We start from the raw sequence: 57,671 nt of genomic DNA, 5'->3' as shown, positions 1-57,671 counted from the left end.
AAGCGGTACGGCCTGGTCACGCGCACCGGGCCTGCCGTCGTGGTGACCACGGCCTCCGGACACGAATTCACCGTGACCGCAACGAGGGCCGAGGAGATGGCCGGCGCGCTCAACACTCTCGCCGACGCCCGCTGACCGGTCCCGGTCGCCCGAGGGGGGCTCAGTTGCGCTCGACCTCGATGGGGTGCGTCGCGAGCAACGCCATCGGCAGCGGCTGCCGGCGCAGCACCCTCGCCCACACGTCGAGGTGCGCGGGGGCGAGCACATCGGTGGGCAGTGCCGAGACCACCATCCAGTCGTCGTTGCGTAGTTCGCCGTCGAGCTGACCTGCGCTCCACCCCGCGTATCCCGCGAAGATCCGCACACCCTCGACGTAGTGGGCGATGTGCCCGGGATCGACATCGAGGTCGATCATCACCACTCGGCCGTCGACGTGGCGGATGCCGGGGACGTCGGTGATGTCGGCCCCCACCCGCAGCGTGCCGAGGCACAGCGCCGAACTGCGGTGGACGGGACCGCCTACGAACAGGGTCTTCGGTTCGGCGGCGAGCCACGACCATTGCGGCAGCATGGCGTCGACGGAGGTGTCGCTGATGCGGTTCAGGACGACACCGAAGCTGCCGGCATCGGTGTGCTCGATGATGTAGACGACGGTGCGGCGGAAGGTCGGCTCGGTGAGATCGGTGGCGGAGACGAGCAGGCTTCCGGCCCGCACCCTGGGTGTCGAGGGTGCGGTGCGGTCCTCGGGTTCGTCCTGATGCTGCGCCACGTCAGCCATTCTGTCACCGCCGTCACCGGCGCGTGGGGTGGAACCCGACGGTCTGTGCCAACAGGGCGAGATGATGTTCGAACAGGACCTCGCGGTCCGGAAAAGTGTCGGGGCCGTACTGCCCGAAGACCTCGAAGCTCACGGACCCGAACAACGACGGCCACACCCAGAGACCGCGTGCCAGTACGGAATCCGGGGCCGTGAGGGAGAACTCGTCCCGGATCCGGCCCAGCGGTTCCCCCAGGCTCTCCGGAGGTGGGGCAGCGGCCGTGTCGTCCAATACACCCGCGGCGTGGGCCTCGTCCACGATCCGGGCCAGTCGCAGGACCACGCGGATACCGGGTGCGGTGGTGCGCTCGGCCGGGGCAGCGTAACCGGGCACCGGACTGCCGAACAGCAACCCGTAGCGGGCCGGTTCGGCCAGCGCCCACGAGCGCACCGCCCGGCCGAGGGTGAGAAACCGTTCGCGGTGATCGGAGGGGTCGACTGCGTCGACGGCACGGTCGACACTGTCGCCGAGTTCGTCGTAGGCGTCGACGACGAGCAGGGTGAGCAGCTCGTCGCGGCTCGAGACGTAGCGGTAGACGGCGGAGGAGACGACGCCCAGGTCTCGGGCGACGGCACGCAGCGACAGCGCCGCCGCTCCGTGGGTGCCGAGATGCTCGCGGCCGATCCGGAGGATGTCGGCCATCGTCTGTGCGCGTGCGCGCGCCCGTGGTGTCGTCACCGGACCATTCTGCCTCGAACAGAGAGCACCGTCAACAAATGAGAGCACTGCTCTTGACAAGCACGGCTGCACGGAGGATCGTCGACGTCATCAGAGAGCAGTGCTCACACTTTTCCGAAGCGAGGAATCATGTCGCATCTCCAGGTGGTCGCAGGAGCCGGACCCGTCGGCTGGACCGTCGCCGAACAGATTGCCGCACAAGGACATCGCGTGCGCGTTCTCACCCGATCGGGCAGTGGACCGGAAGGCGCGGGCATCGAACGCCTGCGTGTCGACGTCACGGATCCCGAGGCCGCGGCCGCAGCACTCGTCGACGAAGACGGACTTGTTGCCGACGCGGTGTACATGTGCGTCCACGGGTCGGCCTACCGCGCCGACGTGTGGGCACGCGAACTCCCCGTCGCCGAGCGGGTCGTTCTCGACGCCGCCGCGAACCTGTCGGAGAAGACGGTCGTCGTCTTCCCCGAGAGCCTCTACTCGTACAGCGAACCCGACCGGGTCATGACCGAGGACTCGCCCCGCGAGGCCGACACCGGCAAGCGCGGTGTCCGACGGCAGCTCCTCGCCGCCCGGGCAGCGCATCGCGCACCGACGGTGAGCGTGGTCGCGTCGGACTTCTTCGGTCCGCGGGTACTGAACGCGATGGCCGGCGCACGCATGGTGCCCACCGTGCTCGCCGGGAAGAAGGTGCGGGTGCTCGGCTCGGCCTACGTCCCGCATTCGTTCACCTACGTTCCCGACCTGGCCGCGGCGATGATCGCGGCAGCGGGGGAGCCGACCGTGTGGAACACCGTGATCCACGCACCCACCGGACCGGCCGTGGCACAGCGCGAGATCGCCACCGCCTTCACGCGGACGGCCGGCCTGCCCGCGCCCGCGGTGGGGACGATCCCGTCCTGGCTGGTGCGGGCCGGCGGCCACGTGAACCGGGACATGAAGGAACTCGCCGAGATGCTCTACCAGTTCGATGCCCCGTTCGTCATGGACTCGACCCGCACCGAACAGGTACTCGACCTGTCGCCCACCCCGCTCGACGAGGCGGCCGCCCGCACCGTCGAATGGTGGCGGAGCCGATAGTGTCGTGCTTGTGCGAGACTCCGGGCAGCAGTCCAGGCAGCGGGCGTGGCGATCGACCGCAACCGCCCTGCGGAACTCGCCGGGTCTCGTACGACTGACCGGAGTGCGGTTCGCGAGCCAGTTCGGTGACGGACTGTTCCAGGCCGCACTCGGCGGGGCGATCCTGTTCAACCCCGAACGTCACACCGACCCGGTGACGATCGCGGCAGGCTTCGCGGTGCTGCTGTTGCCGTACTCGGTGATCGGTCCGTTCGCCGGCGCCCTGCTCGACCGGTGGGACCGGCGCCTCGTCCTCGTCTGGGCCAACCTGCTCCGCGGAGTGTTCATCGCGGCAGCGGCGGCCGTGTTGCTCCTCGGGGGACCGCAGACCCCACTCATGCTGCTCGCGCTCGCCGCCATCGGTGTGAGCAGATTCGTCCTGGCGGGCGTCTCGGCCTCGCTCCCACACGTGGTCGCCCAGTCGTGGCTCGTCCCGGTCAATTCCGTTCTGGCAACGGTCGGTTCGGGTGTCTCGGCGGTCGGGGCCGCCACGGCGGTCGCGACCATAGGATTCGTGGGCGCGGGCGACACTGGCTCCGGGACGGCCGTCCTCCTCGGAGTGAGCGGTTCGCTCGTCGGTGCGGTCGCCGCAGCGGGATTCGCCGCGAATGCCCTCGGCCCCGAGGGAATACGTCCCCGGGCCGTGATCCCCACCGTCCTGTCAGGTCTGCGGACCGGTGCAGGGGCCGTCCTCGAAGCTCCTGGCGTGACGATCGCGATGCTCGGAATCGGCGCGCACCGCATCGTGTTCGGCATCGACACGCTCATCATGGTGCTCGTCCTGCGTGCCGAGGAGAATGGCTCCGACCTGCTCGTGGGATTCTCCGGATTCGGTGTCGCGGTCGCCTGCACCGCCACCGGCATGCTCCTCGCAGCGGTGCTCGCACCGATCCTGATCCCGCGGCTGGGCCGGCCGTGCACCATCACCGTCGGGTTGATCGCCGCCGCGATCGTGCAGTTCGCGTTCGTCACCACCGTGTCGGCCGGACCGTTGCTCGTCGCGGCCTTTCTGCTCGGCCTCGCCGGTCAGACCATCAAACTCACCGGCGACGCCGCGATGCAGATCGATATCGACGACGCGCGCCGAGGTCAGGTCTTCGCGCTGCAGGACACCGTCTTCAACATCGCCTTCCTCGGCGCGATCGTCGTGGCGGCCTTCGTCATCGACCCCGACGGGCGCACACCCGAGCTGGCCGTCGCAGGTGGGGTCGTCTACCTGATCGGGCTCGTCGCCGTGCTCGTCGTGCGCCGCACGCGGCAGTAGCGATCACGCGCTCAGCGCGGCCGGATGGATCCCCACCTCCGTGGCCTTGACGACGAACCATACGGAGTCGCCCGGATGGACGTCGAGGTCGGCGAGTGCCGCCGTCGTGATCTCCGCGGCGATACCCGTATCCGATCGCACGAGCACCGACGAACCCTGCGCCTCGAGTTCCGCGATCCTCACCCTCAGGGCGTTGCGCGGGCTCCCGTGCGGGGCCTCGGTGTAGACGGCGACCGCCGACGGCGCGAAGACGGCGACGGCGGCCGTACCCGGGACGCAGTCGTCGTGGACGCGGCCGTGGACGAGACCGTCCGCGGATTCCAGCGCCTCAGCTCGCACGATGCCGGTGACGAGATTGCTCCCCGCGATGCGGGCGGCGAAGGCACTGCGCGGTCGCGTCAGCACCCGGCGTACCGGCCCGTCCTCGACGATCCGCCCGGCCTCGATCACGATCACCCGATCGGCGAGGGCGAGCACGTCGAGCGGGTCGTGGGTGACGAGCAGGCCCGTGCGTCCACTGTCGCGCAGGACGCGTCGCAGCAACGACCGCAACACCGGTGTCGCGGTGACGTCGAGCGCGGCCATCGGCTCGTCGAGCAACAGCAGGTGCGGTTCGGCCGCGAGGGCACGTGCGAGTGCGACCCGTTGCGCCTGCCCACCCGATAACTCGTGCGGACGACGATCGGCGAGTGCTGCGGCATCGACCTCCTGCAGCCACCTCTCGGCGCGCACACGGGCCTCACGCCGACCCGCACCCGCACTGCGCGGTGCGAACTCGACGTTGTCCGCGACCGTCAGGTGCGGGAAGAGCAGCGCCTGCTGGGCGAGCAGCACCACCGACCGGTCGTGCGGAGCGACGGCGACGCCGGTCGCGGTATCGGTGAGGACGCGACCGTCGAGTTCCACGCGACCCGCATCGGGACGCAGCAGACCGGAGACCACTCCCAGCAGCGTCGACTTGCCGGCTCCGTTGGGGCCGAGCACCGCGACGATCTCACCCTGCGCGACCTCGAGGTCGACGTCGACATCGCGTGCGGCGACCCGGGCCCGCACCGTCAGGCTCACAGCGGGCGGTCCTTCCGCCGCGAGTACACGGCCACGACGATCACGACGGCCACCAGGATCAACACGAGCGACAGCGCGACGGCGGCATCGGGATCGGTTTCCCGCTGCAGATAGATCTCGAGCGGCAGCGTGCGCGTCACACCCTGGAGGCTGCCGGCGAAGGTGAGGGTCGCGCCGAATTCGCCCAGTGCGCGGGCGAATGCGAGTACCGAACCGGAGACCAGGCCGGGCAGCACGAGGGGCAGGGTGATGCGCCGGAAGACCGTCGTGGGACGCGCACCGAGTGTGGCCGCGACGTCCTCGTAGCGTGAACCCGCACTGCGCAGCGCACCTTCGAGACTCGTGACGAGGAAGGGCAGTGCGACGAAGGTCTGCGCGAGCACGACCGCGGTGGTGGTGAAGGCGATGTGGATCCCGAGCGCATCGAGGTGCTCACCGATCAGTCCGCGACGACCGAAGGTGTAGAGCAGGGCGATACCGCCCACGACCGGGGGCAGCACGAGCGGCAGCAGGACGAACCCGCGGATCATCGATATCCACCGGAAGCTACTGCGCGCCAGCACCATTGCGAGAGGCACGCCGAGCAGGATGCACAGGATCGTGGCGGCCGCGGAGGTGCGCAGGCTCAGGACGAGCGCGTCGAGGGACGCCGGGGATGTCACCAGCGCGGGGAAGGTCGTCCAGTCGACGGTGAGCAGCATCGACACCAGGGGCACGACGACGAACAGCAACCCGAGTGCCGCGGGAACGAACAACCACCGGGGCAGTCCCGTCGCGGTCACGGTGCACCGAATCCTGCGTCGGCCAGGACGGCACGACCGCCCGTGCCGGTGACGAAGCGCACGAAGGCGTCGGCGCGACCGGGATTTCGGGAATTCGACAGTGGTGCAACGGGATAGATGTTGACGATCTCCGCGGCTTCCGGGACGGGGACAATGGTGACCTTCTCGCCGGCCCCCATCGCGTCCGTGACGTAGACCAGACCGGCGTCGGCCTGACCGGAGGTGACCTTGCCGAGCACGTCGGTCACCGACGATTCCTCGGACACCGGCGCGAGCTCGACACCGCCGGCCTCCTCGAGTCGCTCGGTCGCCGCCCCGCACGGCACCTGGGGCGCACACACGACCACCGAGAGACCGTCGCCGGTGAGATCGTCGAACGAGTTGACGTTCTTCGGGTTCCCCGGTTCGGTGACGATCGTGAGCATGTTGGTCGCGAACGGGATCGGCTCACCGGCAACGAGTCCGGCCGCGACGGCGGCGTCCATCGTCCGGGTGTCGGCGGAGGCGAAGACGTCGGCGGGTGCCCCCTGCTCGAGTTGGGTCTCGAGATCGGACGAGCCGGCGAACGAGAATTCCACCGACACTCCGGGGTTCGCCTCCTCGAATCGTTCGGCGATCTCGGTGAACGGCGCCCGGAGCGAGGCCGCCGCATAAACGGTGAGGACATCCGAGCCACCGCCGGTGCCGCACGACGTCAGTGCCGCAGCGGTGAGACCGGCAGCGAACGCGGCGAGCGCCCGGCGCCTCATCCGTCCCCTCCGGGTGTCTCGACGATGACAGTGGTCGCCTTGACGACGGCCACCCCGATGCTGCCCGGCTCGAGACCGAGTTCGTTCACGGCCTCGGTGCTCATGAGCGAGACGATGCGGTGCGGACCGCACTGCATCTCCACCTGCGACATGACGGTGTCGGAGACGACGCGCGTAACCAGCCCGACGAAGCGATTGCGAGCGGAGCTGCCCACCCCGAGCGGATCGGGACCGGCATCGGCCTGAGCGCGGGCGAACTCCGCCAGCTCGCGACCGTCGACTGTCTTGCGTCCGGCGGAATCCTTGCCGGCGCGCAGCAGCCCCTGGTCGATCCAGCGACGGACCGTGTCGTCGCTGACCCCCAGCAACGACGCGGCGTCGCGGATCCGGAGGGAGGTCACGGGTATCTCCGCAGATGCGTCATGAACGCTACGTTATACCCGCATCTGCGGACCGACAAACAGATCAGTAGACATCGCGGACGTACCGCTTGTCGGCAGCCATCTGCTCGACGTACGCCGCGGCGGCGTCGCGGTCGAGCCGTCCGTGTGCCTGCACCACCTCGCGCAGGGCCGCGTCGACGTCCTTCGCCATACGTCCGGCGTCGCCGCACACATAGAAGTGGGCACCGTTCTGCAGCCACTTCCACACCTGCGCACCATGCTCGCGCATCCGGTCCTGCACGTAGATCTTCTGCCGCTGGTCGCGGGAGAAGGCCAGTCCCAGCTCGGTGAGGAAACCGTCGGCGTGCATCGACTCGATCTCGTCGCGGTAGAGATAGTCGGCCTCGGATCGCTGGCCGCCGAAGAACAACCAGTTGCGGCCCGTGTGCCCGGCCTCACGACGGTCGTGGAGGAAACCGCGGAACGGTGCGATGCCCGTACCGGGACCGACCATGATCATGTCGGTCTCGGGTGCCGGTGGCCGGAAGTGCTCGTTGCGCTGCACGAAGATCGGGATGTCCACACCCTTGCTGTGATCCGCGAGGAACGACGAGCACACGCCCGCCCGGGATCGACCCTCGAATTCGTAGCGCACCACCGACACCGTCAGTTGCACCTCGCGCGGGTTCGTCTTCGGGCTCGACGAGATCGAGTACAGGCGCGGACGCAGACGGCCGAGGAGGTCCTTCCATTCGTCCCAGGGCGCCTTGAACGGGTACTCGGCGATGACGTCCATCGCCTGCCTCCCGTACAGCCACTGCTGCAGCTCGATCTTGTTGCCCGGTCGCAGGAGTTTCGCGAGTTCGGCACTGCCGCTCTGCTTCTGCACGAACCGGAGCAGTTCCGGTGTCACCCGGGTGATGTCGAGGTGACGGGTCGCGGCCTCGCGCAGCGGCACGGTAGGACGGTCGCCGAGTTCGACGGCGGTCTCCGGGTCGAGGGCGGTGACCTGCAGCCATTCGTCGACGGCCTCCGGGCCGTTCGTCGGCATCACCCCGAGTGCGTCGCCGGCCTCGTATTCGAATGCTGGATCGAAGATCTCGAATCCGAACTGACGCACGTCCTTCGCCGAACCCGCACCGCTCAGTGCGATGTTGCGGGTGATCCGGGTGACGAGCGGCGAGTTGCGGGTGTAGGCGGGGGCCGCGGGAGCCGACGGGACCGGTGCGACCGGGGTCGTCGAGCCTCCCAGCAGCGGTAGGAGAGCGTCGAGCCAGTTCTGCGCGCGCTCGTCCTCTCCGGGTTCGCAGTCGACGCGCTCGGCCAGGCGGGTCGCGCCGAGAGTGCTCAGACGGTCATCGACACGGCGCCCGAAGCCGCAGAAATCGTCGTAGCTCGAATCGCCGAAAGCCATTACTGCATAACGCGTTCTGCTCAGTTCGGGCGCGGTGTCCGCCGCGAGCGACCGCCAGAACGACCCGCCGTTGTCGGGTGGGTCGCCGTCGCCGAAGGTGCTCGTGACGACCACGAGGTCGTCGATGTCCGCCAGCGCGGCGACGTCGAGTTCGTTCAGCCCCCTCAGCCGCACGGCCCGACCGGCATCGCGGAGCCGTTGTGCGCAACTCGCCGCGAAGGATTCGGCGTTGCCCGTCTGCGACGCCCAGGCCACCACGACGACCGGCCCGTCCGGCACCGCCTCGGTGGGCGTCGCGTCGGGAACCGAGGCCGAGTGCGCGTACATCCCGGCGAGCAGTCCGTCGACCCATACCCGCTTGTCGGCCGGGAACGGCGCGGTCGGCGGAAGGGTCGGCGCGGCAGTGATCTCCGCCGTCCTGAGTCCGGCGAGAAGACCTGCGAGATAACCTCGTTCGGCGTCGTCGAAGGTGGGTGCGGGAATCGTCCCGAGTCCCAGCGCAGACTCGAGACGGTCGAGCACCGAACCGCTCTCGAGCACCGGTTCGACCGCACCCGCGACCTTCTCCACCGACACGGCGCAGACCTTGAATTCGGGCTGCAGGGATGCCGGGTCGACGGCGTCGTTCGTCACGGCGTTGATGGCGAGATCGTCGCCGAAGAGGTCGTTCCAGTGGAAGGGGGCGAAGCAGTTCCCGGGCAGCACCCGGTCGGTAACGACGGCCGGCAGCACGGCCCGGCCGCGCCGCGATGCGATCTCGACCCGGTCGCCGTCGACGATCGACAGTCGCTGTGCATCATCGGGATTGATCTCGACGAACGGTCCGGGGTTCAGTTTGGTGAGTTTCTCGACCTTCCCGGTCTTGGTGAGGGTGTGCCACTGGTGCGGGACGCGTCCGGTGTTCAGGACGAAGGGGTGGTCGTCGTCCGGCATTTCCGCGGCGGGCATGTGCGGGCGAGGGAGGAAACGAGCGCGGCCGTCGGGGGTCGCGAACGCCAGTCGCGGACGGGAACCGTCCTCGCGCACCACCGGGGTCCGGCTCGTCCCGTCGTTGAGATAGCGGACGGGGTGCCGTGTCGCGGCCGACTCCGGCGGGCACGGCCATTGCACGGGCCCTTTCCGCAGTCGATCGTAGGTCATGCCGCGCAGGTCGTAGCCGGTCTGCGGATTCGCGAATCCGGTGATCTCCTCGAAGATTTCCTCGGCACTCGAATAGTCGAAGGCGTCGCCGAAACCCATCTCCTGCGCGACCCGCGCGATGATCTCCCAGTCTGGCAGCGACTCACCGACGGGTTCGACGGCCTGCTGTAGAAGATTGACGGTGCGGTCGGATCCGACGGTGACATACTCGGATTCGGCCCACAGAGCTGCGGGTAGGAGAACGTCTGCGTACGAAGCGGTTTCGGTCTCGCGATAAACGTCCTGCACGATCACCAACTCGGCCTTCCCGAGTGCCTCGAGAACGGTGCTCCGATTCGCGATCGACGCCACGGGATTGGTGCAGATGATCCAGCACGCCTTGATCTCTCCGGCGGCCATGCGCTCGAACATGTCGACGGTGCCGGCGCCGCCCTCGGTGCGCAGCGTGCCGCGCGGCAGCGACCAGCGATCTTCGACGAACGCGCGGTCGTCGTCGGAGAGGACACTGCGCTGACCGGGCAGACCCGGTCCCATGTATCCCATCTCGCGGCCGCCCATCGCGTTGGGCTGGCCGGTGAGGGAGAACGGCCCGCTTCCGGTGCGGGAGATCGCCCCGGTCGCGAGGTGCAGATTGCAGATCGCGTTGGTGTTCCACGTGCCGTGGGTGCTCTGGTTCAGACCCATCGTCCAGCAACTCATCCACTCCCCGGCCTCGCCGATCCACTGCGCCGCGGTGCGGATGTCGGCCTCGGCCAGACCGGTGACTTCGGCGACGACGTGCGGTGGGTAGTCGGCGAGGAAGGACTCCATCGCGTCCCAGCCGTCGGTGTGCTTCTCGACGAAGTCGCGGTCGACGTGTCCGTTCTCGACGATCAGGTGCAGCAGACCGTTGAGAAGCGCCAGGTCGGTGCCCGGCGCGATCTGCAGAAACAGGTCGGCCTTGTCGGCGGTCGCGCTGCGCCGCGGATCGACGACGATCAGTCGCGCTCCCGCCTTGACCCGATCCATCATGCGCAGGAACAGAATGGGATGGCAGTCGGCCATATTGGAACCCGACACGAAGAAGACGTCGGCGCGGTCGAAGTCCTCGTACGAGCCGGGCGGGCCGTCGGATCCGAGCGACTGCTTGTACCCGGTCGCGGCGCCGGCCATGCACAGTCTCGAGTTCGATTCCATGTGCGAGGTGCGCAGGTATCCCTTCGCGAGCTTCGTCGCGAGATACTGGGCCTCGAGCGACATCTGTCCCGAGACGTAGAGAGCCACCGCGTCGGAGCCGTGGGCCGAGACGATATCGTTCAGGCGCCGCGCGGTCTCGGCGATCGCATCGTCGAAGGGGAGCGGGGCGACCTCGGCCGCCCGCTCGGAACGCATCCACGCCGTATCGAGCCGGCCCCCGGCCGCGAGCATCTCCGCGCTGGTCGCGCCCTTCGTGCACAACCGACCCCTGTTGGTCGGGTGATCCTTGTCTCCGTATGCCCTCACCACGCGTCGGTCACCCGTCTCCGGGTCGACGGCGACGTCGAGGAGCATCCCGCATCCCACACCGCAGTAGGAGCAGGTGGATTTCACCGTGGTGATCGCGTCCTGCATCCCGCAACTCCTCGACACCGTCTCGACTACGCCGGTGTCCATGCTGGAGAAGCGGTGTTGCGGTGGCGTCACCCGCGGTGAGCACGCGGTGACATCTGGCTCACGCCGCCGTCACGACGATGTGAGATCAGACGTTCGGAGTCAGGCCTCCTGCTGCTGTGCCCACCACTCGAGCAGCGCGGCCTCGGCCTCGTCGCGCTCGAGCGGGCCGCGGTCGAGCCGCAGTTCCTTGAGGAAGTTCCACGCCTTGCCGACCGTCGGACCTGCGGAGATACCCAGCAGTTCCATGATCGCGTTGCCGTCGAGGTCGGGCCGGACCTTGGCGAGATCCTCCTCGGCGGCGATGCGCTCGATCCGTTCCTCGAGACCGTCGTAGGTGGCCTGCAGCGCGGCGGCCCGACGCTTGTTGCGGGTCGTGCAATCGGCGCGCACCAGCTTGTGGAGCTTCGGCAGCAGCGGCCCGGCGTCGTGCACGTAACGGCGCACGGCCGAATCCGTCCACTGTCCCCTGCCGTAGCCGTGGAAGCGCAGGTGCAGGAAGACCAGACGGCTGACGTCCTCGATCATCTGCTTCGAGTACTTGAGGGCGCGCATGCGCTTGCGCACGAGCTTCGCTCCGACCACCTCGTGGTGGTGGAAGCTGACGCCGCCCTGCGGCTCGTTGCGTTTGGTGTCGGGCTTGCCGATGTCGTGCAGCAGCGCGGCCCACCGCAGGACGAGATCGGGATCGCCGTCCTCGAGGTCGATGGCCTGCTTCAGGACGGTCAGCGAGTGCCAGTACACGTCCTTGTGCTGGTGGTGCTCGTCGATCTCGAGCTTCATCGCGGGGATCTCGGGGATCACCCGCTGCGCCAGACCGGTCTCGACCATCGTGTCGATGCCCTCGATCGGATAGTCGCCGAGGATCAGCTTGTCGAGCTCGGCCTGCACCCGCTCGGCGCTGATCCGCAGAATCTCGTCGGCCATCGAGACGATCGCGGTGTGCACGCGCTCGGTGAGGGCGAAGCCGAGCTGGGAGACGAACCGCGCCGCGCGCAGCATGCGCAGCGGATCGTCGTGGAAGGAGTCCTCGGGCTTCGCCGGGGTGTCGAGCACGCCGGCGAGCAGGGAGTCCATGCCGCCGAGCGGGTCGACGAACTCACCCGCACCGTCCGGTCCGATCCGCACGGCCATCGCGTTGACGGTGAAGTCGCGGCGCACGAGATCGTCCTCGAGACTCGTGCCGTACTTCACGATGGGGTGACGCGTGACACGGTCGTAGGCGTCGCTGCGGAAGGTGGTGATCTCGAGTTGCTCGAGTCCCTTCACCGCACTGATGGTCCCGAAGTCGATACCCGTGTCCCACTGGTGGTCGACGAATCCGCGCAGCAGCTCCTGCACGACCTCCGGACGCGCATCGGTGGTGAAGTCGAGGTCGGTGCCGAGGCGACCGAGCACCGCGTCGCGCACGCTGCCCCCGACGAGATACAGCTCGTGTCCGGCTTCGGCGAATCGCGCCCCCAGCGGAGCGAGGATGTCGGACAGATCGCGCAGAGTGGCCTCGGCTCCGGCGAGCAGCCGGGTACGACGGTCGGTGTCTGCGGTGGGGGAGTTCACGTCTTTGCACCTTACCGAGCAGCGCGTTCGTGTGGTTGAGCCGGGACCGACGTCGGTCCATCTACTATCTATGAGGTGTCGCCCGCCGAACGTGCCAACCGTAACCGCCGCAGCTCGCGGCGGCGTGGCGCGGGCGCAAAGAAGACCGCACACGGTGCTTCGCCCGGATCGTCCGCTTCGCCCGGACCTCGCATGCGGACCGTCCGCGAGACTTCCGCGGGAGGTCTGGTGGTCGACGGACTCGGTGGTCCGCCCGAGAAACTCTGCGCAGCCCTGATCGGCCGCACCGACCGGCGGGGACGCCTGCTGTGGTCGTTGCCGAAGGGCCACATCGAGCAGGGTGAGACCGCCGAGGAAACCGCGATGCGCGAGGTCCGCGAGGAGACCGGCGTGCGCAGTTCGGTGCTCGCCGAGCTGGGCAGCATCGATTACTGGTTCGTCACCGAGGGCCGCCGGGTCCACAAGACCGTGCACCACTATCTGCTGCGTTATCTCGGCGGAGAACTCTCCGACGCGGACGTCGAGGTCACCGAGGTGGCGTGGGTGCCGCTGCGCGAACTGCGGACCCGCCTGGCGTACGCCGACGAACGCAAGCTCGCCGACATCGCCGATCAGCTCATCGCCGAGATGGACCACACGCGACTCCCCGATGCCGACGAACCGGGGGCCCCACGCGGATGACGGTGGTGGTGTCCCGGGCGGGCGCCGCGGTGCTCGCCGTGCTCGTACTCGTCCTCACAACGGCAGGCGTGACGCCTCTTCTGCCGACGACTCTTCTCCCGACGGCCTCGGCGAATCCGGCCGCAGCCCAGACCGACCCCGACGAGCCGCGCTTCCTCGAGTTGAGTATCGACGAGGTGACGCCGCAGACGGTGACTCTCACGAGCGAGTCCGTCGTCACGGTCCGCGGCACGGTGGCGAACATCGGCGACCGGGACGTCGAGGACGTCTGGGTGCGGCTGCAGCGCGCACCGGTGGTCTCCGACTCCGCAGCGCTGCGCACCTCGCTGTCCCTCGACCAGGCCGGATTCGACACGGTCGGTGAGTTCGAGGAGGTCGCCGACCGGCTGGGGCAGGGCGAACGTGCCGACTTCGAACTCGAACTGCCGCTGCGCTCCGATCTCGTGCCGTCGCTCGACATCGACACTCCCGGCGTCTACCCGCTGCTGGTGAACGTCAACGGGGTCCCCGAATACGGCGGGGCGGCCCGGCTCGACGACGCACGCTTCCTGCTGCCCGTGCTCGCGGTTCCCGCGAGCGACGAGGTCACCGAGGAGACCGAAACCGGGAACGGCGGGTCGCGGGGCACGACCCGCTCGTCCGACGACGGCCGGCTCGACCGCGAGGAGAAGGCGTTCCCTGCCGTACCGCCCGACGTGTCCCGCCCCGCCGCGGTCACGATGCTGTGGCCACTGGCCGATCGGCCGAGGCTCGCCGCCGGCGTGGCCGGTTCCGGCACCGAGCCGGTACGCCTGGTCGACGACGACCTCGCGGCCTCGCTCACCGAGGGCGGGAGGCTCGACGGTCTGCTGCGCGCCGTCGAGGACACCGCCCGCACCGAACCCCGCGTCCTCGAGGGACTGTGCCTGGCCGTGGACCCGGACCTGCTCGTGACCGTCGCGAACATGACGCGCGATTATCTCGTCGTCGAGGATCCGAACGAACCGACCGGCGATGCGCGTCCGGGCTCGGGCACGGATGCCGCGGTCGCCTGGCTCGAGCGGTTGCGTGCCCTCGCGGCGACGACCTGCACGATGGCCGTGCCGTTCGCACAGGTCGACCTGACCGCGCTCGGCGACCTCGCCGACTCGTCCCTGACCGACTCCGCGCTCGAATCACCGGCGGCCATCGTCGACTCCATCCTCGGCGTCACCTCCACCCCGGGCGTGATGTGGCCCGACTCCGGCGTACTCACCGAGAAGACCGGATCGATGCTCGCCGCCGACGGCCCGGTGACCGCTCTGGTGTCCGACAACGCCCTCGAGGGCGGACGCGCCCTGCTCGCGGGCACGTCGTCGACGCCGTCCACCGCGCCGGGCGGCAACGGCTTCCGGATCTCCGGTGTCTCCGGCCTCACCGCCGCCCTGTTCGACTCGTCCGCGTCCGCGGCACTGGCCGGGATGGGCACCGACCCGCAGACGCCGTCCTTCGTCCCCTCCTCGGCGCGCTACGACCTCTCCCGCGATTCCTCGACGGCCCGCCTGCAGGACGCCCTCGGCGCGCTGGCCTGGCCGGCCATGGTGCCGACGGTCAGCGAGGTCACCGGGGCGGCACTGCCGGCCGCAGGCCGATCGGTGCTGTTCGCGCCGCCGCAGAACTGGTCGGCATCGCCCGACGACGCCGCCTCCGTGCTGTCGATGCTCTCCACGCTCGTCCGCTCGGGCCTGACCACGCCGCGACCGCTCGCCGCGCTCGTCGACGCGGCCGCGAACACCGCGAACGACCCGACGGCCTCGATGCTGGTCTATCCCGAGCAGGCGATCACCGACGGCGCCTCCGCGGCGGTCGTGTCCGAGGCCGAGGAACAGATCGGCCGCCTCGACGCGATCCAGACGGCGCTGGTCGAGGACCCGCAGGCCCAGCTCACCCCGCAGCAGTTCACCGCTCCGCTGCGCGAGGACCTGCTGCGCGCGATGAGCCTGGCCGGTCGTCGCGGTGCCGACGCCGACGGTGCCTACGCGACCGGCGAGCACCGCGCCTCCGAGGTGCGGGAGGCCGTCGACGACATCTACGACGCCGTGACGGTCATCTCGACCGGCGGTGTCTACACCCTGACGTCCGAACAGAGTCCGCTGCTGCTCACCGCGCGCAACGACCTGCCCGTGGGCATCACCGTGCGACTGCAGGTGGACGCGCCCGACACGGTGGACATCACCGATATCGGGCCGACCCAGCTCCCGCCGCGCGGCAGCCGCACCCTCACGGTGCCGGCTCAGATCAGCGACTCGCGGAACCTCCGGTTGGAGTTCGCACTCACCACCGACTCCGGCCTGCCTCTCGGCAGCTCGACGACGGTGACGGTACGTTCCAATGCGTACGGCCAGATCCTCGCCGTCGTCACGGGATGTGCGGGAGCCCTCCTGCTGTTCCTGGCGGGCAGGCGACTTCTGCACCGGTTCCGGGGAGAGCCGGATCCAGCCGACGAAGGGTATGAGAAATGACCGGGAACTCCACACGGGACGACGTGGAGACACACCCGAACCCGGGACCGTCGGACTCTCCCACCACCTCACCGGACGTCACGGGTGCCGGTGCGGGTCGCCGCAGGCCGCAGAGCCTGCTCGCGGCGACCGGCTCCATCGCCGTGGCGACCCTGGTCAGCCGCATCACCGGCTTCCTCAAGCAGCTGCTCATCCTGACCCTGCTCGGTGCGAGCGTCGCGTCGTCCTTCACTGTGGCGCACCAGATCCCCAACATGATCTCCGAGCTGGTGCTCGGCGCCGTCCTGACCTCGATCGTCGTGCCGGTGCTGGTGCGGGCCGAGCGGGAGGACCCCGACGGCGGTGAGGCCTTCGTCCGGCGACTGTTCACCGCGGCGCTGGTGCTGCTCGGCACGGCGACCGTTCTCGCGGTGGCCGCAGCCCCGGTCCTGACCACCCACGTCTTCCTCGACGAGTCCGGCAAGGTCTCGACGTCGCTGACCACAGCGCTGTCGTACCTGCTCCTGCCCGCGATCATGTTCTACGGGTTGTCGGGCCTGTTCACGGGCATCCTCAACACCCGGCAGGTGTTCAAGCCGGGCGCCTGGGCCCCGGTGTGCAACAACCTCGTGGTGCTCACCGTGCTGGTGATCTACTACCTGATGCCGGGCGAGATCACGCTCGATCCGGTGCGGATGAGCGATCCGAAACTGCTCGTCCTCGGCATCGGCGTGCTGCTCGGCGTCATCACGCAGGCGATGTGCCTGGTACCCGCGCTGCGCCGCGAAGGCATCAATCTCAGGCCGTTGTGGGGTCTCGACGACCGGCTCCGGCAGTTCGGTGGCATGGCCGCCGCGATCGTGCTGTACGTGCTGATCAGCCAGGCCGGGATGGTCTTCGCCACGCGTGTGTCGTCAGGCGCCGACGAGGCAGGTCCCGCGATCTACAACAACGCGTGGCTGCTGCTGCAGCTGCCCTACGGCGTCCTCGGGGTCACCGTGCTCACCGCGATCATGCCGCGCCTGAGTCGCAACGCCGCCGCGGACGACACCCCGGCCGTCGTCGACGACCTGTCCGTCGCGACCCGCCTCACCATGATCTCGCTCATCCCGATCGTCACCTTCCTGACGATCGCGGGTTCGCAGGTCGGCGCCGCGCTGTACGGCTACGGCAACTTCGGCGGCAGCAACGCCGAACGCCTCGGCCAGGCGGTGAGCTGGTCGGCGTTCACGCTCATCCCGTACGCGCTGGTGCTCATCCACCTGCGCGTGTTCTATGCCAGGGAACAGGCCTGGACCCCCACCTGGATCATCCTCGGCATCACCGCCGTCAAGATCGGCCTGTCCGCGCTGGCGCCCGTCGTCGCGGCGAACGACGAGCAGGTGGTGCTGCTCCTCGGCGCGGCCACGGGCGTCGCGTTCACCGTCGGAGCGTTCATCGGCGGCTATCTGCTGCACCGCACACTCGGCGACCTGCAGATGGCGAACGTCGGACGCACCGTCTGGCACGTCGTGCTCGCGTCGCTCGCCGCGGCGATTGTCGTGCTCGTCACCGACCGCCTCCTGCAACTCGACGTCCTTGCCGACCGCTTCGGGGGCATCGGCTCGCTCGTGCGGGTCGGGCTCAACGGTGTGCTCATGGTGCTCGTCGCGCTGGTCGGGATGTACCTGCTCAAGGTGCCCGAGATCCTCGCGATCGAAGCGGCCGTGCGACGGAAGGTCGCGGCACTGCGCGGCACCGCCCCGGTCGAGGAGGCCCCCTCCGAACCCGAGACCGGAACCACCTCCGACGAGGCACCGGCTCCCGCCCCCGTCCCGCGTCCGCGCTACGCCGAATCGGATGCCGAGAAGACCGTCATCCTGCCGCGTATCGACTACGGCGAGTACGGCGTCGGACCTTATGACGCCATCACAGAGGTCATGCCCGCCATCAGGGACGTGCCCGGTCGCAGCAATGCGCACGGACAACTCCCGTACCCTGATCAGCAGCAGGTACGGTCCGGGAGCCGTCGACCACGGTTCTTCGCGGCCCCCAGCGGCGACCCGCGTCTGCACACCGGAAGTGGACGAGTCGACAACGAAGGAGTGAGGGTGAGCGACGACCACGCTGCCGGCAAGTCCACCATCGATGCCGCCGCACGGCAGAAGTCTGCCGACAAGGACGGCAAGCGCCCGCCGCGCGATCCGAACCTCGACACGGGTGTCATCCCCGTCGGATCCCCGCAGCTCCCGCCGGTGCGTGTCGCGGGCCCGGCCTCCCAGCCGCGCCGTCCGATGCGCGGCCCCGATCTCATCGCCGGTGCCTCGGTCGCCGGTGGTCGCTACCGTCTGCTCGCCCCGCACGGAGGCGCGCGCGGTCTGCGTTTCTGGCAGGCACTCGACGTCAAGCTCGATCGCGAGGTCGCGCTGACCTTCGTCGACGCGGAACAGCGCGCGGCCGACGGCACCGGCCCCGACTCGCCGCAGGCCGTGCTCTCGCGCACCCTGCGCCTCGGTCGTATCAATTCGCCCGGACTCGCCCGCGTCCTCGACGTGGTGCGCGGCAGCTCGGGCGGCATCGTCATCTCGGAGTGGACTCCCGGCCGGTCGCTGAAGGAGATGTCCACCACCGAGCCGTCGCCGATCGGTGCGGCACGCGCGATCCGCGCGCTCGCGGCCGCCGCCGAGGCGGCGCACCGTGCGGGCAGCGCGCTGTCGATCGACCACCCGGATCGCATCCGCATCAGCGTGGCGGGTGACGCCGTGCTGGCCTTCCCCGCGACCTTCTCCGATTCCGACGCGATGTCCGACGTGCGCGGTCTCGGCGCGAGCCTGTACGGACTCATCACCGGACGGTGGCCGCTCGGTGAGCCATCGGCTCCGGGCGGCGTTCCCGTCCCGCACCACAGCGGTGCCACCGTCGGCGGAATGCCGGAGCCCGACCGCAAGGACGGTGTGCCGGTGGAGCCGCGCGTCCTGCGTCCCGATGTGCCGTTCGAGATCTCGGCGGTCGCGGTGCGTGCCCTGTCCGAGGACGGCGGTATCCGGACCGCCGCGACCGTGCAGCACATCCTCGACCAGGCGTCGGTCGTCGATCAGAAGACCGAGATGATCCCGGCACTGCGGATCGGGCAGCGCGCTGCCGCCGCGGAGACGCATGCACTCGCGGATCCCGAAGCGCTGGAACAGAAGAAGAAACATTCGCAGCGGATGCTCATCGCCCTGGCCGCGCTCGGTGCCACGACAGTGCTGTTGCTCGCGCTCATCGGATGGTGGATCGCGAACCTGCTCGCCGGCGATGCCAACGATGCTCCGCTGACGAGTCAGGAGTTCGGTCTGACTCCCACTGCCGAGGCACCCGCCGAGGAGGGGGCGGGCGACGAGCAGGTCGAGGCCGCGCCGCCGCGACCGGCGGCGAGCGCTCCGGTCTCCGCGACCTCCGTGTCGGTGTTCTCGCCTCAGGGCACACCCGATTCGCCCGCCACCGCGTCGCAGGCGATCGACGGTGATCCGTCCACCTCGTGGAGCACCGATGCCTACTTCGATCCGTTCCCGTCGCTGAAGAACGGTGTCGGACTTCTGTTCACGCTCGCCGACGCGTCGGAACTGTCCGCGGTGAAGGTCACCACCGACACGCCGGGCACGGTCGTCGAGGTGCGCAGCGCACCGTCCGAGTCGACGTCGCTCGATCAGACGCAGGTGATCGGTTCGGGCACACTGGCTTCCGGTGAGACCACGATCCCGGTCGAGGCGGACGGCCAGACTTCGCACGTGCTGGTGTGGATCACCGATCTGAGCTCGAGCGGCGGAAGCAACAAGAGTTCCCTCTCCGAAGTGGAATTCGAAGCCGCACGCTGACCGCGGACAGCCGGGCGGAATCGTCCGGATCGGCTACCATCCGCGCGTGCGAATTTTCGGGGGGATCGCAAAAATCGCCGTGCCCGACGGGGGTGTCGACGACAGCGGAAGCGTGTCGGACGGGGTGGCGTCCGATGGAGCAGTGTCGGATGCCGAGCTGCTCGCAGCACACATCGCAGGCGATCGGCATGCCTTCTCCGCCTTGCTGGCACGACATCACGACCATCTGTGGCAGGTCGCGCGGCGGACGAGTTACTCGAACGAGGACGCGGCCGACGCGCTGCAGGAGGCACTGCTCTCGGCGCACCGGAGGGCTTCGGGTTTCCGGGAGGACGCCGCGGTCCGCAGCTGGTTGCATTCGATCGTCGTCAACGCGTGCCTCGATCGCATCCGCCGCAATCGTGTCCGCGTGACCGTCCCACTGTTCGAGGACGATTCGCACGACCTGCGTACCCCGCGCGATCCCATCCACGACACCGAGATCGCACTCGACATCGAATCCGCCCTGTTCGCACTGCCACCCGACCAGCGGGCAGCCGTCGTCGCGGTGGATGTGGAAGGTTTCTCCGTCCGGGAGGCGGCGCAACGTCTCGGTGTTCCGGAGGGAACGGTCAAGAGCCGCTGTGCCCGCGCGCGGAGCCGGCTCGCAGTTCTTCTCGACGACCTTCGCTCCGAGGGGAACCGATCGTGATCCTCCTCCGTCTTACTCTGGTGAGGGATGCCGAACCGCGGAGGAGAGTCGCGCATGAACGAGGACGAGATGCGTCCGTCGAACTCCGCCGAGATGCGCCCGCCGTACTCCGCGGAGTTGCTCGCCGATCTGCATGCCGGGGTGCTCGACGAGGAGCTCGCCGCCCGGTTGTGGCCGCGCGTGCGCCGCGATCCCGGGGCCGTCGTGTATCTGGCGCGGCTCGACGCGACGCAGGCGCGGTTGTCGGCCCTGCGCGGCGCTCCACCGAAAGAATCGATTCCGCCCGAGATCGCCGCGCGTATCGGTGCCGCGCTCGCGGAGGATCGATCCGACGACCGGTCCGATGTCCGGTCCACACCGTCCCGCATCGCACGGCGTCGCCGGTGGGCGGTGGCCGGTGCCGCGGTCGCGGCTGCAGTGGCGGTGTTGCTCGTGGTGGTCGTGCGCGAAACGGCTTTCGGTAGCGACGACCCGACCGGTGTTCCCGTCGCGGCAGCGGAAGACGAGGCCCTGTTCGAACCCTCCACCCTGCGGGCGATGATCGGCGACACCGATCCCGGTCTCCTCGGTGGAGCCGATCGTCTCCGAGAATGCTTGGACGCGAACGGTTTCGAAGGCCGGTCACCGATCGGTTCACGCGCGGTGCGGTACGCCGGCGACGATGCCGTCCTCGTCCTGTTGAGCGGACCGGACGCACCGGCGCTTACCGCTCTGGTGGTCGGAACCGACTGCGACGCAGATGATCCCGCGATATTGGTCCGCAAGACGATCGGCTGACCTTTCGGCGCTCGGGTCCGGCGCTCGGGTCCGGCGCTACGCCACGGTCGACAACAGTTCCAGGATCCGCGCGCGCAGCGCGGGTGTGTCGTCCTCCGCGGCGATGAGGCCGGCGAACAACGCCGACCCCGCTGCCATCACGAGCACGGCCTTGGCGTCGATCTCGACGTCCGAGCCGTCGCCGTCGGCGAACAGGGCGGTGCTGGGGCCGCTGAACGTGCGCCAGAGCGTGTTGCGGAGGTCGTCGTGGTCCCGCAGTGCCGAGAGAAGCCCCGGGAGCGCAGCGCGGACCTCCGGCCGGGAGAACAATTCGATGCTCCCGGTGACCACCCATTCGATCCAGCCCTTGCGATCGATGCCGTCGTAGGGCGTCAGATCGGGTGCGGAACCGAGCAGTGCGTCGAGCACCAGGTGGGCCTTGGTCGGCCACCGACGCGTGAGTGCGGCGCGGCCGACGCCGGCGCGGGCGGCGACCGCCCGCAGGCTCAGCCCGTCCCAGCCGTGGGAGCGGAGCATCTCGCGGGTGGCGGTGAAGACGTCGTTGTCTATTCGGGGGTCGCGGGGGCGCCCCGGAGCGGTGCTGGGCATGGGATCCGTGATGTCGGGACCGAGTGGGAATCGATCTGGCGCGGAGTGTGACGAGCGTTATAGTCGAAGCGCAATTACGATACCACTGGCATCGAAAGTAGGGGCATGTCTTCGCCGCGACCCACCGTGTTCGAACCGGCCCGACTCGGGCCGCTCACCCTCCGCAACCGCATCGTCAAGGCGGCAACCTTCGAAGGGGTCATGCCTCGAGGAGCCGTCAGCGACGAACTCGTCGAATTCCACGCCGAGGTCGCCCGCGGCGGCACCGCCCTCACGACCGTCGCCTACTGCTCGGTCTCCCACGACGGCCGCGTCCACCGCGACACCCTCGTGCTCGACGCCGACTCCGTCCCCGGCCTGACCCGGCTCACCGACGCCGTGCACGCCGCCGGGGGTCTGGCCTCCGCGCAGATCGGCCACGCCGGACTCGTCGCCAACCAGATCTCCAACAAGATGAAGACGCTCGCGCCGTCCACGCGCATCAGCGCCCCCGCCATGGGGCTCGTCCGCGGCGCGACACTCGAGCAGCTCGATCGGGTGGTCGAGGACTACGCACGCGCCGCGCGCTTCGCCGTCGAGGCCGGATTCGACGCCGTCGAGGTCCACCTCGGGCACAACTACCTGCTCAGCTCCTTCATGAGCCCGAATCTCAACAAGCGCTCCGACAAGTACGGCGGCAGCATCGAGGGCCGTACCGCCTTCCCGCGTCGCGTGCTCGAGGCCGTCCGCACGGCGGTGGGGGAGGGGGTGGCCGTCATCGCGAAGTTCAACATGACCGACGGCGTGCCCCGGGGTCTGTGGCTCGACGAGTCCCTGCCCATGGCCAAGCTCATCGAGTCCGACGGCACCATCCATGCCATGCAGCTCACCGGCGGGAGCTCGCTGTTGAACGGGATGTACTTCTTCCGCGGCGACGTCCCCATGAAGGAGTTCCAGGCGTCGCAGCCGAAGGTCGTCGGCTGGGGACTGAAGGTCTACGGGCCGAAGATCTTCCCGAAGCTCCCGTTCGAGGAGGCATTCTTCCTGCCCATGGCCCGGCAGTTCCGCGAGGAACTGAAGATCCCGCTGATCCTGCTCGGCGGCATCAACCGGCTCGACACTATCGAGACGGCGCTCGACGAAGGCTTCGAGTTCGTCGCCATGGGCCGCGCGCTGCTGCGTGATCCGCATCTCGTCCGCAAGTTCGAGGAGAAGACGGCACACGAAGGTCTGTGTATCCACTGCAACAAGTGCATGCCGACCATCTATACGGGCACGCGTTGCGTGATCCGCGAGACGCTGCGGGACGTGCCCGGCGCGGCCTGAGACCGTACCGGTTCGCATCGAGGGCGGGCCGGTCGGGCGACCGGCCGGTCCGTACAGGGCGTCTGTGGCGGGACGCACGGCGGAAGGGGAACAACACCGTTTACCCTGGTGTTGACAGTATCTGTAGGCTGCCGTCCGGTTCCGGCCGGATCGCCCGCAGTCCTCGCGCCCCCGTTCACCCAACCGGAAGGCTCCGCCGCATGACGACCTCGCCCACGATTCACGACCTCATCATCGTCGGTTCGGGACCGGCCGGATACACCGCCGCCATCTACGCGGCCCGCGCCGAACTCACCCCGCTCGTCTTCGAGGGAACGCAGTTCGGTGGCGAGCTCATGACCACCACCGAGGTCGAGAACTTCCCGGGCTTCAAGGACGGGATCATGGGCCCGGAGCTCATGGACCAGATGCGTGAGCAGGCACTGCGTTTCGGCGCCGATCTGCGCACCGAGGACGTCGACGAGATGGACCTCACGGGCCCGGTCAAGACGGTCGTCGCCAATGGCGAGACCTACCGCAGCCACGCCGTCATCCTCGCGATGGGCGCCGAGCCGCGTTACCTCGGTGTGCCCGGGGAGTCGCAGCTGCTCGGCCGCGGCGTTTCCGCCTGCGCGACCTGCGACGGCTTCTTCTTCCGCGACCAGGACATCGCCGTCGTCGGCGGTGGCGACTCCGCGATGGAGGAGGCGACCTTCCTGACGCGCTTCGCGCGCAGCGTCACCCTCATCCACCGCCGCGAGGAGTTCCGCGCCTCGAAGATCATGCTCGAGCGCGCCCGCGCCAACGAGAAGATCCGCTTCGTCACCAACGCGAAGGTCGCCGAGGTGCAGGGCGAGAACAGCGTCACCAACCTCGTCCTCGAGGACACCGTCACCGGCGAGCGCAGCGACCTTCCGGTCACCGGCTTGTTCGTCGCCGTCGGCCACGACCCGCGCAGCTCGCTCGTCAAGGGTCAGGTCGACCTCGACGACGAGGGCTACGTGAAGGTCTCGGCGCCGTCCACCGCGACCTCCGTGCCGGGTGTCTTCGCCGCGGGCGACCTCGTCGACCACACGTACCGCCAGGCGATCACCGCCGCCGGCACCGGATGCTCGGCGTCCATCGACGCGGAGCGGTGGCTCGTCGCGAACCGCGAGGTCGAGGCGCCGACGCTCGCCGAGGCCTGATCCACCACCCCGTTCCACATTCCACCCCGAGATTCAGGAGACATCCGTGGCCGACAAGAACACCGTCACCATCACCGACTCGTCGTTCGTCGAGGACGTACTGCAGTCCGAGAAGCCCGTCCTCGTCGACTTCTGGGCCACTTGGTGCGGTCCGTGCAAGATGGTCGCTCCGGTTCTCGAGGAGATCGCGGCCGAACACGGCGACAAGCTGACCGTCGCCAAGCTCGACATCGACGCCAATCCGTCGGCCGCACGCGACTACCAGGTCATGTCGATTCCCACGATGATCCTCTTCTCCGGTGGCAAGCCGACGAAGACGATCGTGGGGGCCAAGGGCAAGGCGGCGTTGCTTCGGGATCTCGCGGACGTCCTGTAGTACCGTCCCAGGATCAACCTCTCGGATGTGCCCGTGAGCCCGTCTTCACGGGCACATCCTTCATCCCACTCCCGTTCGATGCTGCCCAGCCCTCACGCCGGGCACCGATCCTGTCAGCACGGAAAGGCCCGATACATGCGCCCTCTTCGTCACGGCGACCACGGTCCGGCGGTCGCCGAGATCCGGAGCACCTTGGCCGGCCTGGGCTTCCTGCACAACGAGCCCGAGGAGTCGGGCGACTGGATGGGATCGGACGTCCCCTTCGATCGTGAACTCGACGGAGCCGTGCGCGCGTTCCAGCAGCAGCGCGGTCTGCTCGTCGACGGGACCGTAGGCCCCGCGACCTACCGTTCCTTGAAGGAAGCGTCGTACAAGCTCGGTGCGCGCACCCTGATGTATCAGCTCTCCGCTCCGCTTTACGGCGACGATGTCGCGGCCCTGCAGACCCGTCTGCAGGATCTCGGCTTCTACGTCGACCGCGTGGACGGCTACTTCGGGCCGAAGACCCACGAGGGTCTGTGCTCCTTTCAGCGCGAGATCGGACTCGCCTCCGACGGCATCTGCGGTGCCGAGACACTGCGCTCGCTCGAACTGCTCGGCACGCGCGTGTCGGGCGGGTCGCCCCACGCGATCTCCGAGGAGGAGATCGTGCGCCGCTCCGGTCCTCAGCTCAGCGGCAAGCGCATCGTCATCGACCCGGGTCTCGGCGGTAACACCCACGGCATCATCGTGCCGAGCCCTCACGGCCCGATCTCCGAGGCCGACATCCTGTGGGATCTCGCGCGTCGGCTCGAGGGCCGGATGGCGGCGACGGGCATGGAGACCTTCCTGTCGCGGCCGTACCACGTGAATCCGACCGACGTCGAACGCGCGGGCACGTCCAACGCGTTCGGTGCCGACCTCATGATCTCGCTGCGGTGCGACGCGAGCCACAGCCCCGCCGCGAACGGCATCGCGAGCTTCCACTACGGCAACTCGCACGGGTCCGAGTCGATGATCGGACAGGTGCTCTCCGGTTACATCCAGCGCGAGATCGTCGCCCGCACGAGCCTGCAGGACTGCCGCAGCCACGGCCGTACCTGGGATCTGCTGCGCCTGACGAACATGCCGACGGTGCAGATCGATCTCGGTTACCTCACCAACGAGCAGGACGCCGCGCTGCTCGCCGATCCGCGCAGCCGCGACATCATCGCCGAGGCGATCCTCATCGCGGTGAAGCGGCTGTACCTGCTCGGCCAGGACGACCAGCCGACCGGCACGTACACCTTCGCCGAGTTGCTTGCCGAAGAGTTGTCCATCTCCGACAGTCGCTAGCAGGCCCGTAGACGAGAAAAGGACCGCCCCGCAGAGTCTGCGGGGCGGTCCTTCTTCGTCGGTGTCCGGTGTACGTCAGTGGGCGCCGACGGCCGAACCTGCGGTCAGATCCGCGACGGTGAGAGAGGACTCCTCGAGGAGCCGATCGAGGGCGGCCTCCACGGCGAACTTCCACTCGTGGTCGCGGTCGAGCTCGAGACGCAGTCGCGGGTAGCGGTAGTGCGGGGCGACGACCTCGAAGCCCATGTCCTCGAGGAAGTCTGCGTCGATCATGCACTCCGTGTCGGAGCACCCGAGTGCGGCCGTCGCGTACGGCACATCGCTCGCTTCTACGTCGGCGGTACGTCGGATCCCGAAGGCCTCGATGGCACGGACGTTACGACGGACGAGATCGGCGACGACACCGCGGATGAGGTCGGCTCCGATATCCGGCTCGTCCGCGTGCGGTTCGGTCCGCATGGATGTCAGCAGGATCGCGTCGGCGCTGACGGGCGCGGTAGGGAAGGCCTGCGCGCGGGGAACCATGCCCGGCGGAGCGTAGAGCGCGCACCCGGCGGCCTTGTCGCCGATCGTCGCGATCTGGCCGCACGACCCCCATTCGAGAAGGACCATGGACAGCCATGCTTCCTTCTCGAATTCGGGGTCGGCGAATTGCTGAACGTCGGGCGATGAGGTGGGATCCAGCTCCCAGAAAACGCACCGTCGCGCATGAGCAGGCAACTGCTCGATCCCACTCAACGTGAGCGGTGATACTCGGGTCGACACGGGATAGCTCGCCTCCACGTCTTTCGTCTACAGACTGTTGTCTTGCTCCGACGAGGAGTCAAGAAAGGTCGGTCTGAGACTCCATCATCTTCACGATGCGTTCGAGGTCGTCGACCGAACCGAACTCCACCACGATCTTGCCCTTGCGCTTGCCGAGGCTCACGGTCACGCGCGTGTCGAAGGAGTTCGACAGACGCTCCGCGACGTCCTGCAGCCCCGGCATCTGGATGGGCTTCCGACGCTTCTGCTGCGGAGCGTCGGGGGTGTCGTTGCGGTTGGCGAGCACGACGGCTTCTTCCGTCGCCCGCACGGACAGGCCCTCGGCGACGATGCGTGCGGCGAGTGCCTCCTGAGCGTCGGCACCGGCCTCCAGCGCCAACAAGGCACGCGCGTGCCCGGCCGACAGCACTCCGGCCGCCACGCGTCGTTGCACCGCGACCGGCAATCTGAGCAGCCGGATCATGTTCGTGATGACCGGCCGCGACCGTCCGAGCCGACTCGCGAGTTCCTCGTGGGTGACCTCGAACTCCTCGAGCAACTGCTGATAGGCCGCGGCCTCTTCGAGGGGGTTGAGCTGCACCCGGTGGATGTTCTCGAGCAGCGCGTCGCGCAACAGCGATTCGTCCTCGGTGTCGCGGACGATCGCGGGGATCGTGCCGAGGCCTGCCTCCTGGACGGCACGCCAGCGACGCTCACCCATCACGAGCTGGAATCGGTCGCCTTCGAGACGGCGGACCACGACCGGCTGCATGAGCCCGAACTCGCGGACGGAGTGGACGAGCTCGGCGAGCGCTTCCTCGTCGAAGACCTGCCGCGGCTGCTTCGGGTTGGGCTCGATCCGGTCGATCGGGATCTCGAGGTACACCGCTCCGGTGGGGGAGGGGAGGGGTTCGCTTTCGGATGCCGCTTCGGACGCCCGTGCCGCGTCGTCCTCGACAGGCTCCGCCGGGGACGCGGGCGCCGGCGTTCTGCCGTCGCCGATGATGAGATCGGCGGCTGCCATACCCAGACCCGATGACGGGAGGTTCAGGACCGACGAGCCGGGGCGACGCGACGCAGCCGACTTGGACTGTCCGCCCGAAGCAGGCTTCGACGGTTCACCCGCGGCCGGTGCGGACTTGGCCGGCGCAGGAACGGCCGGAGCAGCGGTATTGGTGGGAGCGGTGGCCGTGGGGGCGGCGGCAGTGGAACTCGGGGCGGCCGTGGGCTTCTGCTCTGCATCCACCGGGGGCCCGGTGGGGATGAGCGCTGCCAGACCTCGACCGAGCCCGCCTTTACGTGTCGCGCTCATCCGTTCCCCTGATTCTCGTGTACCCCGCGTGCCGCCAACTCGCGCCCGGCGTCGAGGTAGCTCATCGCGCCGCGCGATCCAGGATCGTAGTCGAGAACGGTCATCCCGTAACCGGGAGCTTCGGAAACCTTCACGCTGCGGGGAATGACCGAACGCAGCACCGCGCTGCCGAAGTGCGCACGCACCTCTGCGGCGACCTGATCGGCCAGCTTGGTGCGACCGTCGTACATCGTCAGGAGGACGGTGGAGACGTGCAGTTCGGGGTTGAGGTGCGACTGGACGAGCTCGATGTTGCGCAGGAGCTGCCCGACACCTTCGAGTGCGTAGTACTCGCATTGGATGGGTATGAGAACTTCCTTCGCCGCGACGAGCGCGTTGACCGTGAGCAGACCGAGCGACGGCGGGCAGTCGATGATCACGTAGTCGAACTCGCGGTCGCCTAGCGCCTCCTTGGTGAGGGCGTTCCGGAGGCGGTTCTCGCGCGCGACCATCGAGACGAGTTCGATCTCGGCACCGGCAAGATCGATCGTGGCGGGGATACAGAAGAGGCGTTCGTTGTGCGGGCTCTGCTGCACGGCCTCGGCGGCATTGATCTCGCCGAGGAGGATCTCGTAGCTCGAGGGCACACCGGAATAGTGCGGCACGCCCAGGGCGGTGCTCGCGTTGCCCTGCGGATCGAGGTCGACCACGAGGACCGACAATCCTTGCACGGCGAGCGCGGAGGCGATGTTCACCGCCGTGGTGGTCTTACCGACCCCGCCCTTCTGATTGGCGATCGTGAAGACGCGACGCTCGCGCGGCTTGGGCAGTGCGTTGGCATCGCTCGGATGCAGGACCTGGGTGGCGCGATGAGCAGCCGCGCCGATCGGGGTGTCGACGGTGGAGAAACCGTCGAAGGGTACGGGGGAGAAGTCGTCCTCGGCGCCTCCGGTTTCACGTGAAACAGCGGATTCAGATCCACCCGTCATAGAACACTCCTTACACGTAGATCCGCTCGGTTCGCACGCTACATCCTCGTCGCTTCCCGGTCGCGACTTCGAAGACCGGGTCGAGGCGCCGAAGGGAGAATGCGAGTCCCGGGCCCGGAGCTGTCCCCGGCCTTCCGACCACGCGCACGCATTCTCAGTTGGTTCAGTATCCCATCCGCATTCTAGGTTCCGTCGGCGACATGGCCGGGTGACGTTTCACGTGAAACGGAGAGCGGAGTTGTTTCACGTGAAACAGGCGGAGGAGCGGCTCGGTGGTTTCACGTGAAACAATCCCGACCCATACGAGTGGGCTCGAGAACCGCGAACACCCAGACTGAAATGCTCTGGTCCGCAATGCTATTCACATTAGCGAGTTTCAATCGTAGTGCACAGGAAGATAATTCGTTTGATAAACACATTTCAGGGAATCTGAAACATCACAGTGACGAAACGTCATGGGGTGATCGGGTCTGGTGTGACAACGTCCGAAACAACCGTTTTGCGCCGGTAATGTACTCGAGTAGATTCCTCGAGTCGGAAAGAATGTCTCGGAAACGGCAACACCCTCCCGACCCGGTAGGGGAGGGGAGGGTGTCGGGGCGATCGTCGTGCCAGGCGATTCGCTCAGCGCTTCTTGCGACGCCGCGCCGGCCGCGGAATCCGCTCGGCCTTCACGACGATCGTGGGTGTCGGAAGGAGATTGCCTCCGCACTCGAGCACCTCGAGATTGCCGGCACCGAGGCGAGCGAGTTCGTCGTGATCGCGGTCGATCTCTTCTCGAGCGGACGAACCCTTCAACGCCAGCATCCGGCCTCCCTCGTGGACGAGGGGGAGCGACCACTTGGCGAGCTTGGCGAGAGGTGCGACGGCACGGGAAGTCACGACGTCTGCGCCGCCCACCTCCTGGAGGACGCTCGGCTGCTCAGCACGGCCACGGACCACGGACCACGAGAATGTTCTCGATCCCGTGGGATTCGACGAACTCCGCCAGATAGACGGTGCGGCGCAGAAGCGGCTCGACGAGCGTGACCTGGAGGTCGGGACGGGCAAGTGCGAGAGGAATACCCGGCAGACCGGCACCGCTGCCCACGTCGACGACTGTCTCACCCTCCTGGATGAGTTCGCCCACCACGGCGCAGTTGAGAATGTGTCGTTCCCACAGGCGCGGCACCTCACGCGGCCCGATGAGCCCCCTCTCGACACCTGCCGTCGACAACGAATGGTGGTACCGCTCGGCAAGTTCGGTCCGATCCCCGAAGACCCGCTGCGCGACCGCCGACAGTTCCGCCTCGTGCTGTTCCACGTGAAACATCCTTTCCTGTCGGCTCACCCGAAACAACATCGGGACCCACAGCATCAGTTACGAAAAGGCGAAGAGGGACCCTGACGACGCAGAGTCCCTCTTCGGTCGGCACGGCCGACTCAATCCTTGACGATCACCACACGGCGGTGCGGTTCCGCACCCTCGCTCTCGCTGGACACACCGTCGATCTTCGCGACGGCGTCGTGCACGATCTTGCGCTCGAACGGCGTCATCGGCTCGAGCTCTTCGCGCTTGCTGGTCTCGAGCACGCGCTTCGCGGCCGACGCGCCGAGCGATGAGAGCTCGGCACGCTTGCCTGCACGCCACCCGGCGATGTCGAGCATGAGCTTGCTGCGCTCGCCGGTCGCCTGCTGCACGGCGAGACGGGTGAGCTCCTGCAGAGCGTCGAGAACCTCACCGTTGCGACCCACCAGCTTGGTCAGATCCTTACCGCCGTCGATGCTCACGACCGCGCGGTCGCCCTCGACGTCGAGGTCGATGTCACCGTCGAAATCGAGAACGTCGAGCAACTGCTCCAGGTAGTCGCCGGCGATCTCGCCTTCTTCGATGAGGTAGTCGTCATCGAGATCGGCGTCCGCCGCAGTGTCGCGCTCCTCGGGTGCCACCGCGAGGTCCTCTTCCACCTTGTCCAGGTCACTGGCCATATTCAGCTCTCTTCTACTTCGGTCAGCGCCGCTTGCGCTTGGAGTTCTTGGGTCGGCTACCCGGCTTGGGAGCGGACGCACCGGACTTCGAAGCCGCAGGGGAGCCGTCGCCGGCCGCGGCGTCCTTCTGCAGCGACACCTCGCCGGTCTCGTCGACCGTGGCATCGACGGTGTCGGACGCTGCGGCCGAGCCCTTCTTCTTGGACTTGTCGGGGCGAGCACCCGGCTTCGGTGCGTTCTCGTTCCGGCGGGCCAGAGCCGCAGCCTTCTTCTCCTCTTCCTCCTTGTCGATACGGCGGAAGACGAGGTGCTGCTGTCCGTAGGTCCAGATGTTGTTGCTGACCCAGTAGATGATGACGGCGATCGGCAGGAACGGACCACCGACGAGCACACCGAGTGGGAAGACGTACAGGGCCAGCTTGTTCATGATCGCGGCCTGCGGGTTCGCGGCGGCCTGCGCGCTCTGGCGGGAGACCGAGGCACGAGCGTTGAAGTGCGTGGCGACGCCGGCGACGATCATGAGCGGCACCGCGACGGCGGCAATTTGCCAGCGCGTCGGAATGCCGCCGAAAGGCTCGAACGCCTCGAGCGACGCCATCGGCTGCGTGATCCACGACGAAATCGGAGCACCGAACAGGCGGGCGCTCAGGAACGACTGGACGTCCTCCGGGCTGAACGCATAGTTGCCGATCTGCGCGTTCTCCTCCGGAGTCAGCCCGAGCTGGCCGAAGCCGGTACCCGTGCGGTTGAACGAGCGCAGCACGTGGAACAAGCCGATGAAGACCGGGACCTGCAGCAGAACGGGCAGACAGCCCATCAACGGATTGAAGCCGTGCTCCTTCTGGAGCTTCTGCATCTCGAGTGCCTGGCGCTGCCGGTCCTTGGCGTACTTCTTCTGAAGTGCCTTGATCTGCGGCTGCAGCTCCTGCATCTGGCGGGTCGTGCGAACCTGCTTGACGAAAGGCTTGTAGAGAATCGCGCGCAGGGTGAACACGAGGAACACCACCGACAACGCCCAGGTCCAACCGCTGTCCGGTCCTAGGAACGGGATCGCGGCGAAGACTTTGTGCCAGACCCAGAGGATCCAGGACACGGGATAGTAGATGAAGTCGAGCACGGCTCTATGTACTCCTCTGGTCGTCCATGATCGCCACGAAGAGGCGTCGGTCTCGGGTCTCGGCTCCGGTCAGGTACCCACTGGGGACGACCGATGTTTCCGTTCGGGTACCGGATCCCACCCACCAGGGTGCCAGGGGCCACACTTGAGCAGTCTCACCGATGCCAGGACCGCACCGACGACGACACCCCGCGTGCGCAGCGCCTCCACGGCGTACTCGCTACAAGTCGGGGTGAATCGACAGGTCGGCATCCGTGTGGGCGACACATAGGTGCGATAGAGCTCGATACAGAAGATCAATGCCCGGGCCGGGGCGGACCGCAGGGACCGCCACCACGACCTCCGCTCGGGCTCGGTCATGCGCGAGCACTCCCATGCGAGGCGGAAGCACCGGCGTCGAGCAGTCCGAGGCGGGTGAGACCCGACCGCACCTGCTTGTCGAGCTCACGGGAATCCGCGATGGCAGCGCCGGGTAGTGCGCGCAGCACGATGTCGGTCTCGGAGGGCAGAGCCTCGACGAGACCTGCACAGATATGACGAAGCCGGCGTGCGACTCGATGTCGAATCACCGCCGGCCCGACAGCCTTGCTCACGACCAGTCCGAAACGCGGACCGCCGACACTCACCAAGGACTCGGTGCGATCGCGTTCGAGAACGTGAACGACCAGATCCCGCCGCCCCTGACGACGCCCTCGGCGGACGGTATCCGAGAAATCCGAGTGGCGCCGCAGTCGATACGGCTCAGGTAGCACCCCGAGCTCCCGTTAGGGAATCAGGCGGTGAGAGAAGCGCGGCCCTTACGGCGACGCGCCGAAACGATCGCGCGACCCGCACGGGTGCGCATCCGGAGACGGAAGCCGTGAACGCGCGCGCGGCGTCGGTTGTTCGGCTGGAACGTCCGCTTGCCCTTGGCCACGGTCGACACTCCTCGATAATTCTGCGACGGCGCGGCAAGCACCGTCGTCCAACGTGTACGTGAATTCGCAGGATTCGTATTGCTCGACTCGAGCCGGACGAACCCGTCACCTCGGTATGAGTGACTGTTCGAGGCTACTCGGACGCGGGCGCGAAATCAAACCGCGACGAACAGCGTCGATCAACGCGACACGCCGGACCTGTTCGGCAAAAACTACTCGCCGAGAAGGTATGTGATCCGGAGCACAGCTCGGGTACGCTTTGCGCCATGTCTTCGACGGCGCATCGCGACTACCTGTGCAGTCCCGCGTCTCGCTCCGTTCGACGACGATGTGCCGGCCGGTGACGGCCTGCTGCCCCGCGCCTCTTCGGGCGTCGTCGCGCAGCTTCTCCGGGCGCGTTCACCGAACACGGAGTCGGACCGCGTCGCACCGTGTGTCACACTGATCCCCGCAGACCGCCCGGGCCCACGAGCCCCGCCGAGCGAATACACACCTCCCATCCACACATCCACCGGGTGATTCCCCCGGTTGTCCACACCTGTGGATAATCGTGTGGAAAACCGGGGACCAAAGGGAGGGAAGCTGCGTGAGCGACGAGCCGAACGCGCTGGCCGATGTGTGGACGGACGTCGTATCCGAGCTGACCATCGACGACGAAATGCTGACGAAGAGCCAGAAGGCATGGCTCGCGCTGGTAAAACCGATCACGCTCGCACAGGGATTCGCGCTGCTCTCGGTGCCGTCCACCCTCGCCCAGCAATCGATCGAACGCGATCTGCGCGAACCCATCCTCCGCACCCTCAACCGGCACCTCGGTCACCGGGTCGAGGGTCTCGGTGTGCGTGTCGAACCGCGGGAACGCATGGACGACCCCGCCGAGGATCCCTACGCCGAACCCCGCGACACGCTGCCCCTCGAGGGTCTGCCGGAAGATGCACAGCCTGTGAATCCGCGCACGGCAGAGCCCCGCAGCCGTGACCCGCGCACGGCAGAGCCCCGCAGCCGTGACCCGCGCACGGCAGAGCCCCGCAGCCGTGACCCGCGCACGGCAGAGCCCCGCAGCCGTGATCTGCGTCGCGACCCTCCGATGCCCCGGGATGTCGCCGGCGCGCGGGACGGGGCTGGGGCCAGGGACGGCGTCGGGCCGATGGACGGGGGATTCACCCGGGACGGCATGCTTCCCGGTGAGGGTGCGGCCTATCGGCGACGCCTGATCTCCTCGCGCGAGCACGACATGCTCGAGGCCGACCACGGCGAACTCGAGGAGGTCGACGACGACCGGGAGGCGATGACCGCCGTCCGCGAGTCGTGGCCGTCCTATTTCACCCAGCCCCCGCCGCCCGAGACGCCGCCTATCGGCAGCAGCAGCCTCAACGCGAAGTACACCTTCGACACCTTCGTGATCGGTGCGTCGAACCGGTTCGCGCACGCCGCGGCGGTGGCCATCGCCGAGGCACCGGCGCGCGCCTACAACCCCCTGTTCATCTGGGGCGCCTCGGGCCTGGGGAAGACCCATCTGCTGCACGCCGCCGGCCACTATGCACAGCGCCTCTTCCCTGGCATGCGGGTGAAGTACGTCTCCACCGAGGAGTTCACCAACGACTTCATCAACAGCCTCCGCGACGACCGCAAGGTCGCGTTCAAGCGGCGCTACCGCGAGACCGACATCCTCCTCGTCGACGATATCCAGTTCATCGAGGGCAAGGAAGGCATCCAGGAGGAGTTCTTCCACACTTTCAACACCCTCCACAACGCCAACAAGCAGATCGTCGTCTCGTCCGACCGGCCGCCCAAGCAGCTCGCGACGCTCGAGGAACGACTGCGGACCCGGTTCGAGTGGGGACTGATCACCGACGTCCAGCCTCCCGAACTCGAGACGCGCATCGCGATCCTGTCGAAGAAGGCGCGCATGGACGGTCTGAACGTGCCGCACGACGTGCTCGAGCTGATCGCGAGCCGGATCGAACGCAATATCCGCGAACTCGAGGGTGCCCTGATCCGTGTGACGGCCTTCGCGTCGCTCAACAGGCAGCCGCTCGATCTCACCCTCGCCGAGGTTGTGCTGCGTGATCTGATGCCGGATTCCTCGGCTCTCGAGATCAATGCCGCCACGATCATGGCTGTGACCGCGGAGTACTTCGGGACGTCGATAGACGACCTGTGCGGGCCCGGAAAGGCACGGCCGCTGGCGCAGGCCCGCCAGATCGCGATGTATCTGTGCCGCGAGCTCACCGACCTGTCGCTGCCGAAGATCGGGCAGACCTTCGGTCGCGACCACACCACAGTCATGTACGCGGACAAGAAGATTCGCAAGGAGATGACCGAGCGTCGCAAGGTCTACGACCAGGTGCAGGAGCTCACCGCGCGTATCAAACAGCGGTCCAAGCGCTGATTCCTCGAACCTCGGGTTTCCATCCACAGGGAGCGTCCACAGGGCGCTCCCTGTCCCGTATCTCGAGAAATTTCCGGTCCCCACACCTGTGGACAAGGGTGTGCAGAACGTGGGATCTTTGTGGACGAACGGTGGACAAAGAATGAACAGTCTCGAGGAATCCACATTCATCCTCGAGAACTCCTCGAGTTCATCCTCGAGTTCGACGCCCTCGAGAACGTTGCCCCACCAGCCTAGACGGTCGTTCGTCCACAGATTCCACAGGCCCTATTACTACTTCTGTGAGTTCTCTTCAGAAATCTTCTTTCAAAACAGGTGTGTGGAGAGCGTCGGTCCACAGGCCCTCGAATGAGGCTCACGCCTCGAGCCCCCCGGCTTTCCAAGCAGCGAGGGAAGGCATAACGTGGACCCGCATCCCCCGGCTCCGCTCTCATCGGTATCGGGGTTCTGTGACAGACTTCGTAGACTTGTCGAGACCACGATCGAAGGGATCCACCGGGCGATGGAGCTGGGAAGTATGAAGTTTCGTGTGCCTCGCGAGGACTTCGCTGATTCCGTTGCATGGGTTGCCCGAAGCCTTCCGTCGCGACCCCCCGTTCCCGTCCTGGGCGGTGTCCTGCTCGGAGCGGACGAACGCGGGCTGACGGTCTCGGGCTTCGATTACGAGGTATCCGCGCAGGTCCACGTCTCGGCCGAGGTCATCACCCCCGGTCAGGTGCTGGTGTCCGGCAAGCTGCTCGCCGACATCACCCGCGCGTTGCCCCACAAGCCTGTGGATGTCGTCCTCGACGGCACCCGTGTGCTCATCACGTGCGGTAGCGCCAAGTTCTCGCTCCCCACCATGCCTGTGGAGGACTACCCGCAGCTGCCCGCGCTCCCGCAGCAGACCGGTGCACTCTCCGGCGATCTGTTCGCCGAGGCCATCAGCCAGGTCGCCGTCGCCGCCGGCAAGGACGACACGCTTCCCATGCTCACGGGCATCCGAGTCGAGATCGAGGGCACCGACATGGTCCTCGCTGCCACCGACCGTTTCCGTCTCGCAGTGCGCAAGCTCGAGTGGATGCCCACCGCGGAGTCCACCAGCTCGGCCGTGCTCGTGCCCGCAAAGACCCTCTCCGAGGCCGCGAAAACTGTTGGCGGGTCGTCCAACTCCCCGGTCCAGCTCGCGCTCGGCAGCGGGTCGTCGGTGGGCGCCGAGGGCCTGCTCGGCATCGTCGCCGAAGGTCGCCGCACCACCACGCGCCTGCTCGACGCCGAATTCCCCAAGTTCCGCCAGTTGCTCCCCAACGAGCACACCGCGATGGCGACCGTCGAAATCGCACCGTTGGTCGACGCGATCAAGCGTGTCGCGCTGGTCGCCGAGCGCGGTGCGCAGGTCCGACTCGAGTTCACCGAGGGCAGCGTGATGCTGTCCGCCGGTGGCGACGACGCCGGCCGCGCCGAGGAATCGCATCCCGCGGAGTTCTTCGGTGAGCCGCTGATCATCGCGTTCAACCCCGGCTACCTGCTCGACGGTCTGACGTCGCTGCACACCGACAAGGTCTCGTTCGGGTTCACCACTTCGAGTCGTCCGGCCGTGCTGCGGCCGGCGCTCGACGAGGAGCCCGTGCCGGATTCCTCGGGTACGTTCGCCGCTCCGGACAGCGATTACACCTATCTTCTGATGCCGGTGCGCCTGCCGGGCTGACCGGCCCCGAGACTGGACCCCCGTGTACGTTCGCACCTTCTCGCTGCGCGACTTCCGTTCGTGGAGAACGGTTTCCGTCGACCTCACTCCGGGGGCGACGGTCTTCGTCGGGCGCAACGGACACGGGAAGACCAATCTGCTCGAGGCCCTCGGATATCTGTCGACGCTGTCGTCGCACCGGGTGTCCTCCGACGGCCCGCTGCTGCGGGCCGGCACGTCGCGGGCGTTCGCCGGGGCGCTGGTCGTCAACAACGGTCGTGAGCTCGGTATCGACATCGAGATCAACGAGGCCAAGCAGAACCGGGCGCGGATCAATCAGTCGCCCGCCCGGCGTCCTCGAGAGATCCTCGGCATCCTCCGCACGGTGCTCTTCGCCCCGGAGGATCTGTCGCTCGTGCGCGGCGACCCGGGTGATCGCCGGCGGTTCCTCGACGAACTGCTCAGCACGCGTTTCCCGCGGATGAGCGGGGTTCGGGCCGACTACGACAAGGTGCTGCGCCAGCGATCCGCCCTGCTCAAGACCGCGGGGGGAGCACTGCGGCGAGGGAGTCGCTCGAGCGACGGGGCGGGCGCTCTGGCGACCCTCGACGTGTGGGACGGTCATCTCGCGGCCCACGGAGCCGAGCTGCTCGCCGCGCGCATCGCGTTGCTGCACGAACTGGCCCCGCACGTGTCCGAGGCGTACCGGTCGATCGCACCCGAGTCGCGTCCGGCGAGCCTGCGTTATCGCAGCAGCCTGGCCGACGCGCTGCCGCCGGAGTTCTCCGACCCGGCCCGCACGCCCGCGCCCGACGACCGGGAGTTTCTCGAGACCGTCTTCCTCCACCGCCTCGCGGAGGTGCGGTCGAAGGAGATCGAACGCGGCGTCTGCCTCGTCGGACCCCACCGCGACGATCTCGACCTGACGCTCGGTGCCGAACCCGCGAAAGGCTATGCGAGCCACGGCGAATCGTGGTCGTTCGCGCTCGCACTGCGGCTCGGGGCATTCGCCCTGCTCCGCACCGACGGCACCGATCCCGTTCTCATGCTCGACGACGTCTTCGCCGAACTCGACCGACGGCGCCGCTCCGCCCTCGCCGAGGTCGCCGCGACGGCCGAACAGGTGCTGATCACGGCGGCCGTGCCGGAGGACGTGCCGGCCGAACTGAACGGCGCCAGATACCCCGTGCATGCCGACGACACCGAAGAAGGTCGTATCTCTGTGCTGGGATCGGTGCAACGGGAGACGGACCCGCTCACCGGGGAGGTCGGATGAACGACGAACAAGCAGGTCCCGAACGCGGTGCCGGGCCGGAGCGCAGCGCGGACGAGCCGGAGCCGAAGGGCATCGATCTGGCCCGCCGCGCGCTCGAGGAGGCTCGAGCTGCCGCCAAGGCGAGCGGTAAGGCCGTCGGCCAGGGACGCGCGTCGCGCGGGCCGCTGCGCCCGAAACGCCGACGTCGTGGCTGGTCGGGGCCCGGGCCGGACGACCGCGATCCCCAGACCCTCGGTTCGCTCGCGCAGTCGCTGTCCAAACAGCGGGGCTGGTCGGCGCACGTGTCCGAGGGCACCGTCATGGGAAGCTGGGCGCGGGTCGTCGGCGACGACATCGCGAGCCATGCCCAGCCGACCACACTGCGCGACGGGATCCTGCACGTCTCGGCCGAGTCGACCGCCTGGGCGACCCAGCTGCGGATGATGCAATCGCAGATTCTCGCCAAGATCGCCGCGGCCGTGGGGCACGGGGTGGTCAAGGAACTGCGGATCACCGGCCCGACGGCTCCGAGCTGGCGGAAAGGCGAACGCCACATCCGCGGCCGCGGACCGCGCGACACCTACGGGTGATCCCGGGCTCGCTCCCGGCCCCTACGAGGGGCGAAAATCGGAGCGCGTAGGAAATCACGTTGTCCGGGTCGCGAAGAGGCCGCTACGGGGACGTCAGCGGTACGGAACGCCCGCTTTCGTGTCCGCCCCGGCGCAAGGCTCACGGGCACGTAGGATGGACAGGAATGCGTCGCGCGCGTGCGCGGGGCCGATCGGAGAAGGAGAGCTACCCACCCGTGGCTGCCCAGAAGTCGAACAACAACAAGAGTGAGTACGGTGCGTCGTCCATCACCGTCCTCGAGGGTCTCGAGGCGGTGCGCAAGCGCCCCGGTATGTACATCGGTTCCACCGGAGAGCGTGGCCTGCACCACCTGATCTGGGAGGTCGTCGACAACTCCGTCGACGAGGCCATGGCCGGTTACGCGTCGAAGGTGGAGGTCACCCTCCTCGCCGACGGCGGTGTCCAGGTCGTCGACGACGGTCGCGGTATCCCCGTCGGTATGCACGCCTCCGGTGTGCCCACCGTCGAGGTCGTCCTCACCCAGCTCCACGCGGGTGGCAAGTTCGACTCCGATGCCTACGCCGTCTCCGGCGGTCTGCACGGTGTCGGTATCTCCGTGGTGAACGCCCTGTCCACAACCCTCGAGGTCGAGATCGACAACGACGGCTACCACTGGGAGCAGACGTACACCGCCTCGAAGCCGGGCGAGCTCGTCCGCGGTGAGGCCACCAAGCAGACCGGTACCACCGTCCGCTTCTGGCCGGACCCGGAGATCTTCGAGACCACGACGTTCAACTTCGAGACCGTCGCGCGTCGCCTGCAGGAGATGGCGTTCCTCAACAAGGGACTGACCATCACTCTCACCGACGAGCGGGTCGCTCCCGAAGAGGTCACCGACGAGGACGTCCCGGAGACCGCCGAGGCGCCGAAGACCGCCGAGGACCAGGCCGTCGAGGCAACCGAGCCCGAGATGCACAAGGTCAAGGTCCGCACCTACCACTACCCGGGTGGTCTCGAGGACTACGTGCGTCACATCAACCGCACGAAGTCGCCGATCCACAACTCCGTCGTCGGGTTCACCGCCAAGGGCACCGGCCACGAACTCGAGGTCGCGATGCAGTGGAACTCGGGTTACTCCGAGTCCGTCCACACCTTCGCCAACACCATCAACACCCACGAGGGCGGTACGCACGAGGAAGGCTTCCGTGCGGCGCTGACCACAGTCGTCAACCGCTACGCGAAGGACAAGAAACTCCTCAAGGACAAGGACCCGAACCTCACGGGTGACGACATCCGTGAGGGTCTCGCGGCGATCATCTCCGTCAAGGTCGCTGAGCCGCAGTTCGAGGGCCAGACGAAGACCAAGCTCGGCAACACCGAGGTGAAGTCCTTCGTGCAGAAGGCGTGCAATGAGCACATCTCGCACTGGTTCGAGGCCAACCCGGCCGACGCGAAGACGATCGTCACCAAGGCCGTGTCGTCGGCGCACGCGCGTGTCGCCGCTCGTAAGGCGCGCGAGCTCGTCCGCCGCAAGAGCGCGACCGACATCGGTGGTCTGCCCGGCAAGCTCGCCGACTGCCGGTCGAAGGACCCGAGCAAGTGTGAGATCTACATCGTGGAGGGCGACTCCGCGGGTGGCTCCGCCAAGTCGGGTCGCGACTCGATGTACCAGGCGATCCTTCCGCTGCGCGGCAAGATCATCAACGTCGAGAAGGCCCGGATCGACAAGGTCCTCAAGAACGCCGAGGTCCAGTCGATCATCACGGCGTTCGGTACCGGCATCCACGAGGAATTCGACATCTCGAAGCTGCGGTACCACAAGATCGTCCTGATGGCCGACGCCGACGTCGACGGTCAGCACATCGCGACGCTGCTGCTCACGCTGCTCTTCCGCTTCATGCGGCCGCTGGTCGAGGAAGGCCACGTCTTCCTGGCACAGCCGCCGCTGTACAAGCTCAAGTGGCAGCGCAGCGAGCCGGAGTTCGCGTACTCCGACCGCGAGCGCGACGCCCTGCTCGAGGCGGGTCTGAAGGCCGGCAAGAGGATCAACAAGGACGACGGCATCCAGCGCTACAAGGGCCTCGGTGAAATGAACGCCAAAGAGCTGTGGGAGACCACCATGGATCCGAGCGTCCGCGTCCTGCGTCAGGTGACCCTTGACGACGCCGCTGCCGCCGACGAGCTGTTCAGCGTTCTGATGGGTGAGGACGTCGCGGCACGACGGAGCTTCATCACCCGTAACGCGAAGGATGTCCGCTTCCTCGACGTCTGATCACGGCCGGCAGCGCCGGAGAACTGCATGCGAATCCCCGCTGTGTCGTACATCACGGCGGGGATTCGCATGTCGTGCGCCCGGAAGTGGGCAGGGCCGTTAGCCTTCTTCGTTACTCGTGAGTACACTTCTATCGGCCATCTGTACGTGTGGCTGCCGACGAGGGGGCTGGGGCAGCGCGGGGTACGGGAAGAACTCACTCTTCCGTATCCGCTGTATGTCCCGATATGGTGCCCTCACCCGAAACGTCTCGTTCGACTGCACTCGATCGAAAACGCGCTCAACGGAGTGCAGTGCCGACTGGTGTTCGTCGCCCGGCGCGGACGGGGTGGAAGGAGAGCTGTGATCCATGAGTGACAAGTCGCCGCCCCAGCAGCGGTGGTGGAACATCGAGGGGTGGGGTCTTCGCAGGAAGGTCACCGCCGTTCTCGCTGTCCCCGTGACTGTGGCAATGGTCCTCGGTGGTCTTCGGGTCGAGAACGAGCTCAGCAACGCCGTCCACTTCTCGTCCGCGGCCGATCAGGTCGCAGCCGTGCCGGACATCGTGGATTTCTCGACGGCGTTCGCCACCGCCACCGCGGATGCCGCGGTCGGAACGGCGACCCCCGAGGAAATGGCGGCTCTCGGTGACGCTTTCGGCACGATCGCCGCGATCACGGAGAACCCCGAGCTCGATCCCGCCGTGACCGCCGACCTCAGCCGCACCGCCGCCACGGCCCAGTCGCTCTACACGAAGATTCAGGCGGGCCCGGTGCCGATCGAGGAGATCGGTGCCGTCACCAACGAGGTGCGCGACAGCCTCAACCGTGTCGTCGAGGCCATCCTCCGCGAGGTCGACGATCGCGAGATCATCGGCTACGGCGACCAGCTGATCAACGCGTGGTACTCGCAGCGCTACCTCTTCGGTCAGGTTCTCGGTCTGCTCCAGCTGGTCGACGACCCGACCCAGCCGGGCACCGCGCTGGTGTCCGCCTCCGGCGCCGAGCTCGCGATGCTCGACCTGCTCGCCCGCTCCTACCTGATGGCCGATCAGCAGATCGCCGAACTGCGGGCCGGCGTCCAGGAACGTGCCGACATGGTCGACGCGGCCGGTTCCGGTCCGCTCCCGATCCTCGACATCCGCGCGTCGCTGCTCAACAGTGTCGACATCTACGGCACCATCATCGACGAAGCGTCGTCGCAGGTCAGCACCACGATTCAGGACCGCGCCGCGGAAACCCGCTCGGCCGCTCTCCGCGACACCGCGATCGTGCTCGCAGCCCTGCTCGCAGCCCTCGTGCTCGCATTGCTCGTGTCCCGCTCACTGGTCGGCCCGATCCGCCGCCTGCGTTACGGCACGCTGAAGGTCGCGCGGCAGGAGCTGCCCGAGGCCATCGACCGCATCAAGGTCGGCGACAACATCGAGGATATCGAGTTCACCCGAGTCCCGGTGCACACCACCGAGGAGATCGGTCAGCTCGCCCGCGCCGTCGACGACATGCACGGGCAGGCACTGCGTCTCGCCGGCGAGCAGGCACACCTCCGCCTGCAGATCAGCGACATGTTCGAGACACTCGCACGTCGCTCCAAGTCGCTCGTCGAGCAGCAGCTCGGCCTCATCGAACGACTCGAGTACGAGGAGAAGGATCCGGCCCGACTCGAGAGCCTGTTCCGCCTCGACCACCTCGCCGCGCGTATGCGCCGGAACGGCGACAACCTGCTGATTCTCTCCGGTACCCGCACGCGCCGCGGTCACTCCGCGCCCGTGCAGCTCGGCGACATCCTGCGCGCCGCGATGTCGGAGGTCGAAGACTACCAGCGCGTGCAGATCGGTTCGACTCCCGACGGTGCCCTCAGCGGCGCGGTCGCGACCGACATCGTGCATCTGCTCGCCGAGCTGGTCGACAACTCGCTGCGCGCGTCGCCGCCCGACAGCAACGTCACCTTCAGCTTCGCGCGAGCCGTCGACGGTGGCCTGCTCGTCGAGATCGCCGACCGCGGTATCGGTATCCCGGCCGACGAACTCGAGTCCATCAACCAGCGTCTCGCCAAGGGCGGCGAGGTCGGTCCCGACACCGCACGCCACATGGGTCTGTTCGTGGTCTCGCGACTGGCCGAGCGGCACGGTCTCACCGTGCGCCTGCGCCCGACCTTCGACACCGCGCGCAACCCGGGTATCACCGCGAGCGTCCACATCCCGGACGTCCTGCTGGTCTCCCCGTTGGCGTTGTCGCACACCGGTCCCCAGCCGCGCATCGAGATCGAAGCGGAGGAGTACTCGGCACCGCAGGCGCTCTCGGCGTCCGTCGCCCCGCAGGGTCTGCCCGCGGCCGACGACCGGCACGAGTACGCGTCCTCGCAGTCGCTCGACTCCGCCGACGATGTCCGTGCGGACGAGTCCGACGATGCCTACGACAACGGCTACGCGAACAACGGTTACGCCGCCGATGTCGACGAGAGCGCTTCCGCCGCATGGGATGCGGAGTCGTCCTACGACGACGAGCGACGCGACGAGCCGCAGCGCGACAATCAAGCACCGCCGGCATCCCGCGAGTTCGGCCCGTCGGGTCTTCCGCAGCGTCGCCCGGGTGGAACTCCGGGTCTGCCCACGCGTCAGCCGGGCGAGACGCCTGGTCTCCCGACTCCACCCCGGTCGCCGCAGCCGCGCCGGATCGAGCCGGACGCCGCAGCAGCCTTCGCGTCGTCGCTGCCTCCGCGCGGTCCTCGTCGCGGGCCGGACGAGACCAACGGTCACCCGCTCGACGGCCGCAACGGCGACGGCCGCAACGGTGCCGGGCCACGACCCGACGCCGATCGGTCTCGCCGGGAAGGGCTTTCGGGTCTTCCGCAGCGTCGTCCCGGTGCCACACCGGGCCTGTCGCCAACGGACTCCCAGCAGTCGCAGTCGCAGTCCTTGCCGGTCCGTGAGCCCCAGCAGGGTTCGGCGCATCGTGCACCCGCCCCGCAGCAGCGACCCGCGTCCCCCGGTCTTCCGCAGCGTCGGCCGGGCGCGACTCCCGGCCTGCCGGGACGGGCTTCCGGATCGTCCCCGTCCGTTCCGCAGAACCGGCCGCAGCAACAGCCGTCGGCGGGACCGCTCGCAGGTGGCGACGCCGCAGGTCGCCCGGACACACCGAACCGTCCCGACCTGCCCCAGCGCGCCCCCGCGCCGGACGCACAGCGCGCCCCCGAGCAGGATGCGGACCGTCGGCAGCAGGAACCCTCGACGGGTTTCCCGCAGCGTCGTCCGGGAAGCGCGCCCGGTCTGCCGCGTCGTCAGCCGGGCAGCACGCCGGGGCTTCCGCAGCAACCCGCTGCGTCGACCAACGCTTCCGAACCCGATTCGGCCGCAGCGGTCTCCGGCCCGAGCATCGCCGACGGTGGCTCCGTCTCGCCGCACAGCGACGCGCAGCAGGCGGCCCGCCATCGCTACCGGACCAACTCGGCGAAGACCGCATCGTTCTTCCAGCCGCGGTCCGACCTCGCGTCGGCCCGTCCGCAGCCGGCGAACACCCCGATCTTCACCACGATGATGTCGGACTGGCTCGTCGACCCGACGAGCCTTCCGGAGGACCGCAGGAAGCGGGAGTGGCACTCCGCGGCGGACGCGGGTTGGGAAGCCGCACAGCGTGCTACCGAGTCCCCCGTGGAGGAGCACACCACCGCGGGTCTTCCGCGGCGCGCTCCCGGCGAGCGTCTGGTGCCGGGTGCTGTTCGGGCACCGGCAACGGGTGAGCTGCCGAGGACCATTCGACGTCGAGACCCGGAAGCCATCCGGGCCAACTTGAGCCGCCATCAGCAGGGTGTCCGCAACGGACGCGCCTCGGCGAATTCCAGCAATCGCGAGAACGACGAACAGGGAGTTCGATGAATATTGATCATGGATCCGACGCAGCTCGTCCATTGGACTGGTTGGTTTCCAACTTCGCGCGCGAAGTCCCGGGTGTCTCGCATGCCGTGCTCGTGTCCGCCGACGGTCTGCTCATGGCCGCCAGCGCCCACCTCCCGGTGGATCGTGCCGAGCAGCTCGCTGCGGTGACCTCGGGCCTGGCCAGCCTGTCCAACGGTGTGTCCCAGCTGTTCGACGGTGGGGGTGTGCTGCAGTCCGTCGTGGAGATGCAGCACGGCTACTTGCTGCTGATGAGCGTCGGCGACGGCTCGCACCTGGCGGCTCTGACCGCCTCCGAGTGCGACATCGGACAGGTCGGCTACGAGATGGCGCTCTTGGTCGATCGAGTGGGTGCTTCGGTCGAAGCCACCCCGCGGGTCGGTCTAGGGTCCTGACGTCGAGGTGGCCATGGAATCGCGGAAGCCGGAGTCCGTGCCGGATCAGCCCAGTCTGGTCCGGCCCTACTCCCTGACTTCGGGACGTACGAGTCCTGCGGTCGAACTGGCGTTGGAGGCACTCATCCAGGCCATTCCGGGAACCGACGATCGGTCCCGGGATCTGGACAACATCAATGCCACGATCCTGGAGCTGTGCAAGGAATCACCCTCCGTCGCGGAGATCGCCGCGCGCGTGGGGGTGCCGATCGGCGTGGCACGCGTGCTCGTCGCCGATCTCGTCGAAGCCGGACACGTACAGATCCTGGCCACGCTGAAAGACGATTCGAGCGACGCGGAGCGTCGTGAGCTGATTGAAAGGGTCCTCAGTGGACTTCGCGAACTCTAACGCCACGAAGCGCGTGACCTCGACCAAGATCGTGATCGCCGGAGGCTTCGGCGTCGGTAAGACGACTCTGGTCGGGACGGTGTCGGAAATCGTGCCGCTTCGTACCGAGGCGCTCGTTACGAACGCCAGCGACGGCGTCGACAACCTCTCTGCGACACCGCAGAAGGCGACCACCACGGTCGCCATGGACTTCGGTCGTATCAGTCTGGCCGACGACCTCGTCCTCTACCTGTTCGGCACGCCCGGACAGCACCGCTTCTGGTTCATGTGGGACGACCTGATCCGCGGCGCCATCGGGGCGATTGTGCTGATCGATACGCGTCGCCTGGATGAGAGCTTCGCCGCCGTCGACTTCTTCGAGGCGCGCAATCTCCCGTTCATCGTCGCCATCAACGAATTCGACGATGCTCCCCGATACCCGCTAGAGGACATCCGTCAGGCGATGGCGATCTCGGCGGATGTGCCGATCGTGTCGATCGATGCGCGAGCACGTGAGTCGGCGAAGCAGGCCCTGGTCACCGTCACCGAATACGCTCTGCGGAAGCTGCACCAGCCGGTGACCCAGTAATGGGGGAGGGCCTCGAACTCTTCACGATGGGCTCGTGGGTCACGGTCCTTGCCTATCTGACCTCGGCGATCGGGGTGTTCATCGGGGTCAACGGTGCTCGACGGGTCCGCACCACCTCCAGCGACCGATTGCGTTCGTACTGGATGATTCTCGCTGCCCTGGTGAGCGGTGGCGTCGGTGTCTGGCTCGCTATGTTCCTTCCGATGGCGGGTTTCAACGTCGAGGACAGTGTGGTGCGGTTCGACACCGTCACCATCGTGTTCTCGATGCTCGTCGCGCTGGTGTCGGTGTACGTGGCGCTGCTCGTCGCGATCCCGGACAACGCTCCCGCCACCCTCGCCCGGACGGTCACGGGTGCTCTCGTGCTGGGCGCCGGCCTTGCGGGCGCGCCGTTCTCGGTCCTCGCAGCGGTGCGGATCCAGGGATCGCTGACCTTCGATCCGCTCTGGGTCGCCGCGGCGGTGGGGCTGGCGATCGCGACGGCCGTCGGCTTCCTGGCCCAGGTGAAGTCGGCGGACACGTGGCCCAAGCGCCTGCTGAGCAGCGCGTTGGCCGGCGTCGCCGTGATCGCGGTGCACTTCCTCGCCGCCGCGTCGGTCCGTGTGGAGATCGACCCCGCCGTGGTGGTTTCCGGTGGGATCGAGGTCTTCTCCATTCTCTTCCCGCTCTTCGTCGTAGGCCTGTTGCTGCTGGCCGTTCCGATCGTCCTGGTGCTCCAGGCCCCGGATCGTCTTGCGGCGGAACTGGAAGAGGAATCCGAGCGGTGGGCGGCCGACGGCCCGGTAGATCCCGTCGACGGTCGGACCTTCTGAAGGTCGTCCGAACATGTTGTAAGTCAACATATCTGGTTGAAATCCCGGAAGTGGAGTAGTCTTCTGTGTAGCGACGGGGGTCGCTGTCGGTCTACTCGGCACGACACGGATCGATGTGCCGTGCGTGCCGCTTCCTGGGGAGCAACATGTCGCACGAGGTTCACCATTTTTCCATGGGCGGTTGGCTTCTCGCACTCGCCTACATCACGTCCGCAGTGGGGTGCTATGCCGGTCTGTCCTGCGCGCGCAAGGCTGCGAACGCATGGACGTCGGTCGCCCGGACTCGATGGACACTCATGGCAGCCCTGTCCATCGGGGGCGTCGGAATCTGGTTGATGCACTTCATCGGGATGATGGGCTTCGACGTACCCGGTTCCGCGATCCGTTACGACCTCGGACTGACGCTGCTGTCGGTCGCGCTCGCCGTGACGGCCACGCTGGTCGGATTGCGGATCCTCGACACCGACGTGCAGTGGATCCGTAGGTTGCCGTCGGATGTCCGGCTTCTCGTCGGCGGCGTGATCATGGGCTTCGCGGTCGCCGGCATGCACTACAGCGGCATGGCCGCGGTGCGGATCCAGGGCGAACTCGAGCAGGGACGGTCGTACGTCGCGGCGTCCGTCGCGATCGGTGTCGTCGCGTCGATCGTCGCGTTGTGGCTGTCGCGGGTCGCGGAACGGCCGGCCGTGCGGATACCGGCCGCCGCCGTTATGGGATGCGCCGTGGTGGCACTGCACTACACGGGCATGGCCGGGATCGCGGTGACCGTCGATCCGTCCGCTCCGAATCCGGAGGGGATGACCATCATGACCCTGCTGTTCCCTGGATTCATCATCGGTGTCGCGCTGCTCGCGGTGCCGGTCGTAGCTCTGATGGCATCGGCGAGCACACAGGACCTCGAGCGGGAGCGGGAGATGGCGATCTGGCTCGGTGGGGACGGCCCCGAGACGGTCTCCCGTCCTTACGGGCGACATGTGAAACGGTGATGTGATGTGAACACCCACAGCGCGATAAGCTCGCTTACGCTGCTGGAAAGTCGGGGTGCAGCCCGCATCGGGTAGGTCGTGGCGCGTGCCCTCCGAGCGCGGTGGTGACAGCGCGCCGCTGTGAGGACATCACGTGTCGCACGACGTACACCACTTCGCCATGGGGATGTGGGTTTTCCTCCTCTCCTACGCCACCGCTGTGATGGGCTCCTTCGTCGGATTGTCCTGTGTCCGGCGGTCGCTCGAAGAGTCGCGGCGCAGCGGCAACTTGTGGCTCCTCATGGCATCGTTGTCCATCGGCGGCGTGGGCATCTGGCTCATGCATTTCATCGGCATGATGGGCTTCTCCGTGCCGGGTACGACCATCCGATACGAATTGGCACCGACGGTCTTCTCTGTCGTGCTCGCCGTCGTCGCGACCCTCGTGGGTCTGCGGATCGCCGACGTGCACGACGTCAGCAAGCACCGCATTCCCGAATCGGTGCGGTTGCTCATCGGCGGTCTGCTCATGGGCGCCGCCGTCAGCATGATGCACTACAGTGGCATGTACGCCATCCGTATCCGGGGCGCGATCGAACACGAGACGGGGTACGTGATCGCCTCGGTGATCATCGGTGTCGTCGCCTCCACTGCCGCGCTCGCACTGGCCCGCCGCACGCGTCGTCTCGAGATCCGCGTCGTCGCGGCCTTCGTCATGGGATGCGCGGTCGTGGCGCTGCACTACACCGGCATGGCCGGCGTGCGGGTCACCCTCGATCCGAGCATGCCCGCGCCCGAAGGCATGACCGTGATGTCGCTGCTGTTCCCTGCGTTCGTCCTCGGCATCATCGTCCTGGCCGTGCCGATCACCGCGCTGCTGCTCGCCTCCGACCCGGAGGACGCCGTGCGCGACGCCGGCTCGGGCAGTGGGCGTCGGAGCCGGAACGGCAGGTGGACCGCGACCCGGTCACCGGATCCCACATGTGAGAACTCGGTTCCGGACAGATCTCGGGCTGTGAAGTGCCTGTCCTTCTCGGCATCGGCTGACCTGCACCTATAGACTCGTGTGGTTGCGAGACGTCCGTCGGGCCGAAGGCCGGAGCCGGGCGTGCGAGCCGAGTAGAAGAAGGAGCTCATGACCGACACCACGTTGCCTCCGGAGGGGCCGGGGCACGACCGCATCGAGCCCGTCGACATCCAGCAGGAGATGCAGAGCAGTTACATCGATTATGCGATGAGCGTGATCGTGGGCCGTGCTCTGCCCGACGTGCGTGACGGTCTCAAACCGGTGCACCGTCGCGTGCTCTATGCGATGTTCGACAACGGCTTCCGCCCCGACCGCGGGTACGTGAAGTCGGCGCGCGCGGTCGCCGAGACCATGGGCAACTACCACCCGCACGGCGACGCGTCGATCTACGACACGCTCGTGCGTCTGGCGCAGCCGTGGTCGATGCGCTATCCACTCGTCGACGGCCAGGGCAACTTCGGTTCCCGCGGCAACGACGGCGCCGCCGCCATGCGGTACACCGAGTGCCGGCTCACGCCGCTCGCGATGGAGATGCTGCGGGAGATCGACCACGAGACGGTCGATTTCCAGCCGAACTACGACGGCCGCACGCAGGAACCGACGGTTCTCCCCAGCCGTATCCCCAACCTGTTGATCAACGGTTCGGGCGGTATCGCGGTCGGTATGGCCACCAACATCCCGCCGCACAATCTCGGGGAGGTTGCGGAGGCCATCTACTGGGCGCTCGACAACTTCGAGGCCGACGAGGAGACCACCCTCGCCGCGGTCATGGAGCGGATCAAGGGACCGGACTTCCCGACCGCCGGCCTGATCACGGGCACGCAGGGCATCCACGATGCCTACACGACCGGTCGCGGATCGGTGAAGATGCGCGGCGTCGTGGAGATCGAAGAGGACTCCAAGGGCCGCACCAGCATCGTCATCACCGAGCTGCCGTACATGGTCAACCCGGACAACCTCATCACGTCGATCGCCGAACAGGTCCGCGACGGCAAGATCGCGGGCATCTCCGACATCCACGACGAGTCGTCCGACCGCGTGGGCATGCGCATCGTCGTCACTGTCCGCCGCGACGCGGTGGCCAAGGTGGTTCTCAACAACCTCTACAAGCACACGCAGCTGCAGACGAGTTTCGGCTGCAACATGCTGTCGATCGTCGACGGGGTGCCGCGCACGCTGCGCCTCGACCAGATGATCCGGTTGTACGTCAACCACCAGATCGAGGTCATCGTCCGGCGTACGCGGTACCTGCTGCGCAAGGCCGAGGAACGTGCGCACATTTTGCGCGGCCTGGTCAAGGCCCTCGACGCGCTCGACGAGGTCATCGCGCTCATCCGCGCGTCGCAGACCGTCGACATCGCGCGCGCCGGCCTGATCGATCTGCTCACGGTCGACGAGATCCAGGCCGACGCCATCCTGGCGATGCAGCTGCGTCGCCTGGCTGCTCTCGAGCGTCAGAAGATCGTCGACGACCTCGCCGAGATCGAGCGCGAGATCGAGGACTACAAGGACATCCTGGCCCGTCCGGAGCGGCAGCGCGCCATCGTCCGCGACGAGCTGAAGGAGATCGTCGACAAGTACGGCGACGAGCGCCGCACGCGGCTTGTCGCGGCCGACGGCGATGTCAACGACGAGGACCTCATCGCACGTGAGGACGTCGTCGTCACCATCACCGAGACCGGTTACGCCAAGCGCACGCGCACCGACCTGTACCGCTCGCAGAAGCGCGGCGGCAAGGGCGTCAAGGGCGCCGAGCTCAAGCAGGACGACATCGTCAAGCACTTCTTCGTGACGTCCACGCACGACTGGCTGCTGTTCTTCACGACGAAGGGCCGCGTCTACCGCGCGAAGGCGTACGAGCTGCCCGAGGCGAATCGCACGGCGCGTGGTCAGCACGTCGCGAACCTCCTGGCCTTCCAGCCCGACGAGCGCATCCAGGGCGTCATCCGCCTCAAAACCTACGAGGATGCGCCGTACCTGGTGCTCGCGACCCGCAACGGCCTGGTCAAGAAGTCGCGCCTGTCGGACTTCGACTCCAACCGTTCGGGCGGCATCGTCGCGATCAACCTGCGCGGCGACGACGAACTCGTCGGCGCGGTGTTGTGCTCCGCCGAGGACGATCTGCTGCTCGTCTCGCAGCAGGGCCAGTCGATCCGTTTCTCGGCCACCGACGAGGCGCTGCGTCCGATGGGCCGCGCGACCTCCGGTGTGCAGGGCATGCGGTTCAACGGCGAGGACAAGCTGCTCTCGCTCAACGTCGTCAAGGAGGGCACGTACCTGCTGGTCGCTACCTCGGGTGGTTACGCCAAGCGCACCCCGATGGAGGACTACCCGGTCCAAGGTCGCGGCGGTAAGGGTGTTCTGACCATCCAGTACGACCGCAAGCGTGGCAACCTGGTCGGGGCGCGCATCGTCGAGGACGACGACGAGTTGTACGCCATCACCTCGAGCGGCGGTGTCATCCGCACTGCGGCGAAGCAGGTGCGCAAGGCAGGCCGTCAGACCAAGGGCGTGCGGCTCATGAACCTGGCCGAGGGCGATACATTGCTCGCGATCGCGCGCAACGCCGACGAGCCGGACGAAGCCGACGCAGCCGGAGCTAAGGAGTCGTAAGTGAGCACTCCCCAGGGACCGAACGGGGCCGATCGCGGGCAAACCGGTCGGAAGCCGGAGGACCGTACAGAGAACGAGGTGAAGCCCGAGAACAAGGGCACGCAGCAGGGCCCGGCCTCGGAGCAGAAACCGGCGCCGGAGAACCGGCCGTCGCAGTCGTCACCGGCCCAGCCTTCGCAGGCTCCTGGGGCACCGGCGGAGGGTTCGTCCGCTCCCGCAGCGGGAGCAGCGGACCCGGCACCCGTGCAGGGTCCGGCCGACCAGCAGCCGGCAGCAGGCCGGAAGGCCGCCGAGCCGACGGCGAAGGCGGCGCAGGACACGCCTGCTCAGGGCGGCTCCCAGAAGTCCGGTGGTGCCTCAGCGGACGGTAAGAACGGATCGGCTGCGGCCGATCAGCCGGCCACAGGTCAGCAACGCACCGCCCAGATGCCCCGCTCCGGCGGCCCGACCCCTCCCTGGCAGCGGGGAGCGGCGTCGGCGCAGTCGGGCTCCCCACAGAACGCTCCGCAGACGAACGTTCCGGGTGTGGGTCAGGGTCTGTCCAAGCAGGGTGGAGCGCCTCAGCGCCCCGCTGGGGCCTCGGCCAAGGGCTCTGCGGCCGGAGGCCCGGAGCCGTCGACGCGTCCCGTCGTGACCGGCACAGCGGCTCCCAATGCCGCCGGAGGAGCTAGCCCGGCCGGGGGCGGAGACGCCGCGCGCGGGACGCGCGACCGGGCGGCTGCAGCGAAGGCGAAGTCCGCGGTAATCGACGGCCCGACACGGCACATCGAACGCAAGGATCTCGCCAAGGACCTGCCGGATCTGTCCGCAGTGAAGCATCCGTCGACCGGTTCGCCGAGCACGGGGGAGACCCCGCAGGTGAGCGCCCCCGCCACCACCGCGGTACCCACGGCGATCCCCGCCGCCGGACCGCTGCGGGCCACCGTGCAGATCCGCCGTATCGACCCCTGGTCGATGCTGAAGATCTCGTCGGTGATCTCGGTGTCGTTGTTCTTCGTGTGGATGATCGCGGTCGGCCTACTCTACGGCGTGCTGGCCGGCATGGGGGTATGGGAACGCCTCAACAGTGCGTTCACCGACATCGTCTCCGACGCCGGTAGCGGTGCGCTCGTCTCGGCCGGCCAGGTGTTCGGCTACGCGACGATCATCGGCATCGCCAACACGGTGTTGCTGACGGCTCTCGCGACCCTCGGTGCGTTCATCTACAACCTCTGCACCGATCTCGTAGGCGGCGTTCAGGCCACCCTCGCCGACCCGGATTGACCTGCCGGAACGCTGCCCCGCCGAGGCGATTTGTTTCCGGCGACCCCGGTGGGGTAGTGTTCCATCTCGGTTCGAGGGCCTATAGCTCAGGCGGTTAGAGCGCTTCGCTGATAACGAAGAGGTCGGAGGTTCAAGTCCTCCTAGGCCCACTCCCGTGCCGAAAGGATGATCGGAATGAGGGTTCTCGCGCTCGTGGGAACCGGGATTCTGATCGTTCTCGGAATCGCTCGCATGCTTCGGAGCGAAGACGAATGGCACGCGGTTCCCAGTCGCTGACGCGGCGGACGGGGCCTTAGCTCAGTTGGTAGAGCGCTGCCTTTGCAAGGCAGATGTCAGGAGTTCGAATCTCCTAGGCTCCACAAGAAAATATCGAGGTAGAGGGCGTTTTCCGAGATTTCGGAAGACGCCCTCTTCTCGTTCTGCCCACTTTTTGCCCACATCCGTCGCGGGCCGCGGTGCTGCTACTGCCCGAATGTGAAGCGCAGATTGGCGTTGATCAACTCGTTGATCCGCTTCCGCATACGGACGGTGGTCTCGTCGTCCGGCACCGGATCGTCGACGATCAACGTCCAATGCAGGGTTGTGCCGCTTCGCCCGCCGGTGAGGTCGAAACGAATCCGGGCGTCGGGCCGCCACGGCCACAGCGAACTCCACACCACCAGGCTCGGCTCGACGGCGTCGATGACTGTGGGTCGTTGCTCGCCGTCGCGCAGGAGCAGCCACGGACGGGTCGGGTCGCGGTCGGGATCAATGATCGCTTCGTAGACCACATGAGGTGGTGGTGGCTGGGAGCGACGTCGGCCGGCGATTGTGGGCACACCGCACCGTATCGCGAGGTATCTGGTTGCGCGGTCCTCTGCGAGATCTGTCGGAGAGTGCTCACGCGACGTGTAGCCGGGCGAGCTTGTCGAGGCTTTCCGCGACCATGCCGAGGTCGTCGTCGAACAGGTGCCCGTACCGATCGAGAGTCAGCGCAGCACTCGCGTGTCCGAGCATTCGTTGAAGTGTCTTGATGTTCGCGCCGGCTGTGATTGCCAGCGAGGCCGCAGTGTGCCGGAGTTCGTGCGGAGTGAGTCCTTCCGGAACGCCGGAAGCCTTCACAGCTTTGTCCCACCACCGCCGCCGGACATTGTTCGCCCGGAGGTACCCGCCGCGGCTGGCAGGGAATACCAGAGCATCCTCTGGCATGCCCTTCAGCCGGTCGTGCAGCATCGCAAGGAGGAAGCCCGGCACGGGTACATCGCGGGCCTGGTTGGACTTTGTTCCGGAGACGACGATTCTCGAGTCGACGACTGTCACAGATCGGTGGATGCGCATCCTGCGGCGCTCGAAGTTCACATCCGAGACGGTGAGAGCTGCCGCCTCACCGAAGCGCAGACCACAGTAGGCGAGGACATAGACGAACAGTGCGTTCTCCCCGGCAGCCTTCGCCAACTGCGAGACCTGCTCGGCGGTGAGGTAGCGCCGTTCCTCGTGATGGATGCGAGGAGGGTCGAGTCCGGTTGCTGGGCTGGTGACGATTCTCGAGTCCGTGACCGCCTGGTCGAGGATCTGAGAAACAACGCTGACGTTCTTGCGGACCGTCGCTGCCGAGCTGGTCGCTGTCATGGTCGAAATCCACTCGCGCAGGTGCTTGCGCGTGACTCGCGCGATGGGGACGCGCCCGAAGGTCGGCAGGATATGCACGTCCAACGCTGACCGGTATCTCGCGGCGGTCGAAGCGGACAGATTCACCTTCGCAGCCATCCACTGCTCTGCGATCTCTCCGAATGTCACTCTCCCGGCCGAGGGAGGAACGTAGGAACCGGTAAGCTTCTGTACCTCAACGGTTGCGGCGAACGCTTCGGCGTCCCGCTTGGTCTTGAATCCTCGCTTGTCCGTCTGGCGACGATCCGGCGTGCGATAGCGGACACAGTAGCGACGTCCCGCTTTCGTCTCGTACGGTTCAATGGTCGCCATCGCCGGCCCGGTCGCCGATCCTTACGTTCGGATCCTTCGTCCAGTCCTGCATTTCCGGCGATGCGTTCGTCTTGAAGGCTGCTTCTGCGTACTCGGCGCGCTGGCTTTCAGGAACATGGTCGGGGACATCGGCATAGATGATCGGCGCGGACCCCTCGGCCCACATCCAGATATCCATAGCCGATCTGGTTCCTGCCCCGGTCACCGTCACCAGATGCGAGGGATCCTTCGTCGGAGGCAGCAACAACGCGTTGGGGTGGACGCCCAACGCAAGGGCCAGCGCCATGAGGTCATCGGTGTCCACACGTCGCTCCTCATTCTCGATCTTGCGGAGGCCGAGGGTCGGGATGGGCCGATCGAGTTCTTCGAGTTTCGCCGCCAGCTCGGTGTAGGCCAGACCGTGTCTGGTGCGTAGACGTCGCACGTTGGCGGCCACTGTTCGACCTGTCGGTCCGAGGGGATTCTTCTTCTGCGGCGCGGTCATGGACGAAGGATAAACGATCATTTCGATCGTTGGAAGATCTTCTTGACACTTGATGTATCGACATGCACTCTCATCGTGTAGCGATCGAAATGATTGCTACACGATCGAAAGGATGCATATGACTGTCCGAGGAAGCTCGCCCTTCGGCACCCCGCACGAGGTTGCCGAATACATGCGCACCACGGTGGGGTCACTCGCGACCCAGCGCTACAAGGGCACCGGCCCCAAGTTCGTGAAGGTCGACGGAAAGCGGGTGCTCTACCGCTGGATCGACGTCGATGAGTACATCGAATCCCGGTTGATGACGCGTACCGATGACCAGCCAGGTGTCGCGTGAGTACAGAAAAAGCGACGCCGCCGTGGGGGAGCTGCTACTCCTGAGTCCCACTGACAGCGTCGTGGTGCAACCGAAAAGAGTCGTGCGGTGAGTGAGTCTATCCACAACCCTCTGGGGATGGGAAGCACACCCCGCGCGTATGTCTCTGCTCGACCTGTCGATTCGTAGTCCTTTGAGCGACGTCTGAATTCGGCGTCCAGCAGGCGGTTCCGACAGGTGCCTCAACGAGGCCGGGAGTCTCTCGACTCCCGGCCTCGGTCTTCCGAAGCGTGACTTCATTCGACCAGTGATGTGCAAAGGATGGTGGGGGATATGACTGCTCTGGATCGACTCCGTGAACGGTGGCGTGAGCAGGGGTTGATATGGAAGGACGGGCCGGATGCCACGGCATCGGCACAGGCGCCCGGTCATTCCGAAGCGGATCGGTCGGTGACGTTCCGGCAGATTGCCGGCCAGGTGCTGATGAACAGTCACGCAGACGATAAGCAGGCCGTGCTCGACGCTGTAGGTCTGACGATGCGAGATCTCTTCGATGACACAACCGGTACTCGGTACACCTACCGGGACGGCCGTATGGTGCACCGTACCTACGACGATCGGGGCCGCAAGAAGTTCCGTCAGTCCGGCAACACTGGCGGCCGCGATCTGTATCGAGTCGAACGAATCGACGGAATAGCCACTGGCACAACGGTCTATGTGGTCGAGGGTGAGAAGGATGTCCACGCCATCGAATCGGCCGGTGGTGTTGCGGTGTGCTCGGCGATGGGTGCGGGAAAGGCCCGTCTGTTCGACTGGTCATCCTTGGCCGGCCACACCGCGGTGATCGTTGCGGACGACGACGAACCCGGCCGACGCCACGCGATGCAGGTCCACGAGCTCGTCGAGCCGATTGCCTGTGGCGTCGCAGTCGTAATTGCCCGGGCCGGTAAGGACGCCGCTGACCACATCGCAGCCGGTTACGGTCTCGATGAGTTCGAGCCTGTCGACCTCGGCGGTCGAGCAGCTCGACGATTGAAGATCACCCGTGGCTCGGATGTGAAGATGCAGCGGGGCAGATGGGTGATGGAGGACTGGATTCCTGCCGGATCGCTGACACTGCTTGCCGGCCGCGAGGGACTGGGCAAGTCCACGCTGGCAGTGCAGATCTGCGCCCAGATCAGTACGGGAACGTTGGACGGTGAGCTGTACGGCACGCCGAGGAACGTGCTGTACATACGCTCGGAGGACTCCCGGGAGTTCACCGTTGCACCGCGCTTGAAGGCAGCCGGCGCGGACATGAGCCGGGTATTGTTCGTCGATGTCGAGACTGCCCAAACCGATTCGGGCACAGTATTTCTCCCCCTAGACCTGGGAGCGTTGGAGAAGATCATCGTTCAGCATCAGGTGGCATTCGTGGTCCTCGATGCCGCGACATCGAGTATGTCGTCCGAGCTGTCGGGGAAGGACGACCGGGCTGTGCGTTCATACCTCGAACCACTGGCGCAGCTCGCTGCGCGACAGGGTTGCGTTGTGTTTGGGCTGTGCCACTTCGGTAAACGAGACGGGACCGACACCGGCAAGCTAATCCTCGGCTCGATTGCGTGGTCGCAGGTCTCGCGGTCGGTGCTCTCGGTCGCCCGGGACGACGACAGTGGGAATCTGATCGTCACGAACACCAAGGCCAACCTCGCGCCGCGAACCCGGTCGATGGAAGCGACGATCGTCTCGGCTGAGGTTGAGACGGAGGACGGGCCGACCGAAGTCGGTGTCTTGAAGTGGCTGGGGGAAACCACCCGTGATGCTCGAGATCTGCTGAGCGGTGCTGACGAGGAAACCGAGGAGCGGGACGAGATCACCATGGTGATCCGCGACTATCTCGTCGGATGTGGCGGTTCGGCGCCAGCATCGGACGTCTTGAAGGTGACTCGGGCAGCGGGGTTAACTGCAATACCGTTAAGTTAGTGACTCACTATGGTGCATATCGGTGACTGGGTGGGTTGTGGATGGTGTTGGTGGTGCGCGCGTTTCGCGGCCCATTTGAGGA

At 67.3% G+C, this 57,671-nt stretch carries 48 protein-coding genes, 2 tRNA genes and 1 pseudogene (1 of these 51 running past the window's edge); 30 read left to right on the top strand and 21 right to left on the bottom strand.

The features are described 5' to 3' along the window. On the top strand, positions 1 to 135 hold the final stretch of the coding sequence (locus ACQR3U_RS13660; protein ID WP_230810687.1) for a DUF1648 domain-containing protein. The gene continues 819 nt to the left of window position 1, outside the view; 135 of the gene's 954 nt are visible here — the last part of the coding sequence; the start codon falls outside the window, past its left edge; the stop codon is at positions 133 to 135. A gap of 25 nt (positions 136 to 160) precedes the next feature. Here ACQR3U_RS13660 and ACQR3U_RS13655 read toward each other — a convergent pair whose 3' ends face one another. Together ACQR3U_RS13655 and ACQR3U_RS13650 are read right to left on the bottom strand one after the other, a co-directional pair. Then, positions 161 to 778, bottom strand: coding sequence for a YqgE/AlgH family protein (locus tag ACQR3U_RS13655; protein WP_019290494.1), 618 nt, complete (start codon positions 776 to 778; stop codon positions 161 to 163). Between the two features lie 13 nt (positions 779 to 791). Further along, on the bottom strand, positions 792 to 1,460 hold the full coding sequence (locus tag ACQR3U_RS13650; protein ID WP_019290493.1) for a TetR/AcrR family transcriptional regulator: 669 nt from the start codon (positions 1,458 to 1,460) through the stop codon (positions 792 to 794). A gap of 165 nt (positions 1,461 to 1,625) precedes the next feature. Between ACQR3U_RS13650 and ACQR3U_RS13645 the strand changes: the two genes are divergently transcribed. Then, the gene (locus ACQR3U_RS13645; protein WP_230810686.1) at positions 1,626 to 2,573 is read left to right on the top strand and encodes an NAD-dependent epimerase/dehydratase family protein; all 948 of its coding nucleotides are present in this window, start codon (positions 1,626 to 1,628) and stop codon (positions 2,571 to 2,573) included. Positions 2,574 to 2,583: 10 nt separating this feature from the next. Continuing rightward, positions 2,584 to 3,876: an MFS transporter gene (locus tag ACQR3U_RS13640; RefSeq protein WP_112319895.1), complete on the top strand. Its 1,293-nt coding sequence runs from the start codon at positions 2,584 to 2,586 to the stop codon at positions 3,874 to 3,876. Positions 3,877 to 3,879: 3 nt separating this feature from the next. Here ACQR3U_RS13640 and ACQR3U_RS13635 read toward each other — a convergent pair whose 3' ends face one another. The 6 genes from ACQR3U_RS13635 to ACQR3U_RS13610 all read right to left on the bottom strand — a co-directional run bounded on the left by ACQR3U_RS13635 (position 3,880) and on the right by ACQR3U_RS13610 (position 12,595). Beyond that, the gene (locus ACQR3U_RS13635) at positions 3,880 to 4,941 is read right to left on the bottom strand and encodes a sulfate/molybdate ABC transporter ATP-binding protein (protein WP_006550885.1); all 1,062 of its coding nucleotides are present in this window, start codon (positions 4,939 to 4,941) and stop codon (positions 3,880 to 3,882) included. Beyond that, complete coding sequence (locus ACQR3U_RS13630) at positions 4,938 to 5,723, bottom strand: ABC transporter permease (RefSeq protein ID WP_230810685.1); 786 nt, start codon at positions 5,721 to 5,723, stop codon at positions 4,938 to 4,940. Before ACQR3U_RS13630 ends, ACQR3U_RS13635 begins: the two co-directional genes overlap by 4 nt. Then, a complete protein-coding gene (gene modA / locus ACQR3U_RS13625; RefSeq protein ID WP_006550887.1) occupies positions 5,720 to 6,472 on the bottom strand; it encodes a molybdate ABC transporter substrate-binding protein in 753 nt (250 codons plus the stop codon). Before modA ends, ACQR3U_RS13630 begins: the two co-directional genes overlap by 4 nt. Next, on the bottom strand, positions 6,469 to 6,873 hold the full coding sequence (locus ACQR3U_RS13620; RefSeq protein WP_019290487.1) for a TOBE domain-containing protein: 405 nt from the start codon (positions 6,871 to 6,873) through the stop codon (positions 6,469 to 6,471). The genes modA and ACQR3U_RS13620 overlap by 4 nt, the downstream gene beginning before the upstream one ends. A 64-nt stretch (positions 6,874 to 6,937) precedes the next feature. Continuing rightward, positions 6,938 to 10,999 carry a bifunctional nitrate reductase/sulfite reductase flavoprotein subunit alpha gene (locus tag ACQR3U_RS13615; protein ID WP_230810684.1) on the bottom strand — a complete coding sequence of 1,354 codons (4,062 nt, stop codon included), beginning with the start codon at positions 10,997 to 10,999 and terminating at the stop codon, positions 6,938 to 6,940. Between the two features lie 141 nt (positions 11,000 to 11,140). Next, positions 11,141 to 12,595: a CCA tRNA nucleotidyltransferase gene (locus tag ACQR3U_RS13610; RefSeq protein WP_006550891.1), complete on the bottom strand. Its 1,455-nt coding sequence runs from the start codon at positions 12,593 to 12,595 to the stop codon at positions 11,141 to 11,143. 75 nt (positions 12,596 to 12,670) lie between these two features. On the opposite strand from ACQR3U_RS13610, the gene ACQR3U_RS13605 reads away from it, so the two are divergent. The 5 genes from ACQR3U_RS13605 to ACQR3U_RS13585 all read left to right on the top strand — a co-directional run bounded on the left by ACQR3U_RS13605 (position 12,671) and on the right by ACQR3U_RS13585 (position 21,039). Next, positions 12,671 to 13,276 (top strand): NUDIX hydrolase, encoded by a 606-nt coding sequence (locus ACQR3U_RS13605; protein WP_033098068.1) that lies wholly within the window; start codon positions 12,671 to 12,673, stop codon positions 13,274 to 13,276. After that, complete coding sequence (locus tag ACQR3U_RS13600; protein WP_033098069.1) at positions 13,273 to 15,756, top strand: DUF6049 family protein; 2,484 nt, start codon at positions 13,273 to 13,275, stop codon at positions 15,754 to 15,756. Before ACQR3U_RS13605 ends, ACQR3U_RS13600 begins: the two co-directional genes overlap by 4 nt. Continuing rightward, positions 15,753 to 19,571 (top strand): murein biosynthesis integral membrane protein MurJ, encoded by a 3,819-nt coding sequence (gene murJ, locus ACQR3U_RS13595; protein ID WP_230810683.1) that lies wholly within the window; start codon positions 15,753 to 15,755, stop codon positions 19,569 to 19,571. Before ACQR3U_RS13600 ends, murJ begins: the two co-directional genes overlap by 4 nt. A gap of 142 nt (positions 19,572 to 19,713) precedes the next feature. Next, on the top strand, positions 19,714 to 20,262 hold the full coding sequence (gene sigM, locus ACQR3U_RS13590) for an RNA polymerase sigma factor SigM (protein ID WP_033098127.1): 549 nt from the start codon (positions 19,714 to 19,716) through the stop codon (positions 20,260 to 20,262). A gap of 54 nt (positions 20,263 to 20,316) precedes the next feature. Beyond that, a complete protein-coding gene (locus ACQR3U_RS13585) occupies positions 20,317 to 21,039 on the top strand; it encodes a hypothetical protein (RefSeq protein ID WP_019290481.1) in 723 nt (240 codons plus the stop codon). A gap of 36 nt (positions 21,040 to 21,075) precedes the next feature. Here ACQR3U_RS13585 and ACQR3U_RS13580 read toward each other — a convergent pair whose 3' ends face one another. Beyond that, complete coding sequence (locus ACQR3U_RS13580; RefSeq protein ID WP_230810682.1) at positions 21,076 to 21,627, bottom strand: TetR family transcriptional regulator; 552 nt, start codon at positions 21,625 to 21,627, stop codon at positions 21,076 to 21,078. A 105-nt stretch (positions 21,628 to 21,732) separates the two neighbouring features. Here ACQR3U_RS13580 and ACQR3U_RS13575 point away from each other — a divergent pair, with 105 nt between their 5' ends. The 4 genes from ACQR3U_RS13575 (at position 21,733) to ACQR3U_RS13560 (ending at position 25,788) form a co-directional block, all read left to right on the top strand. After that, a complete protein-coding gene (locus tag ACQR3U_RS13575) occupies positions 21,733 to 22,932 on the top strand; it encodes an NADH:flavin oxidoreductase (protein WP_230810681.1) in 1,200 nt (399 codons plus the stop codon). A gap of 200 nt (positions 22,933 to 23,132) precedes the next feature. Further along, positions 23,133 to 24,098: a thioredoxin-disulfide reductase gene (gene trxB, locus ACQR3U_RS13570; protein ID WP_006550899.1), complete on the top strand. Its 966-nt coding sequence runs from the start codon at positions 23,133 to 23,135 to the stop codon at positions 24,096 to 24,098. Positions 24,099 to 24,144: 46 nt separating this feature from the next. Next, complete coding sequence (gene trxA, locus ACQR3U_RS13565; protein ID WP_006550900.1) at positions 24,145 to 24,474, top strand: thioredoxin; 330 nt, start codon at positions 24,145 to 24,147, stop codon at positions 24,472 to 24,474. 135 nt (positions 24,475 to 24,609) lie between these two features. Next, positions 24,610 to 25,788, top strand: a complete 1,179-nt coding sequence (locus tag ACQR3U_RS13560) for an N-acetylmuramoyl-L-alanine amidase (RefSeq protein WP_024102537.1) — start codon at positions 24,610 to 24,612, stop codon at positions 25,786 to 25,788. Positions 25,789 to 25,863: 75 nt separating this feature from the next. Here the strand turns inward: ACQR3U_RS13560 and ACQR3U_RS13555 are convergent, their stop codons facing one another. The 9 genes and pseudogenes from ACQR3U_RS13555 to rpmH all read right to left on the bottom strand — a co-directional run bounded on the left by ACQR3U_RS13555 (position 25,864) and on the right by rpmH (position 32,813). Beyond that, positions 25,864 to 26,553, bottom strand: coding sequence for a GNAT family N-acetyltransferase (locus ACQR3U_RS13555; protein ID WP_230810680.1), 690 nt, complete (start codon positions 26,551 to 26,553; stop codon positions 25,864 to 25,866). A gap of 58 nt (positions 26,554 to 26,611) precedes the next feature. Next, complete coding sequence (locus tag ACQR3U_RS13550; RefSeq protein WP_230810679.1) at positions 26,612 to 27,844, bottom strand: ParB/RepB/Spo0J family partition protein; 1,233 nt, start codon at positions 27,842 to 27,844, stop codon at positions 26,612 to 26,614. Beyond that, a complete protein-coding gene (locus tag ACQR3U_RS13545) occupies positions 27,841 to 28,812 on the bottom strand; it encodes a ParA family protein (protein WP_006550904.1) in 972 nt (323 codons plus the stop codon). Before ACQR3U_RS13545 ends, ACQR3U_RS13550 begins: the two co-directional genes overlap by 4 nt. Positions 28,813 to 29,436: 624 nt before the next feature. After that, a pseudogene (gene rsmG, locus ACQR3U_RS13540) lies at positions 29,437 to 30,124 on the bottom strand (16S rRNA (guanine(527)-N(7))-methyltransferase RsmG). A 110-nt stretch (positions 30,125 to 30,234) separates the two neighbouring features. Further along, the gene (locus tag ACQR3U_RS13535; protein WP_006550906.1) at positions 30,235 to 30,780 is read right to left on the bottom strand and encodes a protein jag; all 546 of its coding nucleotides are present in this window, start codon (positions 30,778 to 30,780) and stop codon (positions 30,235 to 30,237) included. 22 nt (positions 30,781 to 30,802) lie between these two features. Further along, positions 30,803 to 31,897 carry a membrane protein insertase YidC gene (gene yidC / locus ACQR3U_RS13530; protein WP_230810678.1) on the bottom strand — a complete coding sequence of 365 codons (1,095 nt, stop codon included), beginning with the start codon at positions 31,895 to 31,897 and terminating at the stop codon, positions 30,803 to 30,805. A 69-nt stretch (positions 31,898 to 31,966) separates the two neighbouring features. Further along, complete coding sequence (gene yidD, locus ACQR3U_RS13525) at positions 31,967 to 32,257, bottom strand: membrane protein insertion efficiency factor YidD (RefSeq protein ID WP_006550908.1); 291 nt, start codon at positions 32,255 to 32,257, stop codon at positions 31,967 to 31,969. Continuing rightward, the gene (rnpA, locus tag ACQR3U_RS13520; protein WP_024102541.1) at positions 32,254 to 32,649 is read right to left on the bottom strand and encodes a ribonuclease P protein component; all 396 of its coding nucleotides are present in this window, start codon (positions 32,647 to 32,649) and stop codon (positions 32,254 to 32,256) included. The genes yidD and rnpA overlap by 4 nt, the downstream gene beginning before the upstream one ends. A 20-nt stretch (positions 32,650 to 32,669) precedes the next feature. After that, complete coding sequence (gene rpmH, locus ACQR3U_RS13515) at positions 32,670 to 32,813, bottom strand: 50S ribosomal protein L34 (protein WP_006550910.1); 144 nt, start codon at positions 32,811 to 32,813, stop codon at positions 32,670 to 32,672. Positions 32,814 to 33,400: 587 nt separating this feature from the next. Between rpmH and dnaA the strand changes: the two genes are divergently transcribed. The 16 genes from dnaA to ACQR3U_RS13435 all read left to right on the top strand — a co-directional run bounded on the left by dnaA (position 33,401) and on the right by ACQR3U_RS13435 (position 53,227). After that, the gene (dnaA, locus tag ACQR3U_RS13510; protein ID WP_428692126.1) at positions 33,401 to 35,206 is read left to right on the top strand and encodes a chromosomal replication initiator protein DnaA; all 1,806 of its coding nucleotides are present in this window, start codon (positions 33,401 to 33,403) and stop codon (positions 35,204 to 35,206) included. 502 nt (positions 35,207 to 35,708) lie between these two features. Then, positions 35,709 to 36,893, top strand: a complete 1,185-nt coding sequence (gene dnaN / locus ACQR3U_RS13505) for a DNA polymerase III subunit beta (RefSeq protein ID WP_024102543.1) — start codon at positions 35,709 to 35,711, stop codon at positions 36,891 to 36,893. A gap of 22 nt (positions 36,894 to 36,915) precedes the next feature. Beyond that, on the top strand, positions 36,916 to 38,148 hold the full coding sequence (gene recF, locus ACQR3U_RS13500) for a DNA replication/repair protein RecF (RefSeq protein WP_230810676.1): 1,233 nt from the start codon (positions 36,916 to 36,918) through the stop codon (positions 38,146 to 38,148). Beyond that, the gene (locus ACQR3U_RS13495) at positions 38,145 to 38,717 is read left to right on the top strand and encodes a DUF721 family protein (RefSeq protein WP_019290471.1); all 573 of its coding nucleotides are present in this window, start codon (positions 38,145 to 38,147) and stop codon (positions 38,715 to 38,717) included. Before recF ends, ACQR3U_RS13495 begins: the two co-directional genes overlap by 4 nt. A gap of 215 nt (positions 38,718 to 38,932) precedes the next feature. After that, on the top strand, positions 38,933 to 40,969 hold the full coding sequence (gene gyrB, locus ACQR3U_RS13490) for a DNA topoisomerase (ATP-hydrolyzing) subunit B (protein WP_230810675.1): 2,037 nt from the start codon (positions 38,933 to 38,935) through the stop codon (positions 40,967 to 40,969). 349 nt (positions 40,970 to 41,318) lie between these two features. Next, positions 41,319 to 44,819, top strand: a complete 3,501-nt coding sequence (locus ACQR3U_RS13485) for a sensor histidine kinase (RefSeq protein WP_230810674.1) — start codon at positions 41,319 to 41,321, stop codon at positions 44,817 to 44,819. Then, positions 44,816 to 45,232, top strand: a complete 417-nt coding sequence (locus tag ACQR3U_RS13480) for a roadblock/LC7 domain-containing protein (RefSeq protein WP_006550917.1) — start codon at positions 44,816 to 44,818, stop codon at positions 45,230 to 45,232. The genes ACQR3U_RS13485 and ACQR3U_RS13480 overlap by 4 nt, the downstream gene beginning before the upstream one ends. 13 nt (positions 45,233 to 45,245) lie before the next feature. After that, a complete protein-coding gene (locus ACQR3U_RS13475; RefSeq protein WP_006550918.1) occupies positions 45,246 to 45,620 on the top strand; it encodes a DUF742 domain-containing protein in 375 nt (124 codons plus the stop codon). Positions 45,621 to 45,633: 13 nt separating this feature from the next. After that, positions 45,634 to 46,188, top strand: a complete 555-nt coding sequence (locus ACQR3U_RS13470; protein ID WP_024102547.1) for a GTP-binding protein — start codon at positions 45,634 to 45,636, stop codon at positions 46,186 to 46,188. Continuing rightward, positions 46,188 to 47,000 (top strand): MHYT domain-containing protein, encoded by an 813-nt coding sequence (locus ACQR3U_RS13465; RefSeq protein ID WP_230810673.1) that lies wholly within the window; start codon positions 46,188 to 46,190, stop codon positions 46,998 to 47,000. Before ACQR3U_RS13470 ends, ACQR3U_RS13465 begins: the two co-directional genes overlap by 1 nt. A gap of 146 nt (positions 47,001 to 47,146) precedes the next feature. Next, on the top strand, positions 47,147 to 47,986 hold the full coding sequence (locus ACQR3U_RS13460; protein ID WP_372477603.1) for an MHYT domain-containing protein: 840 nt from the start codon (positions 47,147 to 47,149) through the stop codon (positions 47,984 to 47,986). A 133-nt stretch (positions 47,987 to 48,119) separates the two neighbouring features. After that, entirely contained in the window at positions 48,120 to 49,025 is a 906-nt protein-coding gene (locus tag ACQR3U_RS13455) for an MHYT domain-containing protein (protein WP_230810671.1), read from the top strand. A 75-nt stretch (positions 49,026 to 49,100) separates the two neighbouring features. Beyond that, entirely contained in the window at positions 49,101 to 51,605 is a 2,505-nt protein-coding gene (gene gyrA / locus ACQR3U_RS13450; protein ID WP_024102549.1) for a DNA gyrase subunit A, read from the top strand. Next, on the top strand, positions 51,606 to 52,868 hold the full coding sequence (locus tag ACQR3U_RS13445) for a DUF3566 domain-containing protein (RefSeq protein WP_220666324.1): 1,263 nt from the start codon (positions 51,606 to 51,608) through the stop codon (positions 52,866 to 52,868). 75 nt (positions 52,869 to 52,943) lie between these two features. Beyond that, a tRNA-Ile gene (locus tag ACQR3U_RS13440) sits at positions 52,944 to 53,017 on the top strand. A 137-nt stretch (positions 53,018 to 53,154) separates the two neighbouring features. Continuing rightward, a tRNA-Ala gene (locus ACQR3U_RS13435) sits at positions 53,155 to 53,227 on the top strand. Positions 53,228 to 53,329: 102 nt separating this feature from the next. On the opposite strand, the gene ACQR3U_RS13430 is transcribed toward ACQR3U_RS13435, so the two are convergent. The 3 genes from ACQR3U_RS13430 to ACQR3U_RS13420 form a co-directional block, all read right to left on the bottom strand. Beyond that, the gene (locus ACQR3U_RS13430) at positions 53,330 to 53,686 is read right to left on the bottom strand and encodes a hypothetical protein (protein WP_230810670.1); all 357 of its coding nucleotides are present in this window, start codon (positions 53,684 to 53,686) and stop codon (positions 53,330 to 53,332) included. A 61-nt stretch (positions 53,687 to 53,747) separates the two neighbouring features. Then, positions 53,748 to 54,827 (bottom strand): tyrosine-type recombinase/integrase, encoded by a 1,080-nt coding sequence (locus ACQR3U_RS13425; RefSeq protein ID WP_372477602.1) that lies wholly within the window; start codon positions 54,825 to 54,827, stop codon positions 53,748 to 53,750. After that, positions 54,814 to 55,311: a helix-turn-helix domain-containing protein gene (locus ACQR3U_RS13420; protein ID WP_230810668.1), complete on the bottom strand. Its 498-nt coding sequence runs from the start codon at positions 55,309 to 55,311 to the stop codon at positions 54,814 to 54,816. Before ACQR3U_RS13420 ends, ACQR3U_RS13425 begins: the two co-directional genes overlap by 14 nt. Before the next feature lie 118 nt (positions 55,312 to 55,429). On the opposite strand from ACQR3U_RS13420, the gene ACQR3U_RS13415 reads away from it, so the two are divergent. Both ACQR3U_RS13415 and ACQR3U_RS13410 read left to right on the top strand, forming a co-directional pair. Continuing rightward, the gene (locus ACQR3U_RS13415; protein ID WP_217579347.1) at positions 55,430 to 55,648 is read left to right on the top strand and encodes a helix-turn-helix transcriptional regulator; all 219 of its coding nucleotides are present in this window, start codon (positions 55,430 to 55,432) and stop codon (positions 55,646 to 55,648) included. Positions 55,649 to 55,960: 312 nt separating this feature from the next. Beyond that, entirely contained in the window at positions 55,961 to 57,589 is a 1,629-nt protein-coding gene (locus tag ACQR3U_RS13410; protein ID WP_230810667.1) for an AAA family ATPase, read from the top strand. Positions 57,590 to 57,671 lie beyond the last annotated feature (82 nt).

It is taken from the genome of Rhodococcus sp. IEGM1339 (assembly GCF_050321925.1).
In the GTDB taxonomy this organism is placed as follows: domain Bacteria; phylum Actinomycetota; class Actinomycetes; order Mycobacteriales; family Mycobacteriaceae; genus Rhodococcus; species Rhodococcus pyridinivorans.
The sequence above is the reverse complement of the archived record's forward strand: the minus strand, read 5'-3'. Positions and strand labels throughout refer to the sequence as shown.

Coding starts and splice junctions, on each gene's coding strand:
- ACQR3U_RS13655 (WP_019290494.1), bottom strand. CDS start 778: ATGGCTGACGTGGCGCAGCATCAGGACGAACCCGAGGACCGCACCGCA.
- ACQR3U_RS13650 (WP_019290493.1), bottom strand. CDS start 1,460: ATGGCCGACATCCTCCGGATCGGCCGCGAGCATCTCGGCACCCACGGA.
- ACQR3U_RS13645 (WP_230810686.1), top strand. CDS start 1,626: ATGTCGCATCTCCAGGTGGTCGCAGGAGCCGGACCCGTCGGCTGGACC.
- modA (WP_006550887.1), bottom strand. CDS start 6,472: ATGAGGCGCCGGGCGCTCGCCGCGTTCGCTGCCGGTCTCACCGCTGCG.
- ACQR3U_RS13615 (WP_230810684.1), bottom strand. CDS start 10,999: ATGCAGGACGCGATCACCACGGTGAAATCCACCTGCTCCTACTGCGGT.
- ACQR3U_RS13600 (WP_033098069.1), top strand. CDS start 13,273: ATGACGGTGGTGGTGTCCCGGGCGGGCGCCGCGGTGCTCGCCGTGCTC.
- murJ (WP_230810683.1), top strand. CDS start 15,753: ATGACCGGGAACTCCACACGGGACGACGTGGAGACACACCCGAACCCG.
- ACQR3U_RS13585 (WP_019290481.1), top strand. CDS start 20,317: ATGAACGAGGACGAGATGCGTCCGTCGAACTCCGCCGAGATGCGCCCG.
- ACQR3U_RS13580 (WP_230810682.1), bottom strand. CDS start 21,627: ATGCCCAGCACCGCTCCGGGGCGCCCCCGCGACCCCCGAATAGACAAC.
- ACQR3U_RS13575 (WP_230810681.1), top strand. CDS start 21,733: ATGTCTTCGCCGCGACCCACCGTGTTCGAACCGGCCCGACTCGGGCCG.
- trxB (WP_006550899.1), top strand. CDS start 23,133: ATGACGACCTCGCCCACGATTCACGACCTCATCATCGTCGGTTCGGGA.
- ACQR3U_RS13560 (WP_024102537.1), top strand. CDS start 24,610: ATGCGCCCTCTTCGTCACGGCGACCACGGTCCGGCGGTCGCCGAGATC.
- ACQR3U_RS13550 (WP_230810679.1), bottom strand. CDS start 27,844: ATGAGCGCGACACGTAAAGGCGGGCTCGGTCGAGGTCTGGCAGCGCTC.
- ACQR3U_RS13545 (WP_006550904.1), bottom strand. CDS start 28,812: ATGACGGGTGGATCTGAATCCGCTGTTTCACGTGAAACCGGAGGCGCC.
- ACQR3U_RS13535 (WP_006550906.1), bottom strand. CDS start 30,780: ATGGCCAGTGACCTGGACAAGGTGGAAGAGGACCTCGCGGTGGCACCC.
- yidD (WP_006550908.1), bottom strand. CDS start 32,257: ATGACCGAGCCCGAGCGGAGGTCGTGGTGGCGGTCCCTGCGGTCCGCC.
- dnaN (WP_024102543.1), top strand. CDS start 35,709: ATGGAGCTGGGAAGTATGAAGTTTCGTGTGCCTCGCGAGGACTTCGCT.
- ACQR3U_RS13495 (WP_019290471.1), top strand. CDS start 38,145: ATGAACGACGAACAAGCAGGTCCCGAACGCGGTGCCGGGCCGGAGCGC.
- ACQR3U_RS13485 (WP_230810674.1), top strand. CDS start 41,319: ATGAGTGACAAGTCGCCGCCCCAGCAGCGGTGGTGGAACATCGAGGGG.
- ACQR3U_RS13480 (WP_006550917.1), top strand. CDS start 44,816: ATGAATATTGATCATGGATCCGACGCAGCTCGTCCATTGGACTGGTTG.
- ACQR3U_RS13475 (WP_006550918.1), top strand. CDS start 45,246: ATGGAATCGCGGAAGCCGGAGTCCGTGCCGGATCAGCCCAGTCTGGTC.
- ACQR3U_RS13465 (WP_230810673.1), top strand. CDS start 46,188: ATGGGGGAGGGCCTCGAACTCTTCACGATGGGCTCGTGGGTCACGGTC.
- ACQR3U_RS13460 (WP_372477603.1), top strand. CDS start 47,147: ATGTCGCACGAGGTTCACCATTTTTCCATGGGCGGTTGGCTTCTCGCA.
- gyrA (WP_024102549.1), top strand. CDS start 49,101: ATGACCGACACCACGTTGCCTCCGGAGGGGCCGGGGCACGACCGCATC.
- ACQR3U_RS13425 (WP_372477602.1), bottom strand. CDS start 54,827: ATGGCGACCATTGAACCGTACGAGACGAAAGCGGGACGTCGCTACTGT.
- ACQR3U_RS13420 (WP_230810668.1), bottom strand. CDS start 55,311: ATGACCGCGCCGCAGAAGAAGAATCCCCTCGGACCGACAGGTCGAACA.
- ACQR3U_RS13415 (WP_217579347.1), top strand. CDS start 55,430: ATGACTGTCCGAGGAAGCTCGCCCTTCGGCACCCCGCACGAGGTTGCC.
- ACQR3U_RS13410 (WP_230810667.1), top strand. CDS start 55,961: ATGACTGCTCTGGATCGACTCCGTGAACGGTGGCGTGAGCAGGGGTTG.